This is a genomic window from Streptomyces sp. NPDC014861, assembly GCF_043081625.1.
GTDB lineage: Bacteria > Actinomycetota > Actinomycetes > Streptomycetales > Streptomycetaceae > Streptomyces.
The window spans coordinates 334537-389830 of sequence record NZ_JBIBWV010000008.1 but is presented as its reverse complement, the minus strand read 5'-3'; the positions used below and the strand labels follow the sequence as shown (position 1 = coordinate 389830).

53 protein-coding genes (2 of these 53 running past the window's edge) are annotated in these 55294 nt (G+C 74.0%); 22 read left to right on the top strand and 31 right to left on the bottom strand.

What is annotated here, in order from left to right:
• Positions 1-589, bottom strand: the 5' portion of a protein-coding gene (locus ACF1BN_RS20065; RefSeq protein WP_392332901.1) for an RNA polymerase sigma factor. It extends 113 nt beyond the left edge of the window; the window shows 589 of its 702 coding nt (coding positions 1-589); it begins with the start codon at positions 587-589; its stop codon lies off the left edge, out of view.
• A 424-nt stretch (positions 590-1013) separates the two neighbouring features.
• On the opposite strand from ACF1BN_RS20065, the gene ACF1BN_RS20060 reads away from it, so the two are divergent.
• Positions 1014-1754: a Clp protease N-terminal domain-containing protein gene (locus ACF1BN_RS20060; protein WP_392332900.1), complete on the top strand. Its 741-nt coding sequence runs from the start codon at positions 1014-1016 to the stop codon at positions 1752-1754.
• 2 nt (positions 1755-1756) lie between these two features.
• Here ACF1BN_RS20060 and ACF1BN_RS20055 read toward each other — a convergent pair whose 3' ends face one another.
• The 3 genes from ACF1BN_RS20055 to ACF1BN_RS20045 form a co-directional block, all read right to left on the bottom strand.
• On the bottom strand, positions 1757-2287 hold the full coding sequence (locus ACF1BN_RS20055) for a hypothetical protein (RefSeq protein WP_392332899.1): 531 nt from the start codon (positions 2285-2287) through the stop codon (positions 1757-1759).
• Positions 2288-2353: 66 nt separating this feature from the next.
• Positions 2354-2638 carry a hypothetical protein gene (locus ACF1BN_RS20050; protein ID WP_392332898.1) on the bottom strand — a complete coding sequence of 95 codons (285 nt, stop codon included), beginning with the start codon at positions 2636-2638 and terminating at the stop codon, positions 2354-2356.
• 104 nt (positions 2639-2742) lie between these two features.
• Positions 2743-4380 carry a glycoside hydrolase family 20 protein gene (locus ACF1BN_RS20045; RefSeq protein WP_392332897.1) on the bottom strand — a complete coding sequence of 546 codons (1638 nt, stop codon included), beginning with the start codon at positions 4378-4380 and terminating at the stop codon, positions 2743-2745.
• Positions 4381-4530: 150 nt separating this feature from the next.
• Here ACF1BN_RS20045 and ACF1BN_RS20040 point away from each other — a divergent pair, with 150 nt between their 5' ends.
• The 5 genes from ACF1BN_RS20040 (at position 4531) to ACF1BN_RS20020 (ending at position 8735) form a co-directional block, all read left to right on the top strand.
• Positions 4531-5142 carry a 2-oxo-4-hydroxy-4-carboxy-5-ureidoimidazoline decarboxylase gene (locus ACF1BN_RS20040; RefSeq protein ID WP_392332896.1) on the top strand — a complete coding sequence of 204 codons (612 nt, stop codon included), beginning with the start codon at positions 4531-4533 and terminating at the stop codon, positions 5140-5142.
• 193 nt (positions 5143-5335) lie between these two features.
• Complete coding sequence (sdhC, locus tag ACF1BN_RS20035; protein WP_360312499.1) at positions 5336-5716, top strand: succinate dehydrogenase, cytochrome b556 subunit; 381 nt, start codon at positions 5336-5338, stop codon at positions 5714-5716.
• A gap of 8 nt (positions 5717-5724) precedes the next feature.
• Positions 5725-6198: a succinate dehydrogenase hydrophobic membrane anchor subunit gene (locus ACF1BN_RS20030; protein WP_360312501.1), complete on the top strand. Its 474-nt coding sequence runs from the start codon at positions 5725-5727 to the stop codon at positions 6196-6198.
• A gap of 24 nt (positions 6199-6222) precedes the next feature.
• Complete coding sequence (gene sdhA, locus ACF1BN_RS20025; RefSeq protein WP_360312503.1) at positions 6223-7977, top strand: succinate dehydrogenase flavoprotein subunit; 1755 nt, start codon at positions 6223-6225, stop codon at positions 7975-7977.
• On the top strand, positions 7977-8735 hold the full coding sequence (locus ACF1BN_RS20020; RefSeq protein ID WP_189847187.1) for a succinate dehydrogenase iron-sulfur subunit: 759 nt from the start codon (positions 7977-7979) through the stop codon (positions 8733-8735). Before sdhA ends, ACF1BN_RS20020 begins: the two co-directional genes overlap by 1 nt.
• 70 nt (positions 8736-8805) lie before the next feature.
• On the opposite strand, the gene ACF1BN_RS20015 is transcribed toward ACF1BN_RS20020, so the two are convergent.
• On the bottom strand, positions 8806-9102 hold the full coding sequence (locus ACF1BN_RS20015) for a hypothetical protein (protein ID WP_392332895.1): 297 nt from the start codon (positions 9100-9102) through the stop codon (positions 8806-8808).
• Between the two features lie 34 nt (positions 9103-9136).
• Positions 9137-9676 (bottom strand): MarR family winged helix-turn-helix transcriptional regulator, encoded by a 540-nt coding sequence (locus ACF1BN_RS20010; protein WP_392332894.1) that lies wholly within the window; start codon positions 9674-9676, stop codon positions 9137-9139.
• Positions 9677-9909: 233 nt separating this feature from the next.
• On the opposite strand from ACF1BN_RS20010, the gene ACF1BN_RS20005 reads away from it, so the two are divergent.
• Positions 9910-12429: a DUF4132 domain-containing protein gene (locus tag ACF1BN_RS20005; RefSeq protein WP_392332893.1), complete on the top strand. Its 2520-nt coding sequence runs from the start codon at positions 9910-9912 to the stop codon at positions 12427-12429.
• Here ACF1BN_RS20005 and ACF1BN_RS20000 read toward each other — a convergent pair.
• The gene (locus ACF1BN_RS20000; protein ID WP_392332892.1) at positions 12401-13189 is read right to left on the bottom strand and encodes an alpha/beta fold hydrolase; all 789 of its coding nucleotides are present in this window, start codon (positions 13187-13189) and stop codon (positions 12401-12403) included. The two genes, ACF1BN_RS20005 and ACF1BN_RS20000, sit on opposite strands and share 29 nt — an antisense overlap.
• Positions 13190-13314: 125 nt before the next feature.
• On the opposite strand from ACF1BN_RS20000, the gene ACF1BN_RS19995 reads away from it, so the two are divergent.
• Genes ACF1BN_RS19995 through ACF1BN_RS19985 form a run of 3 tightly spaced genes read left to right on the top strand, consistent with a single transcriptional unit; the run spans position 13315 to position 15030 of the window.
• Positions 13315-13728 (top strand): hypothetical protein, encoded by a 414-nt coding sequence (locus ACF1BN_RS19995; protein ID WP_392332891.1) that lies wholly within the window; start codon positions 13315-13317, stop codon positions 13726-13728.
• Positions 13725-14156, top strand: coding sequence for a thiol-disulfide oxidoreductase DCC family protein (locus ACF1BN_RS19990; protein ID WP_392332890.1), 432 nt, complete (start codon positions 13725-13727; stop codon positions 14154-14156). Before ACF1BN_RS19995 ends, ACF1BN_RS19990 begins: the two co-directional genes overlap by 4 nt.
• A gap of 10 nt (positions 14157-14166) precedes the next feature.
• Positions 14167-15030 carry a TetR/AcrR family transcriptional regulator gene (locus ACF1BN_RS19985; protein WP_392332889.1) on the top strand — a complete coding sequence of 288 codons (864 nt, stop codon included), beginning with the start codon at positions 14167-14169 and terminating at the stop codon, positions 15028-15030.
• On the opposite strand, the gene ACF1BN_RS19980 is transcribed toward ACF1BN_RS19985, so the two are convergent.
• The 3 genes from ACF1BN_RS19980 to ACF1BN_RS19970 all read right to left on the bottom strand — a co-directional run bounded on the left by ACF1BN_RS19980 (position 15027) and on the right by ACF1BN_RS19970 (position 18541).
• Positions 15027-16580: an ABC transporter substrate-binding protein gene (locus ACF1BN_RS19980; RefSeq protein WP_392332888.1), complete on the bottom strand. Its 1554-nt coding sequence runs from the start codon at positions 16578-16580 to the stop codon at positions 15027-15029. The genes ACF1BN_RS19985 and ACF1BN_RS19980 overlap by 4 nt on opposite strands.
• 195 nt (positions 16581-16775) lie before the next feature.
• Positions 16776-18203: a metallophosphoesterase gene (locus ACF1BN_RS19975; protein WP_392332887.1), complete on the bottom strand. Its 1428-nt coding sequence runs from the start codon at positions 18201-18203 to the stop codon at positions 16776-16778.
• Positions 18204-18295: 92 nt separating this feature from the next.
• A complete protein-coding gene (locus ACF1BN_RS19970; RefSeq protein ID WP_392332886.1) occupies positions 18296-18541 on the bottom strand; it encodes an SCO4848 family membrane protein in 246 nt (81 codons plus the stop codon).
• A gap of 109 nt (positions 18542-18650) precedes the next feature.
• Between ACF1BN_RS19970 and ACF1BN_RS19965 the strand changes: the two genes are divergently transcribed.
• Positions 18651-19976, top strand: a complete 1326-nt coding sequence (locus tag ACF1BN_RS19965) for a D-alanyl-D-alanine carboxypeptidase (protein WP_392332885.1) — start codon at positions 18651-18653, stop codon at positions 19974-19976.
• Here ACF1BN_RS19965 and ACF1BN_RS19960 read toward each other — a convergent pair.
• Positions 19897-20841 carry a YihY/virulence factor BrkB family protein gene (locus ACF1BN_RS19960; protein WP_392332884.1) on the bottom strand — a complete coding sequence of 315 codons (945 nt, stop codon included), beginning with the start codon at positions 20839-20841 and terminating at the stop codon, positions 19897-19899. The genes ACF1BN_RS19965 and ACF1BN_RS19960 overlap by 80 nt on opposite strands.
• 410 nt (positions 20842-21251) lie before the next feature.
• On the opposite strand from ACF1BN_RS19960, the gene ACF1BN_RS19955 reads away from it, so the two are divergent.
• Both ACF1BN_RS19955 and ACF1BN_RS19950 read left to right on the top strand, forming a co-directional pair.
• Positions 21252-22646: an FAD-binding protein gene (locus ACF1BN_RS19955; RefSeq protein ID WP_392332883.1), complete on the top strand. Its 1395-nt coding sequence runs from the start codon at positions 21252-21254 to the stop codon at positions 22644-22646.
• A gap of 39 nt (positions 22647-22685) precedes the next feature.
• The gene (locus ACF1BN_RS19950) at positions 22686-23441 is read left to right on the top strand and encodes a decaprenylphospho-beta-D-erythro-pentofuranosid-2-ulose 2-reductase (RefSeq protein WP_392332882.1); all 756 of its coding nucleotides are present in this window, start codon (positions 22686-22688) and stop codon (positions 23439-23441) included.
• Positions 23442-23509: 68 nt separating this feature from the next.
• Here ACF1BN_RS19950 and ACF1BN_RS19945 read toward each other — a convergent pair whose 3' ends face one another.
• Positions 23510-24091 carry a 2'-5' RNA ligase family protein gene (locus ACF1BN_RS19945; RefSeq protein WP_392332881.1) on the bottom strand — a complete coding sequence of 194 codons (582 nt, stop codon included), beginning with the start codon at positions 24089-24091 and terminating at the stop codon, positions 23510-23512.
• A 138-nt stretch (positions 24092-24229) separates the two neighbouring features.
• Positions 24230-25243: a tryptophan--tRNA ligase gene (gene trpS / locus ACF1BN_RS19940; RefSeq protein WP_392332880.1), complete on the bottom strand. Its 1014-nt coding sequence runs from the start codon at positions 25241-25243 to the stop codon at positions 24230-24232.
• 56 nt (positions 25244-25299) lie between these two features.
• On the opposite strand from trpS, the gene ACF1BN_RS19935 reads away from it, so the two are divergent.
• The 4 genes from ACF1BN_RS19935 (at position 25300) to ACF1BN_RS19920 (ending at position 28812) form a co-directional block, all read left to right on the top strand.
• Positions 25300-25902: an RNA polymerase sigma factor gene (locus ACF1BN_RS19935; RefSeq protein ID WP_392332879.1), complete on the top strand. Its 603-nt coding sequence runs from the start codon at positions 25300-25302 to the stop codon at positions 25900-25902.
• Complete coding sequence (locus ACF1BN_RS19930; RefSeq protein ID WP_392332878.1) at positions 25895-26716, top strand: hypothetical protein; 822 nt, start codon at positions 25895-25897, stop codon at positions 26714-26716. Before ACF1BN_RS19935 ends, ACF1BN_RS19930 begins: the two co-directional genes overlap by 8 nt.
• A gap of 112 nt (positions 26717-26828) precedes the next feature.
• Complete coding sequence (rocD, locus tag ACF1BN_RS19925) at positions 26829-28034, top strand: ornithine--oxo-acid transaminase (RefSeq protein WP_392332877.1); 1206 nt, start codon at positions 26829-26831, stop codon at positions 28032-28034.
• A gap of 82 nt (positions 28035-28116) precedes the next feature.
• Positions 28117-28812, top strand: a complete 696-nt coding sequence (locus ACF1BN_RS19920) for a polysaccharide deacetylase family protein (RefSeq protein WP_392332876.1) — start codon at positions 28117-28119, stop codon at positions 28810-28812.
• A gap of 3 nt (positions 28813-28815) precedes the next feature.
• Here the strand turns inward: ACF1BN_RS19920 and ACF1BN_RS19915 are convergent, their stop codons facing one another.
• Positions 28816-29997, bottom strand: coding sequence for a glutathionylspermidine synthase family protein (locus ACF1BN_RS19915; protein ID WP_392332875.1), 1182 nt, complete (start codon positions 29995-29997; stop codon positions 28816-28818).
• An 18-nt stretch (positions 29998-30015) separates the two neighbouring features.
• Positions 30016-30324 carry a hypothetical protein gene (locus ACF1BN_RS19910; RefSeq protein WP_392332874.1) on the bottom strand — a complete coding sequence of 103 codons (309 nt, stop codon included), beginning with the start codon at positions 30322-30324 and terminating at the stop codon, positions 30016-30018.
• Between the two features lie 150 nt (positions 30325-30474).
• Here ACF1BN_RS19910 and ACF1BN_RS19905 point away from each other — a divergent pair, with 150 nt between their 5' ends.
• Entirely contained in the window at positions 30475-31332 is an 858-nt protein-coding gene (locus tag ACF1BN_RS19905; protein WP_392332924.1) for a hypothetical protein, read from the top strand.
• 138 nt (positions 31333-31470) lie between these two features.
• On the opposite strand, the gene ACF1BN_RS19900 is transcribed toward ACF1BN_RS19905, so the two are convergent.
• The 3 genes from ACF1BN_RS19900 to ACF1BN_RS19890 all read right to left on the bottom strand — a co-directional run bounded on the left by ACF1BN_RS19900 (position 31471) and on the right by ACF1BN_RS19890 (position 34936).
• Complete coding sequence (locus ACF1BN_RS19900) at positions 31471-32229, bottom strand: SDR family oxidoreductase (RefSeq protein ID WP_392332873.1); 759 nt, start codon at positions 32227-32229, stop codon at positions 31471-31473.
• 89 nt (positions 32230-32318) lie between these two features.
• Positions 32319-33299, bottom strand: a complete 981-nt coding sequence (locus ACF1BN_RS19895; RefSeq protein ID WP_392332872.1) for an RNA polymerase sigma-70 factor — start codon at positions 33297-33299, stop codon at positions 32319-32321.
• The gene (locus ACF1BN_RS19890; protein WP_392332871.1) at positions 33296-34936 is read right to left on the bottom strand and encodes a PLP-dependent aminotransferase family protein; all 1641 of its coding nucleotides are present in this window, start codon (positions 34934-34936) and stop codon (positions 33296-33298) included. Before ACF1BN_RS19890 ends, ACF1BN_RS19895 begins: the two co-directional genes overlap by 4 nt.
• Before the next feature lie 46 nt (positions 34937-34982).
• Between ACF1BN_RS19890 and ACF1BN_RS19885 the strand changes: the two genes are divergently transcribed.
• Positions 34983-35486, top strand: coding sequence for a carboxymuconolactone decarboxylase family protein (locus ACF1BN_RS19885; RefSeq protein WP_392332870.1), 504 nt, complete (start codon positions 34983-34985; stop codon positions 35484-35486).
• A gap of 76 nt (positions 35487-35562) precedes the next feature.
• Here ACF1BN_RS19885 and ACF1BN_RS19880 read toward each other — a convergent pair whose 3' ends face one another.
• The 4 genes from ACF1BN_RS19880 to ACF1BN_RS19865 form a co-directional block, all read right to left on the bottom strand.
• A complete protein-coding gene (locus tag ACF1BN_RS19880) occupies positions 35563-36552 on the bottom strand; it encodes a malate dehydrogenase (RefSeq protein ID WP_392332869.1) in 990 nt (329 codons plus the stop codon).
• A gap of 169 nt (positions 36553-36721) precedes the next feature.
• Positions 36722-37921: a DUF2690 domain-containing protein gene (locus tag ACF1BN_RS19875; protein ID WP_392332868.1), complete on the bottom strand. Its 1200-nt coding sequence runs from the start codon at positions 37919-37921 to the stop codon at positions 36722-36724.
• Positions 37922-38178: 257 nt separating this feature from the next.
• Positions 38179-38664: a DUF3017 domain-containing protein gene (locus ACF1BN_RS19870; RefSeq protein WP_392332867.1), complete on the bottom strand. Its 486-nt coding sequence runs from the start codon at positions 38662-38664 to the stop codon at positions 38179-38181.
• Position 38665: 1 nt separating this feature from the next.
• Positions 38666-39526, bottom strand: coding sequence for a bifunctional methylenetetrahydrofolate dehydrogenase/methenyltetrahydrofolate cyclohydrolase (locus ACF1BN_RS19865; protein WP_392332866.1), 861 nt, complete (start codon positions 39524-39526; stop codon positions 38666-38668).
• A 272-nt stretch (positions 39527-39798) separates the two neighbouring features.
• On the opposite strand from ACF1BN_RS19865, the gene ACF1BN_RS19860 reads away from it, so the two are divergent.
• Positions 39799-40428: a hypothetical protein gene (locus ACF1BN_RS19860; protein ID WP_392332865.1), complete on the top strand. Its 630-nt coding sequence runs from the start codon at positions 39799-39801 to the stop codon at positions 40426-40428.
• Between the two features lie 61 nt (positions 40429-40489).
• Here ACF1BN_RS19860 and ACF1BN_RS19855 read toward each other — a convergent pair whose 3' ends face one another.
• From ACF1BN_RS19855 to purN, 3 genes are all read right to left on the bottom strand, one after another.
• Positions 40490-41929, bottom strand: coding sequence for a DUF2079 domain-containing protein (locus ACF1BN_RS19855; protein WP_392332864.1), 1440 nt, complete (start codon positions 41927-41929; stop codon positions 40490-40492).
• A 99-nt stretch (positions 41930-42028) separates the two neighbouring features.
• Positions 42029-43588, bottom strand: coding sequence for a bifunctional phosphoribosylaminoimidazolecarboxamide formyltransferase/IMP cyclohydrolase (purH, locus tag ACF1BN_RS19850; protein ID WP_392332863.1), 1560 nt, complete (start codon positions 43586-43588; stop codon positions 42029-42031).
• Positions 43569-44198 carry a phosphoribosylglycinamide formyltransferase gene (gene purN / locus ACF1BN_RS19845; protein WP_392332862.1) on the bottom strand — a complete coding sequence of 210 codons (630 nt, stop codon included), beginning with the start codon at positions 44196-44198 and terminating at the stop codon, positions 43569-43571. The genes purH and purN overlap by 20 nt, the downstream gene beginning before the upstream one ends.
• 254 nt (positions 44199-44452) lie before the next feature.
• Here purN and ACF1BN_RS19840 point away from each other — a divergent pair, with 254 nt between their 5' ends.
• A complete protein-coding gene (locus ACF1BN_RS19840; protein ID WP_392332861.1) occupies positions 44453-45184 on the top strand; it encodes a hypothetical protein in 732 nt (243 codons plus the stop codon).
• Positions 45185-45215: 31 nt separating this feature from the next.
• Here the strand turns inward: ACF1BN_RS19840 and ACF1BN_RS19835 are convergent, their stop codons facing one another.
• Positions 45216-46901: a DUF6350 family protein gene (locus ACF1BN_RS19835; protein WP_392332860.1), complete on the bottom strand. Its 1686-nt coding sequence runs from the start codon at positions 46899-46901 to the stop codon at positions 45216-45218.
• 120 nt (positions 46902-47021) lie between these two features.
• On the opposite strand from ACF1BN_RS19835, the gene ACF1BN_RS19830 reads away from it, so the two are divergent.
• A complete protein-coding gene (locus ACF1BN_RS19830; protein WP_392332859.1) occupies positions 47022-48491 on the top strand; it encodes a helix-turn-helix domain-containing protein in 1470 nt (489 codons plus the stop codon).
• An 89-nt stretch (positions 48492-48580) separates the two neighbouring features.
• Here the strand turns inward: ACF1BN_RS19830 and sucD are convergent, their stop codons facing one another.
• The 5 genes from sucD to ACF1BN_RS19805 all read right to left on the bottom strand — a co-directional run.
• Entirely contained in the window at positions 48581-49465 is an 885-nt protein-coding gene (sucD, locus tag ACF1BN_RS19825; protein WP_392332858.1) for a succinate--CoA ligase subunit alpha, read from the bottom strand.
• Between the two features lie 21 nt (positions 49466-49486).
• The gene (gene sucC / locus ACF1BN_RS19820) at positions 49487-50665 is read right to left on the bottom strand and encodes an ADP-forming succinate--CoA ligase subunit beta (RefSeq protein WP_392332857.1); all 1179 of its coding nucleotides are present in this window, start codon (positions 50663-50665) and stop codon (positions 49487-49489) included.
• A gap of 417 nt (positions 50666-51082) precedes the next feature.
• On the bottom strand, positions 51083-52399 hold the full coding sequence (locus ACF1BN_RS19815) for a VWA domain-containing protein (protein WP_392332856.1): 1317 nt from the start codon (positions 52397-52399) through the stop codon (positions 51083-51085).
• On the bottom strand, positions 52396-54732 hold the full coding sequence (locus ACF1BN_RS19810) for a DUF5682 family protein (RefSeq protein WP_392332855.1): 2337 nt from the start codon (positions 54730-54732) through the stop codon (positions 52396-52398). The genes ACF1BN_RS19815 and ACF1BN_RS19810 overlap by 4 nt, the downstream gene beginning before the upstream one ends.
• Positions 54729-55294, bottom strand: the final stretch of a protein-coding gene (locus ACF1BN_RS19805) for an AAA family ATPase (RefSeq protein WP_392332854.1). 592 nt of this gene lie beyond the right edge of the window; only the last 566 of its 1158 coding nucleotides appear in the window; its start codon lies off the right edge, out of view — the gene reads right to left on this strand; its stop codon occupies positions 54729-54731. The genes ACF1BN_RS19810 and ACF1BN_RS19805 overlap by 4 nt, the downstream gene beginning before the upstream one ends.

Below are 55294 nucleotides of genomic sequence, written 5' to 3'. Positions count from 1 at the left end.
CGGAGCCCGCGCCGGACGTGCCGGACGCGCCGGCGGTGCCGTCGACGCCGAGGAGTTCGGCGAGTCTCTTCAGGCCGCGGTGGGCGGCGGTGCGGACGGCGCCGGGGCGCTTGCCGAGGGCTTCCGCCGCGCTCTTGGCGTCGAGGCCGACGACGACGCGGAGCACGACGGCCTCGGCCTGGTCCTGCGGGAGGCGGGCGATGAGGGCGAGGGTGTCGCCGGTGGCCAGGGCCTCCAGGGCCTCGCCCGCGGTGTCGGAGTCGGCGGGCTTGTCGGTCAGTTCGGTCTCGTCGCCGCCGGAGGCGGGCCGCCGGCCGCGCATCCGGATGTGGTCGAGGGCGCGGTTGCGGGCGATCCTGGCCGCCCAGCCGCGGAAGCGGTCGGCGTCGCCGCTGAAGCGGTCGAGGTCGCGGGCGATCTGGAGCCAGGACTCCGAGGTGACGTCCTCGGCGTCGGCGTCGCCGACCAGCGTGCGCATGTAGCCCAGCAGACGGGGATGCACGGCGCGGTACACAGTCCGGAACGCTTCCTCGTCCCCGTCCTGCGCAGCGAGCACCGCGGCCGTCAGCTCCGCGTCGTCCCCCAGCACTCCCCAAACCCTGTCCGTCGGTCGCGTTCTGCGCGCGCGTCAGCACGTCGGTCGCGTCGTCGGGGCTGGTCATCGCCGCCGAGTCCGCCTCCGCTCCAGCACGCTACGTCGATTCCGGGCGTCACGTCCACGCGGGTCCGCCCACCTTGTACAACTTGCAACCTTCACTCCGCGGACCGGCGGGTGTGACAGAAAACGCACCACCGGCGCTGTAGGGAGTACGGAGCCGTGCTGCGGCTCCGTGGATGACGACCGGGGCCTCTCCTGTGGGGGGTGGCGGCCCCGGTCGTCTCCCTTTTCCCGGGCCGTGTCCGCCCGATTTCCGCCCTCTTCATTCGATACGACACATCACCCGAAAGAAGTGCGCGCGATCGACTGTCAACCACTCGTTGACACCGAGGGACTGTCAACCTAAGGTTGCCTCATGACGCAGCCCGTGGTTCCGAACGTCAGCATCCGTCTCGACGAACTCATCGAAGCGATCAAGAAGGTCCACCCGGACACGCTGGACCAGCTCTCCGGCGCGGTCATCGCGGCGGACTACCTCGGGGAGGTCGCCGACCACCTCATCGGACACTTCGTCGACCAGGCCCGGCGCTCCGGCGCCTCCTGGACCGACATCGGCCGCAGCATGGGCGTGACCCGGCAGGCCGCCCAGAAGCGGTTCGTCCCCAAGGACCCGGACACCGAGAAGATGGACCCGAACGCCGGGTTCGCCCGCTTCACCCCGCGCGCCCGGGCCGTCGTCGGGGCCGCGCACGACGAGGCCGTGGCCCGCCGCCACGCCGAGTCCGTCCCCGGCCACCTCGCGCTCGGACTGCTCGCCGAACCCGAGGGGCTCGCCTGCCTGTGGATCGGCGCCCAGGGCGTCACCCCCGAGCGGCTGCGCGAGGCCGTGACGCCGACGCTGCCGCAGCCCGCCGAGGAGCCGCCGGCCCTCGTCCCGTACGACGCGGCGGCCAAGAAGGTGCTCGAACTGACCTTCCGCGAGGCGCTGCGCCTCGGGCACAACTACGTCGGCACCGAGCACATCCTCCTCGCCCTGCTGGAGCACGAGGACGGCGAGGGCCCGCTGAGCGGCCTCGGCCTGGACAAGGAGACGGCCGAGCGGCAGATCTCCGAACTCGTCGCCTCCGCCGTGGTCGAGGCGCCCCCGGAGGCGTGAGGTCAGGCGGTCCTGGCGCGGCGGGAGACCACCGCGCGCAGGACCCGGCCGCCCTCGACGGAGAGCTCGCGGGCCCGGCGCAGTCCGGTCGGGCCGTGGGCGACCGAGTCGAGGACGGCCAGCTGGCGGCGGAGCTCGCCGGCGTGCAGCGGGCCGTCGTCGGTCACGTCGTGCAAGCGGTGCACCGCGAGCGCCACCGTCGAGCACCGCTCGGCCCACGCGCGCAGGGGCGCCTCCGCCCAGTCGGCGGGCACCCCGTCGAGCATCGCCCGGACCATCGCGACGACCCCGCCGTCGCCGGCGGCCTCGCCACCGGCCCCTTCCAGCTCGACCCGGGCCTTGGCGACGGACTCCGTCCACGCCCCGCCGCCCCCGCGCGCCACCGCCGCCCATACCGGACGCAGCACCTCGGCACGCTCCGGCGCGAGCAGCGGCAGGCACCGGTCCAGGCAGGCCAGCCCCGCGGCGGCGAGGCCGCGCTCGTCGGCCCCGTCGATCCGCTCCCGCAGACCCCGACCCGTACTCGACGTCATGGACGCCTCCTCGCCACCCGATGCGGACGTTCTACGTCCACTTCTGCGCCAACAAGCGCGATCTCGTCACTTGGCGGCCGAAAGCATGCCAGTGGCCTCGGCGTGCTGCATAGAGGTCAGACGGTGGACGAAAAGGATGCCGAGGACGCCGGCGGTGACGATGAAGTACACGCGGGCGGCGAGGGCCGCCACCATGACCAGGCTGTTCTCCGCGGAGACGTACGCCTCGGCGGCGGTGGTCGGGTCGGCCGGCAGCCACGCCTCGGCGACCGCACTCGACAGGAACAGGAAGACGTCGACGCCCAGCAGGGCCATGACGGCGTATGCCAGGCCGTCGGGATTGCGCAGCATGAAGGTTCCCCCCAGGGACACAGGTGACCGGAGTGCCCCTCCCCCGAGGGGCCGGGCCGGAACCAATGCCATGCGGAACGGACGCGTCCGGGGAAAACCGCAGGTCAGCCCCGCACCTTCGTCGCCAGTGCGCGGAAGTCGGACCAGCTCCGGGTGGGTTTGCGGGAGTCCCACACCTTCTGGGAGAGCGCGGCGAGCGGGAGGCGGATGCCGGCGGCGACCTGTTCCGGGGTCTGGGCGTTCGCGAGGTCGCACCAGACGGCGAACCGGGCGCCGAGGATCTGGGCGTCGTAGCGGGCCGGGACCGGGGTGGTGCCGCGGACGACCAGCGGGGTCCACTGCTCGTAGATGCGGCGGCCGGTCGGATAGGTGAACTGGTTGGGCTCGCCGAGCACGTAGTAGAGGTACTCGTCGTTGAGGTTGACCAGCTCGCGGCCCGCCTGGAGGTACGGGAGCGGGGGCCGGGCGCCGAACTCCTTGCCGGTCCAGTACTCGACCTCGATGTCCTTCGCCGCGCTCACCACCCCGCCGGCGAAGAAGCCGTCGTTCCACGCCTTGAGGGTCTTGCCGGTCGGGCGGACGGTGGCGGCGCGGTCGTTGAGCCAGTCGGTGGCGAGGTCCTGGACGCGGCCGGACGGCCCGTACGCCTCCCGCGCCGCCTTCGCGAGCTGCGGGTAGCTGGCCTCGGGGTCCTTCGCCATCAGGGCCACGTACTCGTCGGCGCCCAGGTGCCAGTAGGCGCCGGGGAAGAGGGCGGTGTACTCGCGCAGCAGGTCGTCGACGATCCGGGCGGAGTCCGGATCGGAGATGTCGACCGCCCCGCGCGGGGTGCGGCCGGTGGCGCTGACCAGCTGGAGGTCCGGGTGGGCGTCGATCACCGCGCCGAGGTGTCCGGGCGAGTCGATCTCGGGGACGACGGTGACGTGCCGGCTCGCGGCGAGCGCGAGGATCCGGCGGACCTCCGCCTTGGTGAGGTGCTGCTTCGAGACGACCTCGGGGTGCGAGTCCGACTCGATCCGGAAGCCCTGGTCGTCGGAGAAGTGCAGCCCCAGCTGGTTGAGCTTGAGATCGCCCATCTCCCGGATGCGGTCCTCCAGCCAGGCGGCCGTGAAGTGCTTGCGGGCGATGTCCACGTTGAGCCCGCGCTGCGGCTTGGCCGGCCGGTCGGCGACGGTCCCCTCGGGCATGGTCCCGGCCGACCTGACGGACTGCTTGAGGGTGCGGGTGCCGTAGAAGACGCCGGCCTCGTCGGGACCGGCGATCCGGACCCGGCCGTCCTCCACCGTGAGCGTGTACGACTCGGGGGCGCCCTCGCCGCCCAGGGCCAGCTCGACGTCGCCGGGACCGGCGGCGGCCTCGCCCCGGTAGCGCAGGCCCAGCTCCTGGGCGATCAGGCGGCCCTCGTCGGCGAGGCCCGCGCTGTCGGCGCCGAGGACCACCCCGGCGCGCGGTCCGGGCTTCCAGCCGGGGCCGCTGGCCGGCTCGTGGGAGCGGACGGCGGGGACGGTGCGGGGGGCGCTGGAGAGCGGATACGTCCGGGTCGGCGTGGGGGTGGGCGTCGGGGTGGGGGACGGCTCCGCGGCCGTGGTGCCCGGAGTCGTGCCGGAGGGGGCCGCGGGGGCCGCGGAGGGGGAGCCCGCGCCGGACGGAGAGCCGTTCGAGCAGGCCGCCACGGTGGTCAGGGCCACCGCGGCCGCCAGCAGAGCGGAGCCGCGCAGGAGGCCCCGTGGGGAGTACCGCATCACACGGCATCCTCCCTCACCCGCGACGGTCCGGCCATCCGGCGGATCCGGACCGAACGGAACCCCCGCGTCCATCACACGTTCCTAAACTCTCCCTTCCGGGTGAAATTCGCGCACCCGTCGGACACTTCCCCCGTCCCGTCGATAACGTTGCGTCACGCCCACCCCATTCGTCCCGCCGTCCCGGAGCCCACGCTGACCAGCGACACCCACGCCCCCTGCCGCAAGCCGGGACCGGCGGACGCGCCTGCCATACCCGCCCAGAAGTCCTCCGGCGCCCCGCACGGCCTGCTGCTCCTCAACGCCGCCGCGCCCGCCGAGGCGGTCGGACTGCTGCTCTCCTGCTGCCGCAGCCGCCGCTGGGCCGAGCGGATCGCCGCGCACCGGCCCTACCCCACGGTGGACGCCCTGCTGGCCGCCGCCGAGGAGGCCGGGTACGACCTGACCGGGCCGGATCTGGACGAGGCGCTGGCCGCCGAGTCGTCCGCGCCGCACCCCGACGCGCCGCCGGCCGCCAGGACCGCGCTGCACGCCGCCCACGCCGCGTACGAGAGCCGGTTCGGGCACGCGTTCGTCATCAGCCTGAACGAGGTGCGGCCGGGCGAGCGGCTGGACGCCGTCCTGGCCGGGATCCGGTCACGTCTCGGCAACGAACCGGACGAGGAGCGGGCCGTCGCGGCCGACGAACTGCGCCGGCTCGCCCGCTCCCGGCTCGCCTTCGCGCTCGCCCAGGGACTCACCCACGGCCACGCGGAGCTGTGATTCTCCCCGGAAAGGGCCGATTCCGCCCCGGACGATAGTCCGTCCGTGCCTGTTTGATCACACTGACGGACCCCGCGCGAGCGAACCGACAAGTCGTCGCTACGATGACCGGGGCCGGTGGACCGTACCCGGCCGGGCCAGACCGACAGAGAAGCCGGCCGGGCCCCGATCCCCGCTCCCGGAGGGTTTTTCCGTGCCGGCTGGAACGCTGTACCGCGGCCGGGAAGGAATGTGGTCCTGGGTGGCTCACCGAGTCACCGGCGTCCTCATCTTCTTCTTCCTGTTCGTACACGTGCTGGACACCGCTCTCGTCCGCGTCTCGCCCGAGGCGTACGACGAGGTCGTCGCGACCTACAAGACGCCGATCGTCGCTCTTCTGGAGTACGGCCTGGTCGCCGCCATCCTCTTCCACGCGCTGAACGGTCTCCGTGTCATCGCCGTGGACTTCTGGTCCAAGGGCCCGCGCTACCAGAAGCAGATGCTCTGGACCGTCGTGGGCATCTGGGCCGTGCTGATGGCGGGCTCCGTCTACCCCGTCCTCGGCCACGCCGCACGTGAACTGTTCGGGAGCTGATCTCAGACATGTCTGCTGACACCACCTCCGCGATCGGTCCCGTCGAGGGCGCCTCCTACGACGCGGACAACCCCGCCCCGTACATCGAGGCCCCCCGCAAGCGCACGGGCAGGACCCCGCGCGCCACCCGCGGCAACTTCGAGATGGCCGCGTGGCTCTTCATGCGCCTCTCGGGCGTGGTCCTCGTGGTCCTCGTCCTCGGCCACCTGCTGATCCAGCTCTTCCTGGACGGCGGCGTCTCCAAGATCGGCTTCGCCTTCGTGGCCGGCCGCTGGGCGTCCCCGTTCTGGCAGGTCTGGGACCTGCTGATGCTGTGGCTCGCCATGCTGCACGGCGCCAACGGCCTCCGTACCGTCATCAACGACTACGCGGAGCGTCCCAACACGCGCCTGTGGCTCAAGGGCCTGCTGTACACCGCCACGGTGTTCACCATCCTTCTGGGCACGCTGGTGATCTTCACCTTCGACCCGAACATCCGCTAGGCACGGGGCTGAGGTAACCACGCCATGAAGATCCACAAGTACGACACCGTCATCGTCGGCGCCGGCGGCGCCGGCATGCGCGCCGCCATCGAGGCGACGAAGCGCAGCCGCACCGCCGTGCTCACGAAGCTCTACCCCACCCGCTCCCACACGGGCGCCGCGCAGGGCGGCATGGCCGCCGCGCTGGCCAACGTGGAGGAGGACAACTGGGAGTGGCACACCTTCGACACGGTCAAGGGCGGTGACTACCTGGTCGACCAGGACGCCGCCGAGATCCTGGCGAAGGAGGCCATCGACGCCGTCCTCGACCTGGAGAAGATGGGCCTGCCCTTCGGCCGCACGCCCAACGGCGACATCGACCAGCGCCGGTTCGGCGGTCACTCCCGCAACCACGGCGAGGCCCCGGTCCGCCGCGCCTGCTACTCGGGCGACCGCACCGGCCACATGATCCTCCAGACGCTGTACCAGAACTGCATCAAGGAGGGCGTGGAGTTCTTCAACGAGTTCTACGTCCTGGACCAGCTCATCGTCGAGGTCGACGGCGTCCGGAAGTCCGCCGGCGTCGTCGCGTACGAGCTGGCCACCGGCGAGATCCACATCTTCCAGGCGAAGGCCGTGGTCTACGCCTCGGGCGGCACCGGCAAGTTCTTCAAGGTGACGTCGAACGCCCACACCCTGACCGGTGACGGCCAGGCCGCCTGCTACCGCCGCGGCCTGCCCCTGGAGGACATGGAGTTCTTCCAGTTCCACCCGACGGGCATCTGGCGCATGGGCATCCTGCTGACGGAGGGCGCCCGCGGTGAGGGCGGCATCCTCCGCAACAAGGACGGCGAGCGCTTCATGGAGAAGTACGCGCCGGTCATGAAGGACCTCGCGTCCCGTGACGTCGTCTCCCGCTCCATCTACACGGAGATCCGCGAGGGCCGCGGCTGCGGTCCCGAGGGCGACCACGTCTACCTGGACCTGACGCACCTCCCGCCGGAGCAGCTCGACGCCAAGCTCCCGGACATCACCGAGTTCGCCCGTACGTACCTCGGCATCGAGCCCTACACGGACCCGATCCCGATCCAGCCCACCGCGCACTACGCCATGGGCGGCATCCCGACCAACGTCGAGGGTGAGGTCCTCCTCGACAACACCACCGTCGTCCCGGGCCTGTACGCGGCCGGCGAGGTCGCCTGCGTGTCGGTGCACGGCGCCAACCGCCTCGGCACCAACTCGCTGCTCGACATCAACGTCTTCGGGCGCCGCGCGGGCATCGCCGCCGCCGAGTACTCCCACAAGCACGACTTCGTCGAGCTGCCGGAGAACCCGGAGTCGCTGGTCGTCGCGCAGATCGAGAACCTGCGCAACTCCACGGGCACCGAGCGGGTCGCCGACGTGCGCCGCGAGCTCCAGGAGACGATGGACGCCAACGTGATGGTGTTCCGCACGGAGCAGACCATCAAGACGGCCGTCGAGAAGATCGCCGAGCTGCGCGAGCGCTACAAGAACGTGTCCATCCAGGACAAGGGCAAGCGCTTCAACACCGACCTCCTGGAGGCCGTCGAGCTGGGCAACCTGCTCGAACTGGCCGAGGTCATGGCCGTCTCGGCCCTGGCGCGCAAGGAGTCCCGCGGCGGTCACTACCGCGAGGACTACCCGAACCGCGACGACGTCAACTTCATGCGCCACACGATGGCGTACCGCGAGGTCGGCGAGGACGGCTCCGAGACCGTGCGTCTCGACTACAAGCCGGTCGTGACGACCCGCTACCAGCCGATGGAGCGTAAGTACTGATGGCCACCCCCGTTCTGGACAAGGTCGAGGCGGAGTCCGCCGCCTCCCCGTACATCACGGTCACCTTCCGGATCCGCCGCTTCAACCCCGAGGTCTCGGACGCGGTGGTCTGGGAGGACTTCCAGGTCGAGATCGACCCGAAGGAGCGCGTGCTCGACGGTCTCCACAAGATCAAGTGGGACCTGGACGGCACGCTGACCTTCCGTCGCTCCTGCGCGCACGGCATCTGCGGTTCCGACGCCATGCGGATCAACGGCAAGAACAGGCTCGCCTGCAAGACGCTGATCAAGGACCTGAACCCCGAGAAGCCGATCACCGTCGAGCCGATCAAGGGCCTCACGGTGCTGAAGGACCTCGTGGTCGACATGGAGCCCTTCTTCCAGGCGTACCGCGACGTCATGCCCTTCCTCATCACCAAGGGGAACGAGCCGACCCGCGAGCGCAAGCAGTCCCCCGAGGACCGCGAGCGCTTCGACGACACCACCAAGTGCATCCTGTGCGCCGCGTGCACGTCGTCCTGCCCGGTCTTCTGGAACGACGGCCAGTACTTCGGTCCGGCCGCGATCGTCAACGCGCACCGCTTCATCTTCGACTCGCGCGACGAGGGCGGCGAGCAGCGCCTGGAGATCCTGAACGACAAGGACGGCGTGTGGCGCTGCCGCACCACGTTCAACTGCACGGACGCCTGCCCGCGTGGCATCGAGATCACGAAGGCGATCCAGGAAGTGAAGCGCGCGCTGATCACGCGTCGCTTCTGACCTCCTCCGCGTGGCGCGAAGGCCCCGTCCCCCTCCGGGAGGCGGGGCCTTCCGCCTGTCCGGGGCCGGGTCAGCCGCCGACCAGGGGGACCAGTCTCAGGAAGACGACCTCGGTGGCCGGGCCGAGCGTCACCCACTCGTCCGGGTCCTCGATCTGGCGGTCGCCGACCAGGACCAGGAAGCCGTTGCGGCCGAAGGCCTCCAGGGCGCGGGCGAGCGCGGCCTCGTACCCCTCCGGGCCGGTCTCCAGGGCGACCCGGCGGGCTATCAGCTCGCGCAGCGGCAGGCGCTCCTCGGGGACGGCGAGGGGCTCGCTCGCGGTGCGGGCGCCGAGGGTCGTCTCGTCGACGAAGGTGACTGTTCCCATGCCGACGAGCGTAGGGACCGCCACTGACAACCGGTCAGTGGTACCCGTGCGGGGCGGCCTGGTCCGCCTCCGCGGCGAGCATGACGCGGCGGAGCAGGTCGTTGAGGGTGACGCGCTCGGCGGGGCCGAGGACGCCGAGGAGCCGCTCCTCCTCGCGGCCGAGGACGTCCATGGCGCCGAGCCAGGTGGCGCGTCCGGCGTCGGTGAGCTCGACGACGATCCGGCGGCGGTCGGTGGTGGAGGGGGTGCGCCGGACCAGGCCGCGCTGCTCCAGGGCGCCGAGGCGGCCGGCGACCGAGGCGGGCGGCAGGTCGAGGTCCTGGGCCAGTTCGGAGGGGGCGGCGGTGCCGCCGCGGCCGGCCAGTTTGTGCAGGGTGTCGAACTCGTGGCGTTCGAGGTCGAAGTCGAGGAGGGACTGCTCGCGGACCCGGCGGAGGTGGACGGAGAGCTTCTTCATCCGGGTGACCGCGCCCTCGACGACGGGGTCGAGCTCGGGCAGGACGGGCCGCCAGCGGGCCACGTGGCCGTCGGTCCAGTCCTGCTCCTGGGGCGCTGAGGGGTCCGGCTGGTTCATGGGGCGATCGTACGTGCGGGGGTCCGGCCCGTCCGGGCGGCGCCACCTCGGCGCGTACGGGCCCGCGCGCCGTGCGGGGGTCCGGCCCGTCCGGGCGGCGCCACCGCGGCGCGTACGGGCTCCCGCAATCCGGCTCCGGCCTCGCGTACGGGCCCCGCGGTCCGGCCCCGGTATTCCCGGCCCCGCCCGGGAGGCGGTCGCCGTTGTCGGTGGCGGGTCCTACCGTGGTCGGCATGGTGGGGATCACGGGCCCGGTGAGCGGGCTGGACGAGGCGGTGGCCCGCGAGCGGGCCGGACAGGCGGGGGCTCTCACGGAGTTCCTGGACGGGCTCGACGCGGCGGGGCGGCGCTCGGCGGCGTTCGCGCTCCAGCGTCACGGGACGGACCGGGAGTCCGCGGCGCGCGGGCTCGCCCACCTGGCCGGGCAGCGGCTCGGCTGGTCGGCCGCCGAGTCCGACCTGCTGCTCGCGCGGCTCCTCGGCCGGGACGCGGACTTCGCCCCGCACGAGCTGCGCGAGGCGTTCCTCGTGGTGGTGCCGATCGCCGTCGCGGTCGCCGAACAGGTGGAGGACTACGACCGGCCGCGGCTGCGGACGCTCCGTCTCCTGGCGGAGTCCTACCGGTGGTACGGGGACACCGGGGAGTACAAGGAGATCCGGGGCCGGATCGACGCGCTGCTGGCCCGCGAGGCCCCGGTCGTCGACGGCCGGCTCCCCCGGCACCTGCTCGACGGGCTCGACGACTACGGCCCCGCGATGCGCGAGGCCCACGGGGAGCTGCTGTCGGGTCCGGGGGTCGCCGCGTTCCTCGGGCACTGCGCGCTGCTCGACAGGCCCCGGGCCACCCGGGTCTGGCGGAAGCGCGCGGCGGGGCTGCTGGCCGGGGCGGAGCGGGGCGCGGAGGTGGTGCGGCGGCTGCTTGAGGGGATCGCCGCGCAGTCCGAGCACCGGGTCCACGACCTGAACCCGTTCGGCATGGGGCTCGCGTCGCTCGCCGGGGACGCCAACACCTCCCTGGTCCGCGGCCTGTTGTGGGCCGCGCCCGAGCTCCGGGAGGAGTGGGTGGTGCCGCTGGTCGGGGCGGTCGCGCTGAACGCGGGGACGGGGCTCGGCGGGTCCGGGGGGATGTGCCGCAGCCAGCCGATCGCGACGGCGGCGGTCGCCGTGCTCGGGGAGCTGCCCGCCGACCGGGCCGAGCAGGCGGTGGCCGAGCTCGGACGGCTGCCGAGACGGGTGGTCAACCGGACGGTGGTCAAGGGCATCGCCCGCGCCCGCGAGGCGGTCTCCGCGCGGGCCGGGGTGACCGCCTCGATGCTGCGGGAGCGGGCCGTGCCGGCGCTCGGGCTCGACGGGCGCGGGGCGCGGGAGGTGGCGCTGGGGGCGTACACGGCGGAGCTGGCGGTACGGCGGCCGGGCACGGCGCTGCTCTCCTTCAGGGGCCCGGAGGGGAGGCTCCTGAAGACCGCGCCGAAGGAGGTGCGGGAGGCGCGCGCCGAGGAGCTGAAGGAGCTCAGGGCGGGTCTGCGGAAGCTGTCGGCGCTGCTGGCGGAGGAGCGGGGCCGTCTCGAGGAGCACCTGGCGGCGGGCACGACCTGGCCGGCGGAGGACTGGCAGCGGTACTACGCGGACCATCCGGTGACGGGCGCGGTGGCGCGGGCGCTGGTCTGGGAGGTCCGGGGCGGTGAAGGGGCCGGGGACGGCCGCTGGACGGCCGGGCTTCCCGAGCGGGCCGGCGGGGGCTGGGCGCTGGCGGCGGCGGACGGCACCGCGCGGCCGGTGACGGCGGGCGACCGGCTGCGGCTGTGGCATCCGCTGCGGGCCGGGGACGAGGAGGTCGCCGAGTGGCGGGCGGCGCTGCTCGACCGGGAGGGGCGGCAGCCGTTCAAGCAGGTGTTCCGCGAGGTGTACCCGCTGACGCCGGCGGAGCGGGAGACCGCCTCGTACTCGAACCGCTTCGCCGGGCACGTGCTGCGGTACGGGCAGGCGCGGGCGCTGATGACGGGCCGGGGCTGGGCGGGGAGGCACCTGGGGTACTTCTCCGAGGGCGACTCGTCCGAGCTGGTGAAGGAGCTGCCCGCGCCGGGCGAGCTGCCGGCCGCGGAGGGGACGCGGTGGCGGGCCCGGTTCTTCGTGGATCTGGTCGACCCGGGGGCGTACTCGGACGGGGCGGCGGTGCTCTGCTCGACCGATCAGGTGCGGTTCGAGCGGAGGGCGGGCTCGGCCGGGCCGCGGGCGTGGGAGGAGGCGCCGCTGGAGGAGGTGCCGGCGCTGGTGCTGTCGGAGGCGCTGCGGGACGTGGACCTGTTCGTGGGGGTGGCGTCGGTCGGGGCGGATCCGGACTGGCGGGACCGGGGCGCGGACCGGGCGTACGGCGACTACTGGATGCGCTGGGGCTTCGGTGAGCTGGGCGAGGGGGCGCGGGTGCGGCGGGAGACGCTGGCCCGGCTGCTGCCCCGGATCCGGATCGCGGACCGGGTGGAGCTGACGGACCGGTTCCTGCGGGTGCGGGGGGAGTTGGGGGCGTACCGGATCCATCTGGGTTCGGGAAACGTGCTGATGGAGCCCTCGGACGCGTATCTGTGCGTGGTGGTGGACCGTTCGCGGGAGGCCGGGCGGGCGGCGGGGAAGGTGTTCCTGCCGTTCGAGGAGGACGGCGGGATGTTGTCGGTGATCCTGTCGAAGGCCTTCCTGCTGGCGGCCGACGACCGGATCACCGACCCGTCGATCACCGCCCAGTTGCGGCGGGGGCGCTGACCTCGGCGAGGTGGTCGAGGAGGAGGCGCAGGGTCTCCTCGGGGCGCTCCAGGGACGGCAGGTGGCCGGCCCAGTCGAGTGCGAGGCGGTGGCCGGCCGGGAGCAGGGCGGCGAGCCGGTCGCCCATGGCGCGGAAGTCGGGGAGGTCGTGGGCGCCGGTGACGACGAGGGCGGGCACGCCGATCGTCGCGAGGTCGTCCTCGGCGACGCCGGTGGGCAGGGCCTCGTGCTCCTCGGGGACGTCGAGCTGGAGCTCGAAGGCGCGGCGCTGCATGGTGTGGACGAGGGCGCGGGCCTCGTCGCCGCCGTCGGGGCCGAGCCACAGCTCGACGTTGAGGGCGGTGGCGGCCTCCACGTCGCCGGCGTCGAGGAGGGCCCCCTCCCGCTCCCAGAAGGCGGTGAGTTCGGGTCCCGCCTCGTGCTCGACGGGGGCGGCGGGGCAGAGCAGGGTGAGCGAGGCGGTCCGGCCGGGGTGGCGGACGGCGAACTCCAGGGCGACCTCGCCGCCGAAGGACGATCCGACGAGTGCGGCGCGCTCGACGCCGAGGTGGTCGAGGAGGTCCCGTACGTCGTCGGCGTGGACGTGCGGGGCGTCGGCGGGGGTCTCGCCGAAGCCGCGGAGGTCGCAGCGGACCACGTGGTGGCCGGCGTCGGCGAGGGCCTGGAACTGTCCGTCCCACATCCGGCGGTCGCAGACCCCGGAGTGCAGCAGGACGACGGTGAGGGGGCCGGTGCCGGCCGTGTCATGAGAGAGCGTCACCCGCGTGACTCTAGGCGCGCCCGGTCTCTTCGGCCACACCTTTCCCCCAGCGACTTGAACACGTTCAAGAGGAGGTCTACAGTCAGGATCGCCAACATTTGAACGCGTTCAAGGGAGCGTGGGGCATGGACCTCACTGTCGTCGCGTACATCGCCTACCTGCTGATCAGCGTGGCCCTCACCATCTGGGTCGCCCGCACCCTCAGCCGCAACGGGCGGATCTTCCTCTCCGACGTCCTGCACGGGAACGAGAAGCTCGCGGACGCCGTCAACCACCTCCTGGTGGTCGGCTTCTACCTCGTCAACTTCGGCTTCGTCGCCCTCTACCTGAGCCAGGACGAGGCCGTCCTCGACGCCCGGGAGCTCTTCGAGGCCCTCTCCGTCAAGCTCGGCGTCGTCCTCCTCGTCCTCGGCTTCATGCACCTCGGCAACGTCTACGTCCTCAACAGGATCCGCCGCCGCGGCGTGATGGAGCGCGAGCAGGTCCCGCCCGTCGCCCCGCAGGGCTGGACCACGACCGCGCCCGGTGCCGGGGCATGACACCCGTCGGGCGCCTGACCGTGCTGTACGACGCCGACTGCCCGCTCTGCGTGCACCTCCGGCACTGGCTGCTGCGCCAGCGGCAGCTCGTCCCGCTCGACCTCGTCCCGGCCGGCTCGCAGCGGGCCCGGAAGCTCTTCCCCGACCTCGACCACGCCTCCACCCTGCGGGAGATCACCGTGGTCGGGGACCGGGGCCAGGTGTACCGGGCCTCGGCCGCCTGGATCGTCTGCCTCTGGGCGCTGGCCGAGCACCGGCCGCGGGCCCACTGGCTCGCCACCCCCACCGGGCAGCCCTTCGCCCGGGCCGCCGTCCTCGCCGCCGCGAAGTGGCGCGAGGTGCTCAAGGACCCCGGACGGCAGGGCGGACGGCCCGTCGACGGCTCCTGCGCGACCGGGCACTGCGAGGTGCCCGGTCCGCCCGGTTAGGCTCGGCTCCGTGAAGGACGCGAAGGAAGAGAAGAAGGCCCCGGACGCCCCCCGGGCCCCGGACGCCCCTCCGGCCCCGGACGCCCCTAAAGCCCAGGGCGCGCCGAAGGCCCCGAAGAGCGAGCAGACCCGGACCCTCATCCTGGAGACCGCGCTGCGGCTCTTCCGGGAGCGGGGGTACGACAAGACCACCATGCGGGCCATCGCCCAGGAGGCCGGGGTCTCGGTCGGGAACGCCTACTACTACTTCGCGTCCAAGGAGCACCTGGTCCAGGGCTTCTACGACCGGATCGCCGAGGAGCACCAGGCAGCGGTCGAACCGGTCCTGGAGAACGGCGAGAAGGAACTGGTCGCCCGCATCCGGGGCGTGCTGCTCGCCTGGCTCGACATCGCGGAGCCGTACCACGAGTTCGCGGCCCAGTTCTTCAAGAACGCCGCCGACCCGGACAGCCCGCTCTCACCCTTCTCGCCCGAGTCGGAGGGCCCGCGCGAGGCGGCCGTCGAGGTGCACCGCCGGGTGCTGTCCGGCGCCTCGGTGAAGGTCGACCCCGAGCTCTCCGAGGCGCTGCCGCGACTGCTCTGGCTCCAGCAGATGGGCCTGGTGCTGTTCTGGGTGTACGACCGCTCCGAGGACGCCGCCAACAGCCGGCGCCTCGTGGAGCGGCTCGCGCCCGTGACCGCCCGTGCGATCTCCCTCTCCCGCTTCCGCATCCTGCGCCCGCTGGTCAAGGAGACCCACGAACTCCTCGCGGACTTCATGCCCACGGCGGCCGGGATGGCGGCTTCGGGACGGCCCCGCAGGGCCGCCCCGCGGAAGGACGGGGACGAGGGCTCCCCCCAGGAGTCCGGCCCCGTCACCCGGGGCGGCTCCTAGAGCCAGGAGAGCTCCCAGAGGCGCCAGATGCCGGTGCCGTCGGAGAGGTTCTGCGAGCCGCCGACGGCCTCGGTGGCGAGGACGTAGTCGTTCTTCTGCCAGAGCGGGACCAGCGGGACGTCCTGGGCGACCTCGTCCTGGATGTGCTTGAAGTCGCCGGTCGTCCGGGAGCGGTCGTCGTGCCGCTGGGTGTCGGTGATCAGCTTGTCGACGGCCTTGCTGGAGTAGCCGTTGTCCAGGGTGTTCCCGGTGCCGACGAGCGGGGCCGTGAAGCTGTCCGAGTCGGGGAAGTCGGGGAGCCAGCCGACGGTGTAGGCGTCGTAGGCACCGCTGGTGTAGCCCTTCTGGAAGGTCTGCCAGTCGGCCTCCACGACCTTCACCTCGAAGAGCCCGGTCTCCTCCAGCTGCTTCTTGATCTGGGCGGTCTCGGCCTTGTAGGTGGCGTCCTGCCGGTAGCCGAAGGTGAACCGGACCGGCGTCTGGACACCGGCGTCCTCCAGCAGCTTCTCGGCCTTCTTCGCGTCCGGCGCCGGGTAGCGGTCGTAGAAGGCCGTGCTGTGGCCGACGAAGCCCTGCGGGATCAGCGAGTACAGCGGCTCGACGGTGCCCTTGTAGGCGCCGGTGGTGATGGCCGGCCGGTCGAGGACCGCCGCGATCGCCCGCCGTACCGCCTTCTCCCCCATCGGCGAATCGGCCCGGGTGTTGAAGACGATGTTGCGGATCTCGGCGCTCTCCGCCTCGGTGAGGCGGGTGCCGCCCTGGGCGTCCAGGTTCTCCACGAAGGACGGCGGCAGCTGGCGGTGCGTCACCTGGACGTCCCCGGCCTTCCAGGCGTTCGCCAGGTCGTCCGACTGCTTGTAGTACTTCACCAGGACCGGGCGGCCCGTCCCGGGGAGCGCGCCGCGGTAGTTCGGGTTCGGCTCCAGCAGGGCGCTCTGGCCGGGCTTGTACTCCTTGAGGAGGTACGGGCCGGTGCCGTCGACACCGTTGTCCTGGCGCAGCGCGTCGGCCTGGTAGCGGTCGCGGTCGACGATCGACCCCGCGCCGGTGGCCAGCTTCAGCGGGAAGGTGGCGTCCCGGCCGCCGAGGTTGAAGGTGACGGTGAGGCCGTCGGCGACGACGCTCTTCAGCGTCGGGAACAGCGCCGCGGGACCGACCTCGTCCTTGATCTTCAGCATCCGGTCGAAGGAGTACTTGACGTCCTCGCCCGTCACCTTGCGCCCGCTCGGGAAGGTGAGGTCGCCGCGGAGGGTGCACTGGTACGTGCTGAGCTTGTCGCCCACGAACCGGCAGTTCTCGGCGGCGTCCGGCGTCGGGGTGGTGAAGCCCGGCTTGAAGGTCAGCAGCGACTGGTAGACGTTGCTGTAGATCGCCCAGGAGCCGGCGTCGTAGGCGCCCGCCGGGTCGAGCGAGGTGACCTCGTCGGTGGTGCCCACGGGGACGGGGTCGCCACGGCCCTCGTCGGAGGGCAGGAGTTGCCAGCCCCCCACCCCCGCGGCCACCAGTACTCCACAAGTGATGAGGATCCGGAGACGGACCGTCGACCGCATTGCCGTGCTTCCTTTATTCGTGCAAATACCCCAAAGAGCGACGGCCCCCGAACTGTCGCGTTTGCGCCACCCAATCACACGGTTTTCACGGGGGGAAGGGGAAACTTTCACAGGGCATGCATATGTCCGGGAAATGCGAATTTAAGTCGATGAGCAGCACGTATCGACCCCGGAGCAGGGAGTGACAATCTCCGATTACGCCTGTTTCGAGGCGAGTTGGACGACGGTGATGTCGGAGGGCGCGCCGACCCGGACCGGCGGCCCCCACGCGCCGGCGCCCCGGGAGACGTACAGCTGGGTGTCTCCGTACCGCTCAAGACCGGCCACGGTCGGGTTGGCGAGCTCGGCGAGGAAGTTGCCGGGCCAGAGCTGGCCGCCGTGGGTGTGTCCGGAGAGCTGGAGGTCCACGCCGTGGGCGACGGCGTCGTCGATGACGATCGGCTGGTGGGCGAGGAGGACGGCCGTCCGGGAGCGGTCGCGGTCGCCGAGCGCCCGGCCGAAGTCGGGGCCCTGCCCCTCGCTCTCGCCGGCCACGTCGTCCACGCCGGCCAGGTCGAACCCGGCGGGGATCTCCAGGCGCTCGTTGCGCAGCGGGCGCATGCCGAGGTCGCGGACGTGGTCGACCCAGGCGTCGGCGCCGGAGAAGTACTCGTGGTTGCCGGTGACGAAGAAGGAGCCGTGCCGGGCGCGCAGCCGCGCCAGCGGCTCCGCGGCGGACCCGAGGTCCGCCACACTGCCGTCGACGAGGTCGCCGACGACGGCGATCAGATCGGGCTGGGTGGCGTTGACCGCGTCGACGATCCGCTGGGAGTGGGCGCGCCCGAGGATCGGCCCGAGGTGGACGTCGGAGACCACGGCGATCCGGTACCCGTGCGCGGCCCGGGGCAGCTTGGCCAGCGGCACGGTCACCCGCTTGACCCGGGGCCCGCGCAGCACCCCGTACGCCCCGTTCGCGACGGTCCCGGCCGCGACGGCGGCCGCGGCACCGCCGACGACCCGCGCGACGAAGAGCCGCCGGGACACGTCGGAGACCGGCGGCCCGGCCACGGCCTCGGCGGCGGGAGCGGCAGCGGCCTCGGGAGCGGGACCGGCTTCGGAGGCGGGACGGGCGTCGGGAGCGGGGCCCTCCGCCGCCTCCGTCACGGGCGCGGACGGGGACGAAGACGGGGACGGGGACACCTTCTCCCGCTCCGGTACGGGAACGGGCGTGGGCGCGGGCGCCGCCACGGCCGTCGGCGCGGCGGCGGGCTGGGCGGCCGGCGCGGCGGCCGGAGCTGCGGTGGCCGGAGCTGCGGTGGCGGTGGCGCGCCGGGCGAGCGCCCGGTTCAGCACCGGCCGCACCGCCTCGCCCACCACCAGCGCCAGCACGACGTACAGCAGCAGCGCGAGCCACAGGAACCCGGGCCAGGCCACCACCTGCTGGACCACGAACGGCACCCCGGCGCGCCCGGAGACGAGCGCGGCGACCGAGAGCAGCGGCAGCACGACCAGCAGCACCGTGCCGACGCGCCGTGCCCGGCCGCCGGGCACCGTGACGTCCCGCACCAGACGGCGCCACACGTACCAGTGGACCGCGCCGAGCAGCGCGAGCACCAGGACGAGGAAGAACAGGAAGGCGATCACGCCCGGTACCTCGCTTGCGTCGGTGGGGTGTCAGTCGGTGGGGTGCCAGTCGGTGCGGGCGTCAATCGGTGGGGTGTCAGTCGGTGCGGGCGTCAGTCGGTGGAGCGACGCGAGGCGCGCACCCCGCGCAACCCGATCACGCCGATCACCGTCCCCAGAACAAAGGACGTGACGGCGAGCAGCAGATGGACCCAGAAGTAGGCCGTCGGGTCTCCGGCGTCGTCGAAGGCGAGGCCGCTCCCGTCGTTCCAGAGGTTTTTGACGAAAGTGACCCAAATGAACCAGCTCCAGACTCCGAACGCGAGCAGGAACCAGGAGACGCGGCGGCTGAGCTTCATGGGCTCAGTATCACCGTCCGCCCCGGGCGGCCCGCGTCCGGGTGGAGGCGGGGTGGGACAAGGGGGCGCGGGGTTCGGATCGGGGGCGCGGGGCTGTACGTTTTCGATCGTGTCTGCTTCGAACAGGACCGCTGGTGCGGTCGCCGCCGCCCTGTTGCTTCCGCTCGTGTTCGCCGCCGGGCCCGCTCACGCGGATGAACCGGTGAGGCCGGGGGCCACCACGAAGGCGCCGGAGAAGAAGGAGGAGCAGCCGAAGCCGCCGCAGCAGATGTCGTCGGTCGGCGGGGTGCTGCTGGGGTTGCCGGGGACCCAGGTGAAGCTCGGCACCGGGGCGCCGGTGCTGCCGAAGGAGTTGTCCGCGCGGTCGTGGATCGTGGCCGACGCGGAGTCCGGCGCGGTGCTGGCCTCGCACAACGCGCACTGGCGGCTCGCTCCGGCGTCGACGCTGAAGATGCTCTTCGCGGACACGCTGCTGCCGAAGTTCAAGGACCAGAAGCAGGCCCACCTCGTCACGGCGCGGGACCTGGCGGGGCTCGGCGAGGGCTCCAGCCTCGTCGGGATAAAGGAGAAGCAGACCTACACGGTCCGGGACCTGTGGCTGGGGGTCTTCCTGCGCTCCGGGAACGACGCCGTGCACGTCCTCACGCAGATGAACCAGGGGCTCGCCAAGACCGTCGCCGAGATGAACGCGCACGCGGCCGAGCTCCAGGCGCTCGACACCCGGGTCAAGTCGCCGGACGGGTACGACGCCCCGGGGCAGGTCTCGTCGGCGTACGACCTGACGCTGATCGCCCGCAGCGGCATGCAGAAGGAGGAGTTCCGGGAGTACGCGGCGACCCCGCGCGCGGCCTTCCCCGGCGAGGCGAAGCCCGGGAAGAAGCGGGAGACCTTCGAGATCCAGAACACCAACCGGCTGCTGACCGGCGACTTCGGCATCGCCCCGTACCCGGGCATCGCCGGGGTGAAGAACGGCAACACCACGCACGCGGGCGCCACCTTCACCGGGGTCGCCGAGCGGAACGGGCGGGTGCTGCTCGTCACCGTCATGAACCCCTCGTCGAAGGAGCAGCACGCGGTCTACAAGGAGACCGCGCGACTCCTCGACTGGGGGTTCGCCGCGTCGGGGAAGGTGACGCCGGTGGGTGAGCTGGTGCCGCCGAGGAGCGCGGTCCCGTCGGCGCGCCCGGTGGGCGGTACGGAGTCGGGCGCGGCACCCGCGCCGGGCGACGAGCGTCCGGCGACGGGCGGTCCCGCCGTGGCGTCGGCCGCGAAGCAGGGCGGCTCGGGCGGGGTCGGGATCGCGCTGGCCGTCGCCGGCGGGGTGCTGGTGCTGGTCGCGGGCGCGGTCTTACTCGTCAACCGTCGCTGGCCCGCGGGGGGCGGTGCGCGTCGTCGGTCGCGGACGGCCGCTCCGGATCCGGACGTGAATCCGTAGGCGCGTCGGCCGTCCCGGCCGAGCCGACCGCCGTCCAGGCGGAGCAGAAGAGCAGCAGTTTCGCGGTGAAGTTGATCCACAGGAGCAGGGCCACGGGCACGCCGAAGGCGCCGTACATCGACTTCGCCGCGACCTCCCGCATGTAGCCGCCGAGCAGCAGCTTCAGGAGTTCGAAGCCTGCGGCGGCGATCAGGGCGGCCACCACGAGGCGCCGGCGCGGCGGTTCGACGCCCGGCAGCCACTTGAGGACGTAGAGCAGGATCAGGAAGTCGGCGGCCATGGCGACGAGCACGGCGGCGCCCTGGAGCAGGACGCCCTCGGCGCCGCCGCCGGAGATGCCGAGGCGGTCGGCGGTCCAGCCGACGGCGGTGGAGCCGAGCCAGGACGCGGCGAGCGAGCAGAGGGCGACGCCGCCCAGGCCGACGAGGATGACGGCGTCCTTGCCCTTGCGGACCACCGGGTTGCCCTCGTCGGCGTCGTCGAGGCGCCAGACGGCCAGCAGGCAGTCCCGCATCGAGCCGATCCAGCTGATGCCGGTGAAGAGCAGCAGGGCGCCGGCGACGAGGCCGACGGTGCCGGCGTTGGCGACGAGGCCGCCGATGTCGAGCTGGTCGGAGATGCCGGGGACCTGGTCGGAGAGCTTCTCCTCGATCCGGTCGAGCTGGTCGTCGGTGAGCAGCGCGGCGCCGACCGCGGCGGCGACGGTGATGAGCGGGAAGAGGGCGAGGAAGGAGAGGAAGGTGATGGCGGCGGCGAGCCTGGTCCAGTGCACCTCGTCGAGCCGCTCGTAGGAGCGCCAGGCGTGCGTGCGCATGAGCCGGGCGACCCAGGGGCCGATGACGGGGAGCTTGGTCAGCCAGTCCATGGTTCCAACGTACGAGGCGGGGGTGCGCGGGACGCGCATCCGGGGCCGGACACCCCGGAACTGCCGTCGCGGCCGCACGCGGTGACGGAGAGCGCGCGGGGCCGTCCGTCGGGAGCCCGCCGCGTGGATGCGGGGGCCGTCCGTCGGGCGCCCGCCGCGTGGGTGCGGGGGAAGGGTGGGGCGGGGTGGGGCGGGGCGTGACCGCCGCGCCTCGGGTGCCGCCGTCCCCGGCAGGGGCGGGGGGCAACCGTCGTGGCTGCGCCGGTCGTGGTCAACCCGCTGCCGGGCAGGCCGGTTTGCCGTCGCCGGGGGACGGGCGCGGCCGCTCGGCGGGAGGGGTGCCGCGACGCACCGACACATCGAGCCACAAGAGCCGCATAAGAGACAGATGGGGCGCTACCGTCACTCTCATGGCTGTCGAGACCTTCCTCCCGGACGACGACTGCGTGCCGCTCACGGGCTCCGGCGGCACGGCTCCCTCCCTGGCGCTGCTCGCCCGTCCCCGCTCCGCCCCCGAGACCGCCCGCGCCGTGCTCGGCCGGGGCGCCCGCGGCGTCGTGGCCCGCGGGCACGGCGGCGCCTGCGGGGACGCGGCGCAAAACGCCGGCGGCACCGTCCTCGATCTGACCCGGCTCGACCGGATCCACGGCCTCGACCCGGTGGAGGGCGTGGTGGTGTGCGAGGCGGGCATCGGGCTCGACCGACTGGCCCGCTCCCTCCTGCCGCACGGCTGGCGGCCACCGCTCGGCCTCGTCGACGCCGTCCGCCCGGCCGGCCGCCGCGCGGGCACCGTCGGCGGCGCGATCGCCCGCGGCGCCCTCGCCGGCCGGGTCCGCTCGCTCGAACTCCTCACCGCCGACGGGACCGTCACCACCGTGCGGCCCGGCGATCCGCTCTGCGACGCGACCGTCGGCGGCCTCGGCCTCACCGGCGTGGTCCTCTCCGCCGCCCTCGCCCTGCGGCCCGTCGAGACCGGCTACGTCCGCGAGCGGTCCGCCCGCTTCCGCGACGCCGACGCGCTCCTCGCCCACTGGACCGGAACCGGCGCGCCCCGGGGGCCGCACGCGCGCGCGTGGGTCGAGCTGTCCGGCCGGGGCCGCGCCGTCCTGACGACCGCCGAGCCCGTTCCGTACGCCGGGCTCCCCCGGGGCCACCGGGCCCGCCGCGACCCGCTGGGCCTGCCGTCCCGTGCGGGCGCGACCGGTGGTGGGTTGCGGCCGCTGCCGGGCCTCGCCCGCCCCCGTCCGCTCCCGCCGTACGGCCCCGGGGCCCTCGGCGGCCTCCTCGCTGCCCCCGGCCCCGGAACGTACGCCGCCGGCGCCTCCCTCCTGCCCCTCCTCCCCCGGTTCCTGGCCTTCCTCGGGGACTCCGGGGTCTCCCCCGTGCCCGGGCTCCTCGGTCCCTTCGTGCGGTACCGGTGCGCCGTGCCGGAGGGGCGGGAGGAGGAGCTGCGCGGGATCCTCGGCCTGCTCGCCGCCCGGCGCTCGCCCGCGCGGGGCGCCCGGCACGCGCGCGTGGAGCGGGTGGAGGCCGACGGGACCGGACCGCTGGCGTTCCCGGTGCGCGGCTGGTGCCTGGAGCTCGACGTGCCGGCCGGCGCGCCGGGGCTCGGGCGCTTCCTCGACGTCCTGGACGAGCGGGTGGCGGCGGCCGGCGGGCGGGTCTGCCTCGCCGAGGACGGCCGGCTGCGGCCCGCACTGCTCCCCGTGATGTATCCGCGGCTCGACGCCTTCCGGGAGCTGCGGGCCGCGCTCGATCCGCGCTCCGTGTTCCGCTCGGACCTCTCCCGCCGCCTCGGCCTCTGAAACCGTTCGATCCGTTCATGAGTGATCAGGAGTGATGTCGTGAAGGACGCCTTCGGGGCCCCTCAGTCCCTGCTGCTGCTCGGCGGCACGTCCGCCATCGGGCTCGCCACCGCGCGCCGGCTGATCGCCCGACGCACCCGGACGGTCTGGCTGGCCGGCCGCCCCTCCCCCGAGCTGGCCGCGGCGGCCGGGTCGCTGCGCGCGCTCGGGGCGGAGGTGCACGTCGTGCCCTTCGACGCGCTGGACACCGACGCGCACGCGGAGCGGCTCGGGCGGGTCTTCGCCGAGGGTGACGTCGATCTGGTGCTGCTGGCCTTCGGGGTCCTCGGTGACCAGGCGCGCGACGAGTCGGACCCGGCGGCCGCGGTGCGGGTCGCGCAGACCAACTACACGGGGGCCGTCTCGGCGGCACTGGTCTGCGCGGGCGCGCTCCAGGCGCAGGGGCACGGCTCGCTGGTGGTGCTGTCGTCGGTGGCGGGCGAGCGGGGGCGGCGGGCCGACTTCATCTACGGCTCGTCGAAGGCGGGGCTCGACGTCTTCGCGCAGGGGCTGGGGGACGCGCTGCACGGGACGGGGGTGCACGTGATGGTCGTGCGGCCCGGTTTCGTCCGCTCGGCCCGGACGGCGGGCCGGCCGGAGACGCCCCTGGCGACGACGCCCGAGGCGGTGGCCGGCGCGATCGAGCTGGGGCTGCGCCGGCGCTCGGAGACGGTGTGGGTGCCGGGCCCGCTGCGCCTGGTGGCGTCGGCGCTCCGGCACGTACCGCGACCGCTGCACCGGCGACTGCCGGTGTGAGCCGCCGAGGGTCCCCGGGGGGGTGGGGGCCCAGGAGGTCCGGGGACGGCTCCGGGGACCCCGCGCCTCTAGGAGGTCGAGCGGATCGGGGTGCCGCCCTGGGCGGGGACGGCGGAGATGGGGCGGCCGCTGCCGAACTCGTAGTCGTACAGCTTCCGCCACACGCCGTCCGTGCCCTGCTCGTAGAGGGCGAAGGAGGAGCAGGTCCAGGCGGCCTCGTAGCCGGCCAGTTCCTCGAAGGCGCGGTCCATCGCCTCCTCGGCGATGCCGTGGGCGACGGTGACGTGCGGGTGGTACGGGAAGTGGAGCTCGCGGACGAGCGGGCCGGCCTCCTCGCGGAGGCGGGCCTGGAGCCGGTCGCAGCCGGCCGTGCCCTCGGCGAGGGTGACGAAGACCACCGGGGAGAGCGGGCGGAAGGTGCCGGTACCGCTCAGCCGGATCCCGAAGGGGAGCGAGTCGGCGGCGACGCCGGCGAGGTGCGCCTCGATCTCCGGCAGCCGGTCCTGGTCGACCTCGGTCGGCGGGACGAGGGTGACGTGGGTGGGGATGGCGTGCGCGGCGGGGTCCCCGAAGCCCGCGCGCCGCTCCTGGAGCAGGCTGCCGTGAGGCTCCGGGACCGCGATCGAAACGCCGAGCGTTACGGTCCCCACGTCGTTCTCCTCCGTCGTGTCGGTCGGTCGTTCGGCCGGGTCGGTGTGTGGTGGTGCAGCGCCAGTGTGCGGCCTGCACCACCCTTTCGGCCAGGGCCGTCGGACCCCGTGCCGTCTCCGTTTCGTTCCAGTGTCGTCTCAGTGCTTCGCGGGCAGGAAGCCGATCTTCTCGTACGTCGCGGCGAGGGTCTCGGCGGCGACCGTACGGGCCTTCTCGGCGCCCGTCGCCAGGATCGAGTCCAGCGTCTCGGGGTCGCCCAGGTATTCCTGGACGCGGGTCCTGAAGGGCGTGACGAAGTCCACGACGACCTCGGCGAGGTCGGTCTTGAGGGCGCCGTACATCTTGCCCTCGTAGCTCTTCTCCAGCTCCGCCACGCCGGTCCCGGTCAGGGTGGACATGATCGCGAGGAGGTTGGAGACGCCGGGCTTGTGCTCCGGGTCGAAGCGGATCACCGTGTCGGTGTCGGTGACGGCGCTCTTGACCTTCTTGGCGGTGACCTTCGGGTCGTCGAGGAGGTTGATGAGGCCCTTCGGCGTGGAGGCCGACTTGCTCATCTTGATCGACGGGTCCTGGAGGTCGTAGATCTTCCCGGTCTCCTTGAGGATGTACGGCGCCGGGATGGTGAAGGTCTCTCCGAAGCGGCCGTTGAAGCGCTCGGCGAGGTCGCGGGTCAGCTCGATGTGCTGGCGTTGGTCCTCGCCGACCGGGACCTGGTCGGCCTGGTAGAGGAGGATGTCGGCGACCTGGAGGATCGGGTACGTGAAGAGGCCGACGGTGGCGCGGTCGGCGCCCTGCTTGGCGGACTTGTCCTTGAACTGGGTCATGCGGGAGGCCTCGCCGAAGCCGGCGAGGCAGTTCATGACCCAGCCGAGCTGCGCGTGCTCGGGGACGTGGCTCTGGACGAAGAGCGTGCAGCGCTCCGGGTCGAGGCCGGCGGCGAGGAGCTGCGCGGCGGCGAGCCGGGTGTTGGCCCGCAGCTCGGCGGGGTCCTGCGGCACGGTGATCGCGTGCAGGTCGACGACCATGTAGAAGGCGTCGTGCGACTCCTGGAGGGCGACCCACTGGCGGACGGCGCCGAGGTAGTTGCCGAGGTGGAACGAGCCCGAGGTGGGCTGGATCCCGGAGAGCACGCGGGGAGCATCAGAGGCCATGCACATCATTCTCTCAGGTGTGGGAACCGATCCCGGACTTCCGGTGTACCAGGAGTGTGAGGACACGGGAGGGGGGCTCGGCCGTCGTCGACGAGAGCGCCGTGATCGCCCGGGTGCGCGCCGGAGAGCCGGAGGCGTACGCGGTGCTGGTCCGCGCTCACACGCCGGTCGCGCTGCGGGCGGCGGTCGCGTGCGGGGCGGGCGCGGAGGCGGAGGACGTGGTGCAGGCGGCGTTCTTCAAGGCGTACCGCTCGCTGGGGAGCTTCCGGGAGGGGGCGTCCTTCCGGCCGTGGCTGCTGAGCATCGTGGCCAATGAGACGAGGAACACACTGCGTTCGGCGGGCCGGCAGCGGGCGGTGGCCGGGCGGGAGGCGGAACTGCTGTCGGGCGAGCCGCTGATACCGGAGTCGGCGGACCCGGCGGTGGCGGCGGTGGACGGCGAGCGGAGGCGCCGGCTGTGGGCGGCGCTGGACGCGCTGGCGGAGGAGCACCGGCGGGTGGTGGTGCACCGCTATCTGCTGGAGCTGGACGAGTCGGAGACGGCCGAGGCGCTGGGGTGGCCTCGGGGGACGGTGAAGTCGCGGCTGAGCCGGGCGCTGAAGAAGCTGGGGCTCGCGCTGGAGGCGGCGGAGGCGAAGGGAGGTGGGGAGCGTGCGTGAGGAGGAGCGGCCCCGGGGGCTGCCGGAGGAGCTGCGGGAGCTCGGGCGGTCGCTGCGGGTGCCGGACGTGGACGGCGAGTCGATGGCCGAGCGGGTGCTGGCCCAGCTGCTCGCCGAGCACGCGCCGGTGCCGGTGGCGGCTCCCGCGCCCCCGCCGGAAGTCGGGTCGGCGGGGCGGGAGGCGTGGTGGGGGTGGTTGCGGCGGCGGTGGCGGGCGCTGCTCGCGGCGCTCTCCGGGGTGCTGGTGGTGGCGGTGCTGACGCCGCCGGTGCGGGCGGCGGTGGTGGAGTGGCTGGGGGTGGGGGTGGGCGGGGTCGCGGTGGAGTACGCGCCGGGGGCGCCGCCGGTGCGGGCGGCGGAGGTCCCGGGGTGTCCTGATCCGGTGCCGGTGGCGGAGGCGGCCCGGCGGGCGGGGTTCGCGCCGCTGCTGCCGGAGCCGGCGGGGGCCGCGCCGGTGGTGTCGGTGGCGGGGTCGGGGCCGCGGGTGGTGGTCGGGGTGTGCTGGCGGACCGCGCGGGGGGTGGCGGTGCGCCTAGACCAGTTCGCGGCGCGGCTCGATCCGGCCTTCGAGAAGACGGTGCGGGTGGCGCCGGAGCCGGCGGTGCTGCCGGACGGGACACGGGCGTACTGGTTCGCGGCGCCGCACCAGCTGGCGGTGCCGCTGGCGGCGGAGGACGGCTCGGTGTGGAGCCACGAGGTGCGGGCGGCGGGTCCGACGCTGCTGTGGGTCCGCCCGTCGGCGGGGCTCACGCTGCGCCTGGAGGGCATACCGGACCGGGCGGAGGCGCTGCGGGTCGCGGCCTCCGTCCGGTAGCGGCGGGGCGGAGGGGCGGGCGCGCCGTCTTCCGAGGTTTCTTCGCCCGGGAAGCGAGCGACGATAAGAAGGGGCCACAATCCACCCCGGCCGCAGGACGATCGGAGATCCCGTGTCGAGAACGCAAGACGAGATCGCTGCCTCGGACGCGCACAGCGCCCACAACTACCACCCCCTGCCCGTCGTCGTCGCCTCCGCGGAGGGGGCCTGGATGACGGACGTCGAGGGGCGCCGGTTCCTGGACATGCTCGCCGGCTACTCGGCGCTGAACTTCGGGCACGGCAACCGCCGGCTGATCGAGGCGGCGAAGGCCCAGCTGGAGCGGGTGACGCTCACCTCCCGGGCGTTCCACCACGACCGCTTCGCCGAGTTCTGCGCGCGGCTGGCGGAGCTGTGCGGCAAGGAGACCGTGCTGCCGATGAACACCGGGGCGGAGGCGGTCGAGACGGCCGTGAAGACGGCCCGGAAGTGGGGGTACGAGGTGAAGGGCGTGCCGGACGGGCACGCGAAGATCGTGGTGGCGGCGAACAACTTCCACGGGCGGACGACGACGATCGTGTCGTTCTCCACCGACCACGAGGCCCGTGACCGCTTCGGCCCGTACACCCCCGGGTTCGAGATCGTGCCGTACGGCGACCTGACCGCGCTGGAGGCGGCGGTCACCGAGAACACGGTGGCGGTGCTGCTCGAACCGATCCAGGGCGAGGCGGGCGTCCTCGTCCCGCCCGCCGGATACCTGAGCGGCGTGCGGGAGCTGACGACCCGGCGGAACGTGCTGTTCATGGCGGACGAGATCCAGTCGGGCCTGGGCCGGACGGGCCGCACCTTCGCCTGCGAGCACGAGGGCGTCGTGCCGGACGTGTACATCCTGGGCAAGGCGCTGGGCGGCGGCGTGGTGCCGGTGTCGGCGGTGGTGGCGGACGCGGACGTGCTGGGGGTGTTCCGGCCGGGCGAGCACGGTTCGACCTTCGGCGGGAACCCGCTGGCCTGCGCGGTGGCGCTGGAGGTGATCGCGATGCTGCGCACCGGCGAGTACCAGGAGCGGGCGGCCGAGCTGGGCGAGCACCTGCACGCGGAGCTGGGCCTGCTGGTCGGCGGCGGCGCGGTGGAGGCGGTGCGGGGGCGCGGGCTGTGGGCGGGCATCGACATCGTGCCGGCGCGCGGCACCGGCCGGGAGGTGTCGGAGCGGCTGATGGAGCGGGGGGTGCTGGTGAAGGACACCCACGGCTCGACGATCCGGATCGCACCGCCCCTGGTGATCTCGAAGGAGGACCTCGACTGGGGCCTGGAACAGCTCCGCGCGGTCCTCACCGCCTGACCGGGACGCGGAGCGCGGGGGCGGCGGGCGGGGCCAACGCGGGCCATTGACAGCAGAGTTGGTCTAGGCCAATGATGCGGCCATGCCGAGACTCCGTCTGCGCCACGCACTGCGTGGCGCGCTCGCCGCCCTCGTCCCGCTCGCCCTGCTCGGGGCCGTCGGCGGCCCCGCGCACGCCGCCCCGGAGGCGGCCTGGCCCGAGCCCGCGCCCGTGGTCTCCCGGGTCGAGACCACGGACCCGGTCGTCTTCATCACGATCGACGACGGCTGGTTCCACGACCCGGCCGCCGCGCAGCTGCTGCTCGACCGCCGGGTGCCCGCCTCGCTCTTCCTGCTGCCGGGGGCGTACTCGTACGACTCCGGCTACTTCCACCGGCTGCTCGACCACGGCCGGGTGCGGATCGAGAACCACACCGTCGGCCACCCGGACCTCACCACGCTCGACGCGGCCGGCCAGAAGGCCGAGGTCTGCGGGGCGCGGGACGCGCACCTCGCGGAGTTCGGCGACGGGCCGCGGCTGCTGCGCCCGCCGTACGGGGTGTTCGACGCGACCACCCGGACCGCCGCCCGCGCCTGCGGGGCGAAGGCCGTGGTCACGTGGACGTACGACCTGACCACCTGGGGCCAGTGGACCCCGCCGTCGCCGTCCCTGAAGGCCGGCGACATCATCCTGCTGCACTTCAACGAGACGCTGGAGCAGGACCTGGAGCGGGCCCTCGCCCTCGCCGAGGAGGCCGGTCTGAAGCCGGCCCCGCTGCGGGAGTACGTACCGGAGTAGCGGTCAGAGGATGACGTGCGGGAGGAAGCGGGCGTACTCGTCGGTGACGGGGCCCGCCGACTCCCGGATGCCGAGCCCCGCGGCCTCGTCCCCGACGACCCACGCGCCGAGCAGCGTGCGGTTGCCGTCGAAGTCGGGGAGCGGGGCCAGGCCCTGGTAGCAGCAGGGCTCGTCGCGGACGACGACCTCGCTGCCGGGTTCGTGCAGGGTGACTCCGGCGCCCTCCCGGCCGAGCAGCGGCTTGGCCGCCCAGCCGGTGGTGGAGGCCAGCTCGCGCGGCCCGTCGAGATAGGCGGGCAGCAGGTTCGGGTGGCCGGGGTACAGCTCCCAGAGGATGGCGAGCAGCGCCTTGTTGGAGAGCAGCATCTTCCAGGCGGGCTCGATCCAGCAGGTGGTGCCGGAGCCGCCGCCGTTGTCCAGGGTGGACAGGACGTGCTTCCCGAAGCGGTCGGTGACCAGCCACTCCCACGGGTAGAGCTTGAAGCAGCTGCGGATGAACCGCAGCTTCTCGTCGACGAAGCGGCGGGAGAGCCGGTCCCAGCCGATCCGCTCCACGGACAGCGCCTCGGTGGCGAGCCCGGCCTGCTCGGCGGTCTCGCGCAGGTACGCGACCGTCATCAGGTCCTCGCCGAGCTCGTCGGTCTCGGAGTGCGCGAAGTGGACGGGGCCGGGCGGCAGCAGCGGCGCCTGCCGCTTCCAGGCGTCGACGAGGCGTTCGTGGAGCGAGTTCCACTGGTCCGCGCCGGGGAAGCGCTCCTCCATCCAGAACCACTGCGGGCTCGCCGCCTCCACCAGGGAGGTGGGGGTGTCCGCGTTGTACTCCAGCATCTTCGCCGGGCCGGTGCCGTCGTAGACGAGGTCGAAGCGGGCGTAGAGGGAGGGCAGTTCGGCACGCCGGCGCCAGGACTCGGCGACCCGCCCGGCGACCTTGGGATCGGTGATCCCCAGGTCGGCGAAACGGTTCCGCTCGACGATGTGCGCGGCCGCCGCGAGGCACATCGCGTGCAGCTCCTCGACGACCTCCTCCAGCGCCTCGACCTCGGGCAGCGTGAAGGAGTAGTACGCGCTCTCGTCCCAGTACGGGCGCAGCGAACCGTCCGGGTAGCGGGTCAGCGGGTAGACGAGTCCCTGCTCCTCGACCGTCTCCTGCCAGCCCGGACGGGGCTCGATGGTGTGCCGTTCCATGGTGCCGGTCCGCCCGCCTCAGCCGCCGCTCGACCCGGAGGACGAGCAGCCGAAGCCGCCGGTCTCGACGGCCTTCCGGTCGAAGCTGCCGCCGGACAGGCGCGCGTTGCTGACGGAGCCGCCGTAGTAGTAGGCGCCGCGGGCGGTCGAGCCGTTGTCGTCATCGTCGTCGTCGGAACCGCCGGTCTCGCACCGGTGGCTCGGCAGCTCCTCCAGCGTCACCGGGTCCGCGCACCGACGGTCGGGTTCGGCGCCGCAGGCGGTGATCGTCGCCGCGAGCACGCCCATACCGCCGAGCACCACCGTGCTCGACCTGAGCCTCCGCATGTCCCTCGCCCTCCCCTTCGCGTGGCCGCGCACCCTCGTGTGCGCGTACCCCTTCGCGCGGCCGTTCGTATGACCGCGGGCCTCGCGACCGCACAGTGTAGGCCGCCGCATTCCGGCCTCGGCACCTAGAGTCGCTATGTGCTCTTCGGGATGGTTTGCGCGCTCGGTTCGGCGCTGTGCTTCGGCGCGGCCACCGTCTTCCAGGCCGCCGCGGCCCGCGCGGCGGCGCCGGGGACGGGCAGCGGCGTCGACGTCGGGCTGCTGTGGCGGGCGCTGCGGCAGTGGCGGTACGTCGTCGGCCTCGCCCTCGACGGACTGGGCTTCCTCCTGGAGGTGGTGGCCCTGCGCACCCTCCCCCTGTACGCGGTCGGCGCGGCGCTCGCCGCGAGCCTCGCCGTCACGGCGGCGCTGGCCTCCCGGATGCTCGGGGTGCGGCTGAGCCGGGTCGAGTGGGGCGCGGTGGCGGCGGTCTGCGCGGGGCTCGCCCTGCTGGCGCTCGCGGCGGGGCGGGAGGGCCACCGGTCCGGTCCTCCGGGGCTGCCCTGGGCGCTGCTCGGGATCGCGGCGGGGGTGCTGCTGCTCGGCGCGGTGGGCGGGCGGCTGCCGGACCGGCCCCGGGCACTGGTCCTCGGCCTCGGCTCGGGGATCGGCTTCGGGGTGGTCGAGGTGGCGGTACGGCTCCTGGACGGCGTCGACCTCGCCGACCCGGCGCTGTGGGCGCTGCTGCTCGGCGGCGGGGCGGCGTTCCTGCTGCTGACCTCGGCGTTCCAGCGGGGCGCGGTGACGACGGCGACGGCGGGCATGGTCCTGGGAGAGACGCTGGGCCCCGCCGCGGCGGGCGTCGTCTGGCTCGGCGACCGCACCCGCGAGGGCCTCGGCGGTCTGGCCGCCACCGGTTTCGCCCTGGCCGTGGCGGCCTCCCTGACTCTGGCCCGCTTCGGCGAGCCACCCCCGCCCGCTCCGGAACGGACCCCGCCGCCCCGGGGCCCTGAGGCCGGCGCGCCCTGAGGGCGCCGCGCCCTGAGACCCGCCGTGCTTCGAGGCCCACCGTCCGCGCGGGCACCGCTGGGGGCCGCCAGCACGGCGCGGCCCTCGGCCTTCAGGCATCGGGCGGCGGGCCTTGGGGCATTAAGGGCCCCAAGGGCCTCAGGACGGCGTCGTGCGCGCCTTCAGGTACTGCTCGAAGGTGACCCGGCCGGTGGCGTGCCCGGGCGCCAGGTGGCCGCCCGCGCGGAAGGCGCGGTAGGCGCGGCCCGCCAGCGGGACGGGCAGCAGTCGGCGGCGGCGGCCCGTGGCGGCGAGGTGGACGCGGGCCAGCTCGGCGAACGTGAGGATCTCGGGGCCGCCCATGTCGGGGACGCGGCCCGCGGGATCGCCGGCCGCCAGCTCGGCCAGCCGCTCGGCGACCTCGGTCACCTCCACCGGCTGGTCCGAGACGCCTGCGGGCAGCGGCAGCACCAGCGGCACCTTCCCCGCCGCCGCCAGGACCCGCGCCACCAGGTCGTGGAACTGGGTGGCCCGCAGCACGGTCCACCCGATCCCAGACTCCTCGACCAGCCGCTCCACCGCGTGCTTGGCCCGGTAGTAGCCGAGCGGCACCCGGTCGACGCCGACGATCGAGATGTGGACGAGGTGCCGGACCCCGGCGCGGCGGGCCGCCGCGATCAGCGTGCGGGCCGCCTCCTCGTCCCCTCCGCGCGGGGAGGAGGCGCAGTGGACGACGGTGTCGACGCCCGCGAGGGCCTCGTCGAGACCGATGCCGGTCCGCAGGTCCACCGGGTGGCTCGGCGAGCGCCGGCTCAGTTCGCGCACCTCGTGCCCGGCGGCGGCGAGCCGTGCGCACAGCGGCCTGCCGAGGGTGCCGGTGGCCCCCGTCACCAGGATCGTCCTCGTCTCCGTCGTCATCTCCGGGGTCTCCTTCCCGACGCGGGCGCTCTCCTCGGAGCGCCGCTCTCACCCCTGGTGACCGGCGGGACCGCGCGGATGTGACAGCCTCAGCGGGCGGCTTCCGGTCGCGCGGCGAACTGCCGGGTCACATAGCCGAGCTTGTCCGGGTTCATCACCATCCGCACGTCGGTGACCCGGCCGTCCGCACGGAGCTCCACCGCGGCGACGCCGATGACGCGGGCGCCCACGTGCAGGACGACACCGGGCGCGCCGTTGACCTCCGCCACGGTGAGCACCGCGCCCTCCTCCCGGCGGCCGGCGACGCCGGCGAGGAAGCGGAGCACATGGTCGCGGCCCCGGACGGGCCGGAGCGCCGACCTGACCTTGCCGCCGCCGTCGCTCCACCAGACGACCTCGCGCGCGAGGAGCTTCTCCAGCCCCGCGAGGTCGCCCTCCCGGGCGGCGGCGACGAAGGACTCGACGAGCTCCCGGCGCCGCTCCGGGGCGGGCGGATCGAAGCGGGCGGCGGCGCCGTCGTCCCCCGGATCCGCCACGCGGCGGGCGGCCCGTCCGTACAGCTGGCGGCAGTTGGCCTCGCCGAGGTCGAGGACGCCGGCGAGCTCCCGGTACGGGTAGCCGAAAGCCTCGCGGAGCACGTACACCGCGCGCTCGGCGGGGGTGAGCCGCTCCAGGAGCAGGAGCATCGCCGTGGAGACGTCGTCGTGCCGCTCGGCGGACTCCAGCGGTCCCGCGCCGGGCGCGCCGAGCGGGCCGCGGCCGTCCGTGAGCACCGGCTCGGGCAGCCAGGTCCCCGTGTACCGCTCACGGGTGGCCCGGGCGGAGGTGAGCCGGTTGAGGCAGAGGTTGGTGACGACCCTGGTGAGCCAGGCGGCCGGCTGGACGACGGCCGCCCGGTCGGCGCCGCTCCACCGCAGATAGGCGTCCTGGACGGTGTCCTCGGCCTCCTCGGCGGACCCGAGCATGCGGTAGGCGATCGCGAAGAGCCGCGGCCGGTACGTGGTGAACTCCCGCGCGGCGGCCTCCGCGTCGGGGTGGGGGCGGTCGTCCGGGGCGAGGTGCGAGGTCACGTACCCACCCTGCCAGAGCGCCCGCCGCCCGCCTCGCCCTCCCCGCCGCCGAAGCCCTCCCCGCCGCCGAAGCCCTCGCGTCCTTCGAAACCCGCCCCGAGCCCGCCCCCCTCCTCCGAACCCTCCCCGGCCCCCTCCTCGAAGCCCTCCCCGACGCCCTCCAGGACCCGGCAGAGGGCCTGGAGGGCGCCCTGCCAGCCGCTGTCCGGCGGGGTGCCGTAGCCGACGACGAGGCCCTCCAGGCGGCCGGAGGCGCCCGGCTGGCGGAACTGGCCGAGGCCCTGCACCGCGAGGCCGTGCCAGGCGGCGGAGCGCAGCGCCGCCTGTTCGGTGCCGGGCGGCAGTGCCAGCACCGCGTGCAGGCCGGCCGCGATCCCTCCGACCCGGATGCCGGGCGCGTGCCGGGCCAGGGCCTCCACGAGCTGGTCGCGGCGGTGCCGGTAGCGCAGCCGCATGGCCCGTACGTGCCGGTCGTGCGCCCCTGAGGCGAGGAACTCCGCGAAGGCCAGCTGGTCGGGGGTCCCGCACATCCAGTCCACGACCTCCCCCTTCGCCGCGGCGACCTCGTCCACCAGGCCCTCCGGCAGGACCATCCAGGCGAGCCGCAGCCCGGGGGCGAGGGACTTGCTCGCGGTGCCGAGGTGGACGACCCGCTCCGGGTCGAGCCCCTGGAGAGCGCCGACGGGCTGCCTGTCGTAGCGGAACTCGCCGTCGTAGTCGTCCTCCAGGACGTATCCGCCGGTCGCCCGCGCCCAGTCGACGACCGCCGCCCGCCGGTCGGGCGGCAGCGCCCCGCCGAGCGGGAACTGGTGGGCGGCGGTCAGCAGCACCGCGCCGGGCCCCGGCCCGTCCGGCCCGGTCAACGTGTCGACGCGGGTGCCGCGTTCGTCGAAGGGCAGCGCGGGGGAGGCTAGGCCGGCGTTGCGCAGCAGCTTCGCGTAGAGGCCGAGCCCGTACGACTCCACCGCCACCGCCCGCGTGCCGCGCGCCCGCAGGACCTGGCCGAGCAGCATCAGGCCGTGCGCGAACCCCGCGCAGATCACGATCCGTTCGGGCCGGGCGTGCACGCCCCGGGCGCGGGCCAGGTACTCGGCGAGGACGGTGCGCAGTTCGAGGCGGCCGCGCGGATCGCCGTACCCGAAGGCCTCGTTGGGGGCGGCCGTCAGCGCCTTCCGGTACGCCCTCAGCCACTCGGCGCGCGGGAAGGACGCGAGGTCCGGTGTGCCGGTCCTCAGGTCGTACGCGGGGGTGGGGGTGCGCCGCCGGGAGGTGCGGGCGGCCGGGCCGGCGGGCGGCTGCCACGGGGTGCCGCCCGGGGTGGGCCCCGCCGGTGCCGCGCGGGGCGCCGCGGGCTCGGGGGCCGGCCGGGGTTCGGCGCGGCGGGCGACGCGGGTGCCGGAACCCTGGCGGGCGGTGAGCCAGCCCTCGGCGACCAGCTCGGCGTACGCGTCGGCGACCGTGTTCCGGGCGACGCCGAGGTCCGCCGCGAGCTGGCGCGAGGACGGCAGCCGGCTCCCCGGAGCCAGCCGCCCGCTGCGCACGGCCTCGCGCAGGGCGTCCATGAGGCCGGCCCGCAGGCGGGTGCCGCGGAGGTCGAGATGGAGGTCGGCGCCGAAAGTGGCCCAGTCGTTCCGCATGGGAATGGACCATAGCGGCGCGCCATCCGCTTCGTACGGTGGCTCCATGACCACCATCACGGAGCACTCCCCCGACCGGCCCCTCGCCCACCAGCACACGCAGCGCATGCCGTTCTTCGAGCTGGCGCCCGACTTCTACAAGGCGATGGTCCGCCTGGAGAAGGAGGCGGCCAAGGGTGTGGACCCGGTCCTCTACCACCTGATCAAGATCCGGGCCTCGCAGATCAACCACTGCGCCTTCTGCCTCGACATGCACACGAAGGACGCGCTCGCCGAGGGCGAGACCGTGGAGCGGGTCGTCCAGCTCGCCGCCTGGCAGGAGTCCCGGCACTTCTACACGGAGCGGGAGCTGGCCGCGATCGCCCTCACCGAGGCGGTCACCGTGCTGACCGATGGCTTCGTCCCCGACGAGGTGTACGCGGCGGCGGCCGAGCACTTCGACGACGCGGAGCTGGCCCGGGTGATCGGCGCGATCATCGTCATCAACTCCTGGAACCGGATCGCCGTCTCGACCCGCATGGTCCCCGGCGGTTACACGCCCTCGCACTGAGCCGCGCGCGAACGGGCGGAGCCCCCGGTCCGAGGACCGGGGGCTCCGTCACGCGCGGGCGCGTTCGAACGAGGGCTCAGATGAGGCCGAGCTCGCGCACCGCGTCGCGCTCCTCCGACAGCTCCTTGACGGAGGCGTCGATACGGGCGCGGGAGAAGTCGTTGATCTCCAGGCCCTGGACGATCTCGTACGCGCCGTCCTTGCAGGTGACCGGGAAGGACGAGATGAGGCCCTCGGGGACGCCGTAGGAGCCGTCCGACGGGACACCCATGGAGGTCCAGTCGCCCTCGGCGGTGCCGTTGACCCACGTGTACACGTGGTCGATGGCGGCGTTCGCGGCCGAGGCCGCGGAGGACGCGCCACGGGCGTCGATGATCGCGGCGCCGCGCTTGGCGACGGTCGGGATGAAGGTGTCGGCCAGCCACGCCTCGTCGTTCACGACGTCGGCGGCGTTCTTGCCGGCGATCTCCGCCTGGAAGATGTCCGGGTACTGGGTCGCGGAGTGGTTGCCCCAGATGGTGAGGCGCTTGATGTCCGTGACCGAGGAGCCGGTCTTCTGGGCCAGCTGCGTCAGCGCGCGGTTGTGGTCCAGGCGGGTCATCGCGGTGAAGCGCTCGGCCGGGACGCCCTTGGCGGCCGACTGGGCGATCAGGGCGTTGGTGTTGGCCGGGTTGCCGACGACGAGGATCTTGACGTCGTCCGCGGCGTGGGCGGCGATGGCCTCGCCCTGCGGCTTGAAGATGCCGCCGTTGGCGGCGAGCAGGTCGCCGCGCTCCATGCCCGGGCCGCGCGGGCGGGCGCCCACGAGCAGGCCGATGTTGGCGCCCTCGAAGCCCTTGTTCGGGTCGTCGAAGATGTCGATGCCCTTGAGCAGCGGGAACGCGCAGTCGTCGAGCTCCATGGCGGTGCCCTCGGCGGCCTTGACGCCCTGCGGGATCTCGAGGAGGCGCAGCTTGACCGGCACGTCCGCGCCGAGCAGGTGGCCGGAGGCGATGCGGAAGAGCAGCGCGTAGCCGATCTGGCCGGCCGCGCCGGTCACGGTGACATTCACGGGAGTGCGGGTCATGGCGATCTCCGTAAGACAGCTGGCGGTGGGGTTCCCTGCCCCTGAGGCTGGATACCGCTCCTGATCGATCGATGTCTCGATGTGAAGAGATATCCGGCGGTCAGGCTATCGGACGCGGGCACCTCTGCACCCCCACCCCCTTGTGGTGCGGCTCACCTCATGGCTCGTTTCACTCTCCGGTGCAGCCGTCGCCGCTGCCGTCCTCGAGTCGGGCGCAGGCACGCGCGGAGGCCGCGGAGGAGACCGGGATCATCGCGGTGTAGGCGTCGGCGTCGCCGCCCGCGTCGACGTTCGCGACCTGGATGGCGGTGCCGGCCTGGACGCTGACCTCGTCGCCCGCCGCCGCGCCGGAGATGCGGGCCCAGGCGGCGGCGCAGACGGTGCTGTGCCGGACCTCGACGAGGGCGCCGCCGATGCGGGTGCGGGCGACGGTGGTGGCGAGCGGACCGCCGCACCCCATGGTCTCGGGGTCCTCGCCGCCGCAGTCGGCGCCCGTGCACCGGACGCCCTCGGGGAGGCTGGGGGTGGGCGTCGGGGCGGTGGTGGTGGGCGGGGCCGGGGCGGCGGCGGGCGGCGCGTCGGAGCCGCCGAGGTCGACGAGGAGGACGGCGGCGGTGACGACGAGCGCGGCGCCGACGATCCCCGCGACGTAGAGCAGCGGGGACCCGCGCCGGGGCTTGCGCGGGCCGGTGGGCGCGGGGGACGGGGCGGGCGCGGGCGCGGGGTGGGGTGCGGGGATCGGCGGCACGGGCCTGATGCGCATGGTGCGGTCGGCGGGCACTGCCGGGACGACCGGCCAGCCGTCCCGTACGCCCTCCGGAGCGCGGGCGCCGCCTCGTACGGCGTCCCGAGGGGTGGGCACGACCGGCCACCCGCCCCGGGCGCCCTCGGGCGCCGGGTCCCCGTCCCGCACCTCCTCCGGAGCGCGGGCCCCGTCCCGCACGGAGTCCTGCGGCGCGGGCGCGGCGGGCCGGGCGTCCCGCACGGCCTCCGGCGCGGCGAACCCGTCCCGTACGCCCTCCGGGGCACGGGAGGCGTCCCGTACGGCGTCCTCGGCGGTCGCCGGTGTCGGCTGCTCCGGCACCGAGCGGGCGCGCAGGATCCGCTTCCAGGCGCGGTCCGCGTGTTCCCACTGGGCGGTGAGGGGGCCGAGGTCGGCGCCGGTGATGTCGGAGAGCGCGACGACGGCGCTCCTCGGCACGGGCCGGCGGGCGTGGAGGTAGGCGTCCCAGTCGGCCCGGTCGTGCCCGGTGCGTTCGGCGACGGCGACGACGCCGAGGCCGCTGCGGTCGATGACCAGCCTCAGGCGGTCGATGAACGTCCGCACATCCGGATCGAGTTCGTCGGACAGCGTCTTCCACGCCGACATGTGTGCCCCCTTGTCCGCTGCCGTCCCCGGCCCTCGCCCCGACCGTCACCCCGGCCGGCTCCCCCGAAGGATGGCAGCTCCGCGGGGCGAGCGGGACCCCGGCCCTGGTCGGCGGATGTACCGGAATGGTCACTTCCATGCCACAGCGGGCGGCCCGAACTTGCCCTTCGTTGGCGCGTACATGACCCTTGATCACGGCGGCGCCCGCCCTCCCACGGGGGAGAGGGCGGGCGTCGTCGCACACCGTCAGGGGCGGTTCAGGTCACCGTCAGATGGAGGACGTCCTCCAGGAACGGGATCTTCAGCCAGGGCTTCGGCTGCACCATGAGCGCGAGCAGCACGATCAGCGAGCCCATCACCCCGTACGTGATCATGTCGGTGAACCGCGAGCGGACCGCGAGCATGCCCACCGACGGCAGCACCCGGCGCAGCACCATGCCCAGCAGCAGCGCCGCGCCGACCATCATCGTGCCGATCCGGAAGGACTGGAAGAAGGGGTCGGTCCCCACCACCAGCAGTCCCAGCGCCGCCGTCCCCAGGACGAGCAGCAGCGGCCACTGGCGGGCGGGCGCGGGGGCGGCACGGCCCGCCGCCCTGCCGCCGCCCTCGGGCCGCGCGGTGTCGGTGGTGACGGTCGGAGGCCGCCGCGAACCCCGCACCCGGCGGATCTTCGACACCCGGCCGCGCGGCAGCTCCCGCGGGCCGTCCGGGCCCGCGGGGGAAGCCGGGCTCCCCGAGGTCATCTCAGAGCGCCGCGGCCGCGCGCTCCGCGGCCTCGACGACGTTCACGAGCAGCTGCGCGCGGGTCATCGGGCCCACGCCGCCGGGGTTCGGGGAGATCCAGCCGGCCACCTCGGCGACGTCCGGGTGCACGTCGCCGAGGATCTTGCCCTCGGCGTTGCGCGAGACGCCGACGTCGAGGATGGCCACGCCCGGCTTCACGTCCTCCGGCTTGATCAGGTGCGGCACGCCGGCGGCGGCCACGATGATGTCGGCCTTCTTCAGGTGGAACGCGAGGTCGCGGGTGCCGGTGTGGCACTGGGTGACGGTGGCGTTCTCGGAGCGGCGGGTCAGCAGGAGCGGCATCGTGCGCCCGATGGTGACGCCGCGGCCGACGACGACGACCTCGGCGCCGTTGATCTCCACGCCGTGGGCGCGGAGCAGCGTGATGACGCCGTTCGGCGTGCAGGGCAGCGGAGCGGGCTCGTTGAGGACGAGCCGGCCGAGGTTGGTCGGGTGGAGGCCGTCGGCGTCCTTCGCCGGGTCCATCAGCTCCAGGACGCGGTTCTCGTCGATGCCCTTCGGCAGCGGCAGCTGGACGATGTAACCGGTGCACGCCGGGTCCTCGTTGAGCTCCCGGACGACCGCCTCGATCTCCTCCTGCGTGGCGGTCGCGGGGAGTTCGCGCTGGATGGAGGCGATGCCGACCTGCGCGCAGTCGCGGTGCTTGCCCGCGACGTACTTCTGGCTGGCCGGGTCGTCGCCGACCAGGACGGTGCCGAGACCGGGCGTGACGCCCTGCTCCTTGAGGGCCGCCACACGGGCGGTCAGGTCGGACTTGATCGCGGCCGCGGTGGCCTTGCCGTCGAGAATCTGGGCGCTCATGGGGACATCCTCGCGGATGACCCCGCCTTCTCCCAATTCGGTCCGCCGCGGCTCCCGCCACGGGTTCCGGCGGGGCCTCGCGGTGCGGAGGCGAGGGTTGCACTTGCACAACTCCGGTGCGTATCGACTGGACAACACCTCGGAGCTACGAGGACGATGACCAGCGCAGTGCCGCGGAAAGTGCCGGGGGGAATCCGCTCACATGCCGTGAAAGTCCCTCCTCGCGGGCCGCGTCCGTCCCCGCACGAGAACCTTCACGGAGGAAACACCCGATGAGCTTCGGCGAACCGAACAACCCCTACGGCCAGCCGCCGCAGGGTCAGCCGGGCTACGGCTACCCGCAGGCCCCCCAGGGCGTCCCGCAGCAGGGCTCCTACGGCTACCCGGCCGCCCCGCCCGTCGCGCCGTACGGCGCGTACCCGGGCGGCCCGAACCAGATCCCGCAGTCGATGCCGGGGCTGCTGATGACGGCGCGGGTCTTCCTGTTCCTGATCTCGGCGGTGCAGATCGTCGGCGGAATCATCTACCTCATCGCCGCGCTCGGGGCCAGCGACGCCTCGAACTACTCGTCGTCCTACAGCGGCGACAACCCCTTCAGCGAGCTCAGCCGGGCCGCCGCGGGCATCCTCACCGTCGTCTCGCTGATCATGCTGGGCCTGGCGGCCCTCTCGATCACCCTCGGCGTCAAGTTCGGCAACGGCGGCCAGGGCATCCGCATCACGACGGTGGTGTACGGAGTGATCGGCACGCTGCCGGGTCTGTACCTGATGTTCGCCGGCTTCGACGTCGGCCTCGCCTCCGTCGTCGTCCCCGGTCTGATCTGGACCGTCTTCGGCGTGATCGTCGCGGCTGCCCCGGTCGTCCCCAGCGGCACCGCCTGGTTCGCCCGCCCGCGGTACTGACCCGCGCGGCACGCCGAAGGGGCCCGGTTCTCCCTGGAACCGGGCCCCTTCGGCGTGTCCGCTACTTCTTCCTCAGCACCGCGAAGCCGTCCGAGCGGTGGACGATCTCGTACGCCGCCTCAGGGTGCAACTGCGAAGCCGTCACCGCCGGGTCCGAGGTCTGGCCGGACCAGCCGCGCAGGTCGAGCGCGAGGTAGTCGGGAGTCGCGCCCTTCGCGGTGCCGATCCAGTAGACCTTGTGGTCCGCGGTGAGGTGGGCGAGGAGGGGGACGTCGGCCTCCACGCTGGCGCCCTCCGGGACCGCCGCGACGGCCGCGCGGGCCTGGTCGGCGCGGGCGTCGGCGGCGTACGTCTCGGACTTCAGCAGCTCGCGCAGCGGGAGGTTCGCGGCGAGAGTCAGTCCGACGGCCGTGGTGGCGGCGACGGCGACCTTTCCGTACGCGGCGAGCCAGGGGCGGGACGAGGTGCGGACGGTGCGGACGGCGTCGACCAGGGCCAGGAAGACGATCGGCATCAGGACGGCGCTGTAGTGCCAGTGCATGCCCCAGTGGTTGGCGTCCTGGGAGACGAAGCGCCAGCCGAGGGTGGGCAGGACGAGCAGCACCAGCGGGGAGCGCAGCGCGAGGAAGCCGGTGATCGCGAGGAGGTGGAGGACCATCTCCCAGCGCTCGCCCGAGGTCAGCGCGTCGGCGGCGATCTGGAGGACGGAGGTCTCGGCGCCGGCGCCGGTCTTCTCGATCTTGGCCCAGTAGTCGTACTGGCCGAGCTTGCTGGCGGCCGGGATGAGGACGAGGACGGTGAGGGCGAAGAAGGCGACGCCGAAGCCGGCCAGGGCGGCGCCGAGCTTCTTCTGGCCCTTGAGGGCGAGGACGACGCCGACCATGGCGACGGTGAGCCCCATGTCCTCCTTGACGAGGACGAGCGGCGCCGCCCAGGCCGCCGCGGCCGTCCAGCGGCCGAGGAGCAGCGCGCGGCAGACGAGGGCGAGCATCGGGACGGCGAAGGCGATCTCGTGGAAGTCGGACTTCACGGCCTCCTGGAGGCCCCAGGAGAGTCCGTACGCGACGGTGAGCGCGATGCCGGTGGCGCGGCTGCCGAGGATCTGCTGGGCGGTGCGGCCGACGACGACGGCGGAGGCGGCGAAGAGCGCGGCCTGCGCGAAGAGCAGCGAGACCGGTGAGGGCCACAGCCAGTAGAGCGGGGCGAGGAGCGCCGTCACCGGGCTGAAGTGGTCGCCGAGTATCGGGAAGCCGGGGCCCTTGATGTCGACGACGGGGACCTTGAACTCGGCGTAGGAGCGGACGGCCTGTCCGAAGATGCCGAGGTCCCAGGAGGGGGTGCGGAAGTGGTCGTACTGCACCCAGGAGTAGAGGAAGTACAGGGCGGTGAGGGCGACCGCGATCAGCGCGTACGGGAGGTACGGGACGGGTGCGGGGTCGGTGCCCTCGGCGGGCCGCTCGTCGGCGGGGTCCGCCGCGGGCTTGTTCAGTACGTCCAACACCACGTCTCCACTACTGCCGGCCGGCCCGGGGCCAGACCATTAGACCAGAGACGCCCCGCGGGGCCCTCCCTTGCCGGGAAGGCCCCGCGGGGGCCCGTCTCAGTGGGCGAAGTGGCGGGTGCCGGTGAGGTACATCGTCACGCCGGCCTTCTTCGCGGCCTCGACGACGAGCTCGTCGCGCATCGAGCCGCCGGGCTGGACGACCGCCTTCACGCCGGCCGCGGTGAGGATCTCCAGGCCGTCGGGGAAGGGGAAGAAGGCGTCGGAGGCGGCGTACGAGCCGCGCGCCCGCTCCGCGCCGGCGCGCTCGACGGCGAGCTTGGCGGAGTCGACGCGGTTGACCTGGCCCATGCCGACGCCGACGGAGGCGCCGTCCTTGGCGAGGAGGATGGCGTTGGACTTGACCGCGCGGCACGCCTTCCAGGCGAAGGCGAGCTCGGCCAGCTCCTCGGCGGAGAGGGCCTCGCCGGTGGCGAGGGTCCAGTTCGCCGGGTCGTCGCCCTCGGCCTGGAGGCGGTCGGTGACCTGGAGGAGGACACCGCCGTCGACGGCCTTGACCTCGACCTCGGCGACCGGGCCGCGCTCCGCGCGCAGGACGCGGATGTTCTTCTTCCTGGCGAGGACCTCGACCGCGCCGTCCTCGTAACCGGGGGCGACCACGACCTCGGTGAAGATCTCGGCGACCTGCTCGGCCATCTCGACGGAGACCGGGCGGTTGACGGCGATGACGCCGCCGAAGGCGGAGGCCGTGTCGCAGGCGTGGGCCTTGCGGTGGGCCTCGGCGACGTCGGCGCCGACCGCGATGCCGCACGGGTTGGCGTGCTTGATGATCGCGACGCAGGGCTCGTCGTGGTCGTAGGCGGCGCGGAGGGCGGCGTCGGTGTCCGTGTAGTTGTTGTAGGACATCTCCTTGCCGTGCAGCTGCTCGGCCTCGGCGAGGCCGCCCGTGCCGTCGACGTACAGCGCGGCGCCCTGGTGGGGGTTCTCGCCGTAGCGCAGGACGTTCTTGCGCGCGTAGGTGGCGCCCAGGAAGTCGGGGAAGCCGCTGTCGTCGGCGGCGGCGTAGTCGTCGGCGAACCAGGAGGCGACGGCCACGTCGTACGCGGCGGTGTGCTGGAAGGCCTCGCCGGCGAGCCGCTTGCGGGCGGTGAGGTCGAAGCCGCCGGCCTGGACGGCGGCGAGCACGTCGGCGTACCGCTCGGGGCTGGTGACGATCGCGACCGAGGGGTGGTTCTTGGCGGCGGCGCGGACCATCGACGGGCCGCCGATGTCGATCTGCTCGACGCACTCGTCCGGGGTGGCGCCGGAGGCGACGGTCTCGCGGAAGGGGTAGAGGTTCACGACGACCAGGTCGAAGGGCTCCACGCCCAGCTCGGCGAGCTGCTCGCGGTGCGACTCCAGGCGCAGGTCGGCGAGGATGCCGGCGTGCACGCGCGGGTGGAGGGTCTTGACGCGGCCGTCCAGGCACTCGGGGAAGCCGGTCAGCTCCTCGACCTTGGTGACCGGGACGCCGGCGGCGGCGATCTTCCCGGCGGTGGAGCCGGTGGAGACGAGCTCGACACCGGCCTCGTGCAGACCGCGGGCCAGCTCCTCCAGACCGGTCTTGTCGTAGACGCTGACCAGCGCGCGGCGGATGGGCTTAACGGTGTCCGTGTTCACCGATCTGAACCTTTCGTCCCTCAATGCGGTAGCCGTGCCGGGCGAGACGCCCCACGACGTCGACGAGCAGCGAGCGCTCGACTTCCTTGATGCGCTCGTGCAGAGCGGCTTCATCGTCCGACTCCCGCACCTCGACCGCGCCCTGGGCGATGATCGGGCCGGTGTCGACGCCGTCGTCGACGAAGTGGACGGTGCACCCGGTGACCTTCACGCCGTGGGCGAGCGCGTCACGCACCCCGTGGGCACCGGGAAAGCTGGGGAGGAGCGCCGGGTGGGTGTTGACGACCCGGCCGCCGAAGCGGGCGAGGAACTCCTTGCCGAGGATCTTCATGAACCCGGCCGAGACGACGAGGTCCGGCGCGTACGCGGCGGTGGCCTCGGCGAGCGCGCGGTCCCACTCCTCACGGCTCGCGTGGTCCTTCACCCGGCAGACGAAGGTGGGCAGCCCGGCGCGCTCGGCGCGCTCCAGGCCTGCGACGGCCTCGCGGTCGGCGCCGACGGCGACGATCTCGGCGCCGTACCCCTCGGGGTCGGCGGCGATGCCGTCGAGGAGGGCCTGAAGGTTGGTACCGGACCCGGAGACCAGAACGACAAGGCGGGCGGCAGCCACTGGGTCACTCTTTCCGTGGGTATTTGTGCGGTCCTACGAACGAATCGTGCCCGTCGATACGGGGAACCCTACGAATGGCTCGACCGTCAGCAACGATACCGGCACACCGGACGGCCCCCACGGGACGGGGGCGGGGCAGGGGGGTAGCGTCAGGGTCCGACGCCGGTGCGCCACCCGGGTGCCACGACGGGTCACGACGGTCACGACGACGGTCGCGAAGACGGTCACGACGACAGAGGGAAGACGTCCAGCAGATGCCGGATCGCCAGTCCACGAACGACAACAACCCGTTCGCCCCGCCGCCCGAGGGCAGGCCCGACGAGCCGTGGCAGCCGCGCCGCCCGGAGGGCCGGGACGGCCGCGAGGGCCCGGACGGCGAGGACGACGCGTCCTCGTCGCCCGTGACGGGCTCGTCCGACGGGCGCTGGAGCCCGCGCCAGCCGGGCCGTTCGTCGGACGGTTTCGGGGGCGGACCGGAGCGCCAGGGCGGCCAGGGCGGCGGCTCCGGCAAGCAGGGGCCCGAGCGGCCGGGGCTGCGCTGGGACCCCACGGACCCGGCCCAGCGGCGGGCGCGGTACGCGGTCCTCGGCGGCATGTGGGCCTTCTTCTTCGCGATCTTCGACATCCCGGAGCTGGCCCTGCTGCTCGGCGCCCTCTCGCTGTACTGGGCGATCAGCTCGCTGCGCGCGAAGCCGAAGGCCGACGCCGAGGTGTCGCCGGAATCACAGTCCGCGTCCCAGCCCTCGGGACGGCCGTCCACGGCGCCGGGCACCCCGAACCCGGCGCGGTCGATGCGGACGGCGGCGATCAGCGGCCTGGTGGCCTCGGCCGTGGCCCTGGCGATCGTGGGCGTCGGGTTCACGATGCAGCTGGTCTACAAGGACTTCTACGACTGCCGGGACGACGCCCTCACCCACGCGGGCGCGCTGGCCTGCAACGACCTGCTGCCCAAGCCGCTGCGGGACGGCTTCGGGGTGCGCGACTAGTCCGCGCGCGCCGCACACCCCTCACGCACCTCTACGCTCCTTCCGCCCCGGTCGTCCCCGACGGCCGGGGCGGTTCCGTGTCCCGTGCGGGACCCTCGCTCCGGTCCCGCGGGGTCTCCCAGGACGCGGGGAGGTAGTCGTACGGCTCGTAGCCCTCGTCGTCGAAGGAGCCGAACGGGTCGAACGAGCCGAGCGCGTCGAGCCCGCCAGGGGGGAAGTCGCCGCCGTGGCGGAGGGGGTCCGCCGGCTTCGCGGCGGCCCCGACCCCGGCCGGAGCGGGCTCCCGCCGGGCGTCCCGCCTCCACCTCGACCACCACCTGGACGCCTTGGAGGACTTCGCGGCCCCGGGCGCCCCGATCCGCTCGGACTGCACGGACTGGTCGGACTGGTCGGGGGGCTCGGAGGGCTTCGCGGCCCTGGACTCCCTGAGCTGCTTGAGCCGCTTGGGCTCCTTGGACTGCTTCGGCTGCTTGGACTGCTTGGGCCGGTCCGCTTCTTCCGGCGGCTTCGGCGCCTCCGCGCGCCTCACGCGGGGCACCCGGCGGCCCCAGGCCCGTACCCCCAGCGCCGTCGGCAGGCCGACGCCCACGCCCCACAGCACCGCCGCCGCGCCCGCCTGCCACCCCACCGGCCCGAAGGCGAGCAGCCGGCCCGAGCCGAGCGGACCGCCCGCCGCGCCCGCCAGGACGGCGACCGCCGCGCCGCACACCCAGGCCGCGCCCAGCGCCGCGAGCGCCGTCTCACGGGCCTCGCCGGTGCCGGTCGAGCGGCCCACCGACCGGCCCAGCGCCACCGCGGCGACCAGCGGCACGGCCGCCGCGGCCCACTGCGGCCAGCCGCCCGGCCCGGCGGGCGGCAGCGCCGCGAGGAGCGGGAAGGGCGGCACGGCGGGGTCGCCCGCGAGGCCCAGCGGGGTCGCCAGCGCGCCCGTGCCGAGCGCGAAGCCGGGACCGAGGCCGTACGCCGCCGCCCACACCGCCGCGTTGGGCAGCAGGGCGAGGACGAGCAGCGCCAGCGTCACCCGTCCGGACCACTCCCCCGCGAGTCCCTCGTACGAGACCCGCGCCGCGCCCGCGTGCCAGACCAGCGCGGTCCCGGCCAGCACCGCCCCGCCCGCGAGGAGCGTCACCAGGCCGGTCCCCGCCCCGCGCAGCGCGGCGGCGGTCTCCTCCCGGCCCGGCAGCGGCCGGCCCAGCGCGGTCCAGACGCCCGTGCCGGCCGCGCCGACGACCACGGCGGGCAGCCACAGTCCGGCGGTGACGAGGTCCGCGGGGAGCGGGCCGCTCTCGCTGTAGACCACGATCACGGCCGCGACCAGCAGATAGCCGCCCGAGACCGCGCCCAGCGCGCCCGCGGGCGAGGGCCGGGGGCGGGTGGCGTCGGCCGGATCGAGGGTGGAGCGGGCGGTCCGGTGGACCAGCCAGACCGGCAGCACGGCCGCCAGCAGCGGTACCACCCCGAGGGGGGCGGGCAGCCCGCTGAGCGTGTCGGTGCGGACGAGGTCCACGCCGTGGGCGAGCAGCCACAGTCCGGCGGCGACGTGGAGAGCGCCGCCGGCGCCGCTGTCGGGGAAGGGCGAGCTGATCCACACCGCGATCACCAGGACGGCGAGCGCGCCGACGCCGAGTCCGGCGGCGACCCCGCCGCGGACGCAGGCGGTGGCGAACGCGGTGGAACGCCCGCCCTGGACCAGGGAGTGCTCGGTCAGGTGGGTCACGGGGCCAATGCTGCCAACGACACGCGCTTTCGCGGCGTAACAGGCAAACATCCGTTGTGTCGCTCAAGATACGTTTATGTACTTTTCCGCCCAGAGATGTGCTGCGGGAGGTCGACGCCGATGAGCCAGACGAGCCGGGGCGGCGACACCGCGCCCCCCTCCACCGCCCCATCGCTGCCGACGCCGAAGGAGCGGCGCAGACTCCGCGAGGCGCTCTCCCTGAGCGAGGAGCAGGTCGCCGAGGCCATGGGCGTCACGAAGGCCACGGTCAAGGCATGGGAGACCGGCCGTTCGTCCCCCCGCGGCCGCAAGCGCGAGGCGTACACCAAGCTGCTCACCGGCACGGCCCAGGCGGCGCCGTCCGAACCGGCCGCACCGACCGAACCGGCGGCGCCGTCCGGGCGGGCCACGCCGTCCGAGCCGGCCGCAGCGTCCGGGCGTGCCATGTCGTCCGAGCGGGCCACGCCGTCCGAGCGGGACGCCGGGACCGACCGGGCCGGCCGGGCCGACCGGGCCGAGGGGCGGCCCCCCGCGCCGCCCACCGCTCCGGCCTCCACCCCCGCCACGTCGAACGTGCGGCCCAAGGCCGCCGCCAAACGAGCCGCGAAGCCCCCCAGGGCCCCCTCCCCCGCGCGCTCGATCACCCCCACCGGCCGTCGCCCGAAGCCGGAGCCCAGGTCCGGGTCCGCGCCCGCGCCCACCCCGGACTCCCCGCAGGCACCCACCCCGGAGTCCGCGCACGCGTCCACGCCGGCGTCCGCGCCCGAGGCCGCCGGTACGCGGCCCCCCGCCCTCACTCCCGAGCAGGCGTTCGACGCCTTGTACGGGTACGCGGCCCCCGGACTCGTCCATCAGACCTCTCTGCTGACCGGGCGCCACCGGCTCTCCCAGGAGGCCGTCGAGCACGCCTTCCACCACGCGTGGGAGCACTGGCCCGAGGTCGCCGTGGACCCCGACCCGGTCGGCTGGGTGCGGGCGGCGGCGTACGAGTACGCCCTCTCCCCCTGGCACCGGCTGCGCCGCGCCCACAAGCACCCCGACGCCCCGCCCGCCGAGGCCGGCCGGCGGGCGCTGCTCGGCGCGCTGCTCGACCTGCCGGCCCCGTACCGGCGGACCCTGCTGCTCTACGACGGGCTCGGGCTCGACCTGCCCGAGACGGCCGCCGAGACGGAGGCCAGCACCCCGGCCGCCGCCAACCGGCTGCTGTTCGCGCGCGAGGAGATCGGCCGGGCCGTGCCGGAGCTCGCGGAGCCCGAGGCACTCCAGCGGCGGCTCGGCGCGCTGGTCACGGAGGCGCCGCCGGTGGCGCTCCCCGGGGCGCGCACGATCCGCGGCGGCAGCGAGCGGCGGACCCGGCTGATGACCCGGACGGTGGCCGGCGCGACGGCGGTCCTCATCGGGCTCACGGCCGTCTCGGCGTGGACGGCGCCGACCCGCTACATCCCGGACGTCGCGCCCGGGCAGGTCGTGAACGGCGTCCCGGTGCGCGGCGGGCCGCAGAAGCTCGGCGAGGAGGACGTGGAGCTGCGCGACAGGCTGCGCTCCGAGCCGAACCCGGGCCCGGAGCGGCTGATCCCGGCCGCGCAGTAGTCCGTCCCGTACACGCGCGTGGGCCCCGCCCTCCGGTCTCCCGGGGGGCGGGGCCCACGTGCCTACGGCCTGTCAGGCGGCGCCGTGCGTCAGCCCGCGAGGATGGCGCGCGCCAGCTTGGCGGTCTCGGTGGGGGTCTTGCCGACCTTCACACCGGCGGCCTCCAGGGCCTCCTTCTTCGCCTGGGCGGTGCCGGAGGAGCCGGAGACGATGGCGCCGGCGTGGCCCATGGTCTTGCCCTCGGGCGCGGTGAAGCCCGCGACGTAGCCGACGACCGGCTTGGTGACGTTGGCCTTGATGAAGTCGGCCGCACGCTCCTCGGCGTCGCCGCCGATCTCGCCGATCATGACGATGAGGTCGGTCTCCGGGTCGGCCTCGAAGGCCGCCAGGGCGTCGATGTGCGTGGTGCCGATGACCGGGTCGCCACCGATGCCGACGGCGGAGGAGAAGCCGATGTCACGGAGCTCGTACATCATCTGGTACGTCAGCGTGCCGGACTTCGAGACGAGGCCGATGCGGCCCGGCTTCGTGATGTCGCCCGGGATGATGCCGGCGTTCGACTGGCCCGGGGTGATGAGGCCGGGGCAGTTCGGGCCGATGAGGCGGGTCTTGTTGCCCTTCTCCACGGCGTACGCGTAGAACGCGGCGGAGTCGTGGACGGCGATGCCCTCGGTGATGACGACGGCGAGGGGGATCTCGGCGTCGATCGCCTCGACGACGGCGGCCTTGGCGAAGGCCGGCGGCACGAAGAGGACCGAGACGTTGGCGCCGGTCTCCTTCATGGCCTCGGCGACGGTGCCGTAGACCGGGACCTCGGTGCCGTCGAAGTCGACCTTCTGGCCGGCCTTGCGCGGGTTCACGCCGCCGACGATGTTGGTGCCGTCACCCAGCATGAGCTTGGTGTGCTTCATGCCCGTGGCACCGGTCATGCCCTGGACGATGACCTTGCTGTCCTTGTTGAGGAAGATAGCCATGGCTGTTCTGTCCCTCTTCCCTTACTTCGCGGCCGCGAGCTCGGCGGCCTTGTCGGCCGCGCCGTCCATGGTGTCCACGCGCTGCACGAGCGGGTGGTTGGCGTCCGACAGGATCTTGCGACCCAGCTCCGCGTTGTTGCCGTCGAGACGGACGACGAGCGGCTTGGTGACCTCTTCGCCCTTCGAGGCGAGGAGCTCCAGGGCCTGCACGATGCCGTTGGCGACCTCGTCACAGGCGGTGATGCCGCCGAAGACGTTGACGAACACGGACTTGACGTCCGCGTCGCCGAGGATGATCTCCAGGCCGTTCGCCATGACCTCGGCGGAGGCGCCGCCGCCGATGTCGAGGAAGTTGGCCGGCTTCACGCCGCCGTGGTTCTCACCGGCGTACGCGACGACGTCCAGGGTCGACATGACCAGGCCGGCGCCGTTGCCGATGATGCCGACCTCGCCGTCGAGCTTGACGTAGTTGAGGCCCTTGGCCTTGGCGGCGGCCTCCAGCGGGTTGGCCGCGGCCTTGTCCTCCAGGGCCTCGTGCTCCGGCTGGCGGAAGTCGGCGTTCTCGTCGAGCGAGACCTTGCCGTCGAGGGCCAGGATGCGCCCGTCCTTGGTCTTCACCAGCGGGTTGACCTCGACGAGGAGGGCGTCCTCGGCGACGAAGGTGTCCCACAGGGTGACCAGGACCTCGGCGACGCCCTCGGCGACCTCGGCCGGGAACTTCGCCAGGGCGACGATCTCGCGGGCCTTCTCCAGGGTGACGCCGTCGTTGGCGTTGACCGGGACCTTCGCGAGGGCCTCGGGGGTCTTCTCCGCGACCTCCTCGATGTCCATGCCGCCCTGCACCGAGGCCATGGCCAGGAAGGTGCGGTTGGTGCGGTCGAGGAGGTACGAGACGTAGTACTCCGCCTCGATCTCCGGGGACAGCTCGGCGATCATCACCTTGTGGACCGTGTGGCCCTTGATGTCCATGCCCAGGATGTCCGTCGCGCGGGCGACGGCCTCGTCCGGGGTGGCGGCGAGCTTGACGCCGCCGGCCTTGCCGCGGCCGCCGACCTTCACCTGGGCCTTGACGACCGACTTGCCGCCAAGACGCTCGGTGGCCTCGCGCGCCGCCTCAGGCGTGTCGATGACTTCACCGGCCAGCACCGGTACACCGTGCTTGGCGAAGAGGTCCCTCGCCTGGTACTCGAACAGGTCCACGCGCGTCCCTTTTCTAGATGATCGCGGTTCGTTGTCTGCGTGGGCGTGCCGCGGAGGGCAACGTGACTGCGCTGTCACTAGGGAGGCGTACACGGTGTCCGTGGACGCGGCATGTCCGTCTCGCAGGTTATCCCCGTGGGACCTGGGTCCCTAAATCGCAGATCACAACCGAGCGGTGATACGGGTCACAGAACGTAGGGGCGGCAGGGCTTTCCGTGGGCATCGACCCGCCCCCCTGCGGGGCCCAGGGGGCAGGCGGGAGGCGGGGGTTGCGCCCCTCACGCCACGCCGCTGCGGAGAGTGAGGGGCGCCCCGTCACGTGTGTGATATGGGCCTCAGTGGGGCGGGGACGCCCGTCCGGGTGGCCGGGCGACGACGGATTCCGCACGGCGCGGCGGCCGGCCCGCCGGACGCCGCTCAGACGGTGTCCGGGATCGGCAGCGGCCGCTTCTCCAGGGCGGCGGCCATCACCTCGGGGAAGAGGTCGGGGGTGCAGGCGAAGGCGGGTGCGCCGAGGGCGGCGAGCGCGGCGGCGTGATCGCGGTCGTAGGCGGGGGCGCCCTCGTCGGAGAGGGCGAGCAGGGCGACGAACTGGACCCCGGAGGCCTTCATCGCGGCGACCCGCTTCAGCATCTCGTCGCGGATGCCGCCCTCGTAGAGGTCGCTGACGAGGACGACGACGGTGTCGGCGGGGCGGGTGATCCGCGACTGGCAGTGGGCGAGCGCGCGGTTGATGTCGGTGCCGCCGCCGAGCCGGGTGCCGAAGAGGACGTCGACGGGGTCGTCGATCACGTCGGTGAGGTCCACGACGGAGGTGTCGAAGACGACGAGCCGGGTGGCGACGGAGGGGAGGGAGGCGAGGACGGCGCCGAAGACGGAGGCGTACACGACGGAGGCGGCCATCGAGCCGGACTGGTCGATGCAGAGCACCACCTCCTTGCGGACCGCCCGGGAGGCGCGGCCGTGTCCGACCAGCCGCTCGGGGACGACCGTGCGGTGCTCGGGGAGGTAGTTCCGCAGGTTGGCCCGCAGGGTGCGGTCCCAGTCGATGTCCCGGTGGCGGGGGCGGCTGATCCGGGCGGAGCGGTCGAGGGCGCCGGTGACGGTCGCCCTGGTACGGCTCGCGAGCCGGGCCTCCAGGTCGGCGACGACCTTGCGGACCACGGCCCTCGCGGTCTCCCGGGTGGTCTCCGGCAGCGCCTGGTGGAGCGACAGCAGGGTGCCGACGAGATGGACGTCGGGCTCGACGGCCTCCAGCATCTCGGGCTCCAGGAGGAGCGAGGCGAGACCGAGCCGGTCGATGGCGTCGCGCTGCATGACCTGCACGACGGAGGTGGGGAAGTAGGCGCGGATGTCGCCGAGCCAGCGGGCCACGGAGGGCGCGGAGCCGCCGAGCCCGCCCCTGCGCTCGCCGCCGTCCTTGCCGTCCCGGCCGTCCCGGCTGTCGTAGAGGGCGGCGAGGGCGGAGTCCATGGCGGCGTCGGTACCGGAGAGGGCGCGTCCGGTGCCCTCGGCTCCGCCGCCGCCGAGGACGAGCCTCCAGCGGCGGAGCCGCTCGTCGGCGGTGGGAGCGGTGGTGGGGGTGGCAATGGGAGTGGTGGGGCCGGGATCGGTGGGGGTGAGGCCGGTGGTGGAGGTGAGGCTGGTGGCGGGGGTGGCGTCGGTGGTGGGGCCGGGAACGGTGGTGGGGGCGGTGGCGGTGGTGGCGGTGGGGGTGGTGGCGGTGGTGCTCATGCGGGGGCCTCCGTACCGAGGACGAGAGCGAGGAGGGGGAGGACCCCGTCGGCCCGCTCCCCGTCGAGGGCGGCGGCGAAGCCGGGGACCGGGACGTCGGGGCCGCCGGCGGCCCCGGGCCCCCGGGCGACGAGCTCGCCCAGGGTGCGCCGCACACCCGGCTCGTACGCCCCGAAGGTGCGCCGCAGCAGGGGCAGGACGTCGGGGAACGCCTCGGCCGGTACGCCGGTGAGCCAGCCGTCGACGAGGGCGAGGAGCCGCTCGTCGTGGACGAGGAGCAGCCCGCCGCCTGCCCCGCCGACGAAGCCGTCGATCCAGTCGGCGGCGTCGGCGGGCGCGGTCCCGGTCGAGAGCGCGAGCCCCATGAGCCGAGCGGTCTCGTCGTCACCGAGCCGCCCTTCGTCCCGCAGAATCCGCACGGCCCTGCCCCGCAGGAGGCCCGCCACCCGCTCCGCTCCGGCGAGGCGCCGCAGGACGCCGGCCCAGCGGGAGGCGAGGGCGTCGGGGTCGGTCGCGCGGGGGGTGGGGAGGAGCGCGAGCGCGATGTGGACGGCGTCGACGCGGTCGCGCATCCGGGCGGCGGCGTCGGTGTCGAGGTGGGCGCAGGCGGGCGGGAGGCCGACGCAGATCCGCTCGGCGAGGCCGGCGGCGACGTCGGCGAGGGCGCCGGTGTCGGTGCCGCGCACGTCGCCGTAGCGCAGGGCGCGGGCGAGGGCGGGGAGCGCGTCGGCGAGGTGGGCCACGTCGGTGTCGAGGGCGGCCCGGTCGGCGAGGGCGCCGAGGACGGTGGGCAGCGCGTCGGCGAGTCCGGCGAGCAGGCACGTCTCGGCGAGGGCGGTGATCTCGCCGAGGGAGTCGGCGGCGAGGGCGCGGGACGCGGTGCGGGCGGTGGCGGCGGCTTCGACGGTGGTGCCCCAGACGCCGGCCTCGGCGACCCGGACGTGCAGCTCGGGCTGCCAGCGCAGCCGCCAGGACTCGCGGAAGGTGCCGGTCCCGGTGCGGCCCGCGGCGGGACCGCCCCAGTCGACGCCGAGGAGCCGGAGCCGGTGCAGGAGGCGGCTGCGGGCGGCGTCCGTCCCGCCGCGGAGGTCGAGGTCGAGCTCGCGCTCCGCGGCCTCGGGCTTGAGGCGCAGCGAGCGCTGGAGGCGGTTCAGGTCGCGCTGGAGCGGGACGGCGGGCGCGGCGGCCGGGACCTCGCCGAGGACGTCGCCGACGACGAGCCGGTCCCGGACGAGGGCGAGCGGCACGTCGGAGCCCTCGCAGAGGACGGCCCGGACGGCGTCGGTGGTCTCGGCGAGGCCGGGTCGGGGCCGGCCGCGCAGGGCGGCGAGGGCCTCCGCGAGGCGGACGGCCTCGATGACGTGGGCGGAGGAGACGGGGTGGTCGGCCTCGCGGAGGAGTCCGGCGACCTTGGTCATCCAGCGCTCGACGGGCCGGTCGGGGGCGGCGTACAGGTGCCCGTACCAGCCGGGGGACTCGATCCCGGCGCCGTATCCGGAGCGGCGGGCGAGCCGTCGGTGGGTCCACGGGACCCAGGTCAGTTCGGCCTTGACCTTGGGCAGGCCCTTGAGGAGGGCGCGGTCGGCGGTGACCGTGGTCCGCCGGGCGAGGGCGGGGACGTGCCAGGCGCCGCAGACGACGGCGACGGCGTCGCCGAACTCCTTGCGGGCCGCGCGCAGTCCCAGCCTCATGTGGGCCTCGCGGACGAGGTCGCGCGGGTGGCCACCGTGTCCGTACCGCTCGCGGAGGGCGGTCATGGCGTCGGCGAGGGCGGCGAAGGGGGCGAGGGGGTCGGTGTCGCCGCGGAGTTCGACGGCGTCCTCCCACCACTGCTCGGGGTCCTCGTGCCCGGCGGCGCGGGCGAGTTCGGCGAGCGGGTCGACGCGGGCGGCGCCGTCGGCCTCCTCTCCGTCGTCCCAGGTGGGGTCGGCGGCGAGGGTGTGGGAGGCGGGCAGGTCGACGAAGCGGACCGGGACGCCCCGGCCGACGGCCCAGCGGAGGGCGGCCCACTCGGGCGAGAAGGCGGCGAAGGGCCAGAAGGCCGCCCGGCCGGGGTCGTCGACGGCGTGGGCGAGGAGGGCGACGGGCGGCCGCAGCTCCGGGTCCGCGGCGAGGGCGGCGAGCGCGTCGGCCTCGGCGGGTCCTTCGATCAGCACCGCGTCGGGCCGGGCCGCGTCCAGGGCGGCGAGCACCCCGCGCGCGGAGCCGGGCCCGTGGTGCCGCACCCCGAGCAGCAGGGGGCCGGGCGGCCGCCCCGCGGGCTCCGCCGCGGCGGGTGCCGTGGCGGAGGCCGTGGCGGAGGCCGTCGCGGAGGCCGTGGCGAGGGCCGTCATGCGCTCACCTCGCGGCAGGCGCGGTAGAAGTCCTTCCAGCCGTCGCGCTCCCTGACCACGGTCTCCAGGTACTCCTGCCAGACGACCCGGTCGGCGGCCGGGTCGCGGACGACGGCGCCGAGGAGTCCGGCGGCGACGTCGGTGGGGCGCAGCACGCCGTCCCCGAAGTGGGCGGCGAGGGCGAGGCCGCCGGTGACGACGGAGATGGCCTCGGCGGTGGAGAGCGTCCCGGAAGGGGACTTGAGCTTGGTGCGGCCGTCGGCGGTGACGCCGTCGCGCAGTTCGCGGAAGACGGTGACGACCCGCCGGATCTCCTCGACGCCCTCGGGCAGGGCGGGCAGTTCGAGGGAGCGGCCGAGCTGCTCCACCCGGCGGGCGACGATGTCGACCTCGTCCTCGGGGGTCGCGGGCAGCGGCAGCACCACGGTGTTGAAGCGTCGGCGGAGCGCGCTGGAGAGGTCGTTGACCCCCCGGTCGCGGTCGTTGGCGGTGGCGATGAGGTTGAAGCCGGGGACGGCCTGGACCTCCTCGCCGAGCTCGGGGACGGGCAGGGTCTTCTCGG

Excerpts from the sequence above, each read along its gene's own strand:
- ACF1BN_RS20015 (WP_392332895.1), bottom strand. The coding sequence starts at position 9,102 with ATGGGAACAGTCACCTTCGTCGACGAGACGACCCTCGGCGCCCGCACC.
- ACF1BN_RS19865 (WP_392332866.1), bottom strand. The coding sequence starts at position 39,526 with ATGAGCGCCCAGATTCTCGACGGCAAGGCCACCGCGGCCGCGATCAAG.
- ACF1BN_RS20020 (WP_189847187.1), top strand. The coding sequence starts at position 7,977 with ATGGCCACCCCCGTTCTGGACAAGGTCGAGGCGGAGTCCGCCGCCTCC.
- sucD (WP_392332858.1), bottom strand. The coding sequence starts at position 49,465 with ATGGCTATCTTCCTCAACAAGGACAGCAAGGTCATCGTCCAGGGCATG.
- ACF1BN_RS20055 (WP_392332899.1), bottom strand. The coding sequence starts at position 2,287 with ATGACGTCGAGTACGGGTCGGGGTCTGCGGGAGCGGATCGACGGGGCC.
- ACF1BN_RS19870 (WP_392332867.1), bottom strand. The coding sequence starts at position 38,664 with ATGACCTCGGGGAGCCCGGCTTCCCCCGCGGGCCCGGACGGCCCGCGG.
- ACF1BN_RS19840 (WP_392332861.1), top strand. The coding sequence starts at position 44,453 with ATGCCGGATCGCCAGTCCACGAACGACAACAACCCGTTCGCCCCGCCG.
- ACF1BN_RS19980 (WP_392332888.1), bottom strand. The coding sequence starts at position 16,580 with ATGCGGTCGACGGTCCGTCTCCGGATCCTCATCACTTGTGGAGTACTG.
- ACF1BN_RS19810 (WP_392332855.1), bottom strand. The coding sequence starts at position 54,732 with ATGACGGCCCTCGCCACGGCCTCCGCGACGGCCTCCGCCACGGCCTCC.
- ACF1BN_RS19875 (WP_392332868.1), bottom strand. The coding sequence starts at position 37,921 with ATGTCGGCGTGGAAGACGCTGTCCGACGAACTCGATCCGGATGTGCGG.
- ACF1BN_RS19885 (WP_392332870.1), top strand. The coding sequence starts at position 34,983 with ATGACCACCATCACGGAGCACTCCCCCGACCGGCCCCTCGCCCACCAG.
- ACF1BN_RS20060 (WP_392332900.1), top strand. The coding sequence starts at position 1,014 with ATGACGCAGCCCGTGGTTCCGAACGTCAGCATCCGTCTCGACGAACTC.
- ACF1BN_RS19900 (WP_392332873.1), bottom strand. The coding sequence starts at position 32,229 with ATGACGACGGAGACGAGGACGATCCTGGTGACGGGGGCCACCGGCACC.
- ACF1BN_RS20050 (WP_392332898.1), bottom strand. The coding sequence starts at position 2,638 with ATGCTGCGCAATCCCGACGGCCTGGCATACGCCGTCATGGCCCTGCTG.
- ACF1BN_RS19910 (WP_392332874.1), bottom strand. The coding sequence starts at position 30,324 with ATGCGGAGGCTCAGGTCGAGCACGGTGGTGCTCGGCGGTATGGGCGTG.
- ACF1BN_RS19990 (WP_392332890.1), top strand. The coding sequence starts at position 13,725 with ATGACACCCGTCGGGCGCCTGACCGTGCTGTACGACGCCGACTGCCCG.
- ACF1BN_RS20030 (WP_360312501.1), top strand. The coding sequence starts at position 5,725 with ATGTCTGCTGACACCACCTCCGCGATCGGTCCCGTCGAGGGCGCCTCC.
- ACF1BN_RS19815 (WP_392332856.1), bottom strand. The coding sequence starts at position 52,399 with ATGAGCACCACCGCCACCACCCCCACCGCCACCACCGCCACCGCCCCC.
- ACF1BN_RS19970 (WP_392332886.1), bottom strand. The coding sequence starts at position 18,541 with ATGAAGCTCAGCCGCCGCGTCTCCTGGTTCCTGCTCGCGTTCGGAGTC.
- ACF1BN_RS19860 (WP_392332865.1), top strand. The coding sequence starts at position 39,799 with ATGAGCTTCGGCGAACCGAACAACCCCTACGGCCAGCCGCCGCAGGGT.
- ACF1BN_RS19995 (WP_392332891.1), top strand. The coding sequence starts at position 13,315 with ATGGACCTCACTGTCGTCGCGTACATCGCCTACCTGCTGATCAGCGTG.
- ACF1BN_RS20045 (WP_392332897.1), bottom strand. The coding sequence starts at position 4,380 with ATGCGGTACTCCCCACGGGGCCTCCTGCGCGGCTCCGCTCTGCTGGCG.
- ACF1BN_RS20005 (WP_392332893.1), top strand. The coding sequence starts at position 9,910 with ATGGTGGGGATCACGGGCCCGGTGAGCGGGCTGGACGAGGCGGTGGCC.
- ACF1BN_RS20010 (WP_392332894.1), bottom strand. The coding sequence starts at position 9,676 with ATGAACCAGCCGGACCCCTCAGCGCCCCAGGAGCAGGACTGGACCGAC.
- ACF1BN_RS19880 (WP_392332869.1), bottom strand. The coding sequence starts at position 36,552 with ATGACCCGCACTCCCGTGAATGTCACCGTGACCGGCGCGGCCGGCCAG.
- ACF1BN_RS19955 (WP_392332883.1), top strand. The coding sequence starts at position 21,252 with ATGGCTGTCGAGACCTTCCTCCCGGACGACGACTGCGTGCCGCTCACG.
- ACF1BN_RS19830 (WP_392332859.1), top strand. The coding sequence starts at position 47,022 with ATGAGCCAGACGAGCCGGGGCGGCGACACCGCGCCCCCCTCCACCGCC.
- ACF1BN_RS19920 (WP_392332876.1), top strand. The coding sequence starts at position 28,117 with ATGCCGAGACTCCGTCTGCGCCACGCACTGCGTGGCGCGCTCGCCGCC.
- ACF1BN_RS19915 (WP_392332875.1), bottom strand. The coding sequence starts at position 29,997 with ATGGAACGGCACACCATCGAGCCCCGTCCGGGCTGGCAGGAGACGGTC.
- ACF1BN_RS19890 (WP_392332871.1), bottom strand. The coding sequence starts at position 34,936 with ATGCGGAACGACTGGGCCACTTTCGGCGCCGACCTCCATCTCGACCTC.
- ACF1BN_RS19960 (WP_392332884.1), bottom strand. The coding sequence starts at position 20,841 with ATGGACTGGCTGACCAAGCTCCCCGTCATCGGCCCCTGGGTCGCCCGG.
- sdhA (WP_360312503.1), top strand. The coding sequence starts at position 6,223 with ATGAAGATCCACAAGTACGACACCGTCATCGTCGGCGCCGGCGGCGCC.
- ACF1BN_RS19905 (WP_392332924.1), top strand. The coding sequence starts at position 30,475 with ATGGTTTGCGCGCTCGGTTCGGCGCTGTGCTTCGGCGCGGCCACCGTC.
- trpS (WP_392332880.1), bottom strand. The coding sequence starts at position 25,243 with ATGGCCTCTGATGCTCCCCGCGTGCTCTCCGGGATCCAGCCCACCTCG.